Origin of the sequence: Micromonospora sp. HM5-17 (assembly GCF_003762835.1) — a bacterium.
Lineage (GTDB): Bacteria > Actinomycetota > Actinomycetes > Mycobacteriales > Micromonosporaceae > Plantactinospora.
Genome location: NZ_RJWA01000012.1, coordinates 1 through 57135, shown reverse-complemented (window position 1 = coordinate 57135; position 57135 = coordinate 1). Strand labels below are relative to the sequence as shown.

Here is a 57135-nt window from a genome sequence, read left to right as displayed (position 1 = left end):
GGGCTGCGCTGGCTGGCCCGTACGGCGGTGGCCCGTGGTCTCGACGTGGTGGTGGCCGCACCCCGGGAGGAGGCGAGCGGCGCCAGCGCCGCGATGAGCGCGGTCGAGCGGGACGGCCGGGTGGTCGTGGAGGAGCACCACATCGAGGAGTTGCCCGGCATCCCGGCGTACGGCGTCGCCGGCTCCCCGGGCCTGATCACGCTGATCGCCCTGCACGGGGCGTTCGGCCCGGCGCCGGAGGTGGTGCTCTCCGGGATCAACCGGGGCGCCAACGTCGGCCGGGCGGTGCTGCACTCCGGCACGGTCGGGGCGGCCTTCACCGCCGCGGCGAACGGCTGCCACGGGATGGCCGTCTCGCTCGACGTCCTGGCCCCGCACGAGGCGACCGCCGGCAGCGGCGGGGCCGCCGTCGCCGTTCCGCACCCCGAACGGGACGAGCGCCGGCACTGGGCGACCGCCGCCCGGGTCGCGCTCGACCTTCTTCCCCGGCTGACCGCCGGGCCCCGGGAGAGCGTGCTGAACGTCAACAGCCCCGACCTGCCGTACGACCGGCTCCGCGGCGTACGCCGGGCGACGCTCGCCGGCTTCGGTCAGGTGCAGATGACCGTGGCGGAGGCGGGCCGAGGCTTCATCCGTACCGCGCTGGAGGAATCCGGCCAGCCAGTCGAGCCCGGCACCGACGTGGCCTGGCTTGCCGAGGGCTGCGCCTCGGTGACGGCGCTCCGCGCGATCACCGAGGCATCCGATGTGGACCTGTCCGGTCTGGATGGCCCTGTGCCGGGACCGGACGGTACGGGGTGAGGGACGGGCGCGAGGCGCGCGCCCCGGGGGGCGTGGTCAGACGCCGGGTACCTTGACCTCCTCCTCGGCGGACGAGGGACCTGCGAAGTAGGGCTCCGGTGCGCCGAAGAGGCCGAGGAGCCCGGTGACCCAAAGCTGCCGGTGGACGAACCGACTCGGCTCGGTGACCACGAGCTTGACGCCGCTGACCTCCGCGGTCTGGAAGCCGGCGACCATGGCGCTGATGCCGACAGAGTCGATGAAGCTGACCAGTCGCATGTTGAGCTCGATCCTGGACGGCCGCCCCTTGGTCAAGACCTCGGCAATCGCCTCCCGGACCTCGTACGCCGTATCGACGTCGATTTCTCCGCGAGGGGCGATCTCCACGACTCCACCGGGCAGGACCGACTTGACGATCGACAGGCTCACGCGAGCACCTCCACTCGCCCATGTCCGGGCGCCTAATCAGTACGCGGGCCGCGACCGAGAGTATTCCTCCTCCGGCCCCGATCGCCACCCTTCCGGCCGGGCAATCTATTCAACGAGCCGACAAACCTACCCGGTAACGGGGCAAAATGCGGCAAATTTTCCGGGCGTACCCGGGTCCGTACCACCAACCACGATCCCGAGCGTAGTCCTCCCCGGGCCGACGCGGTGCCACCCGCGGCCCGTGTCGGGGCCCCAACCGGGGCCGCGGGTGGCGCTCCGGCTCCACGTCCAGCCCAGGCCGCCGACGATCCCACCAAACCGGGGCATGACGTGACAGATCTCACAGCACAATCGGCCCTGGCGACGAACTCATCCCCCCACGCCCGACCTCCGAGGAGGACTCTCGTCCCTGATCGGTGAACGGACGCCGCCGAGCACCTACGATAGGGACACCTATCGATCAGACCGCCCCGCGCCACACCGCCATCTGGCTCGCCGAGGCGGGCCGGGCACGCCACCGGGCGGTCCCGGCGCCCGGGAGGGAACTGATGCTGAGGAAGCTGCTCGGACTGGCCGGGGTGGGTGCCCTGCTGACCCTGGTGCTGGCCTGCGGGTTCGCGGGCGCTGGCGGCGACGATGACGATGATGACGACGACGATGATTTCGCCCGGGCTGTCTCCGTTGTCCTGATCCGTTGACCGCGACCGCCGCATCGCGAGCCGGTTCCGCCCGTACCGCCCGCGGGAGCGGAGCGGTTACGGCAGACTTCGGGGCGTGATCCCGGGTTTGCCACGAAAGCCGCCGGCGCACCCGGACAGCGACCGCAACCGCGCCGAACAGACACCTCTGTCCGAAGTGGTCGCGGTGTTCGGCAACCGAGGAGGTCCACAGATGCGCGGAACCCACCTGCGGAAACCCCGGCGCACGCCCGAGCGGATCACCGACCAGGCGTGGGAGTACCTGATCAACGTGGTCAACCCGGTCGGTACGTCGGCGCGGCGCACCGCCCGCGGCACCACCCGTTCGGCGCGCCGGGCCGGCGGGCAGCTCAGCGGGCGGGCCGGGGCGCGGATCGTCGGTGTCGCCGACGAGGCGCGGCAGCGGGCCGGCCGGGCGTACGACGCCCTCACCGGCCGCCGCCCGGGCCTGCCCTGGAGCTGGCTCGCCGCGGCGGTGCTGGTCGGCGCCGCGGTGGCCTGGGCCGGCACCGCGTCCCGCACGGTGCTGGCCCGGTCCGGGAAGGAGCTGCCCGCCCGCGACCGGCTTGAACTCGTGGACGCCGACCGTTCCGCCTCGGCGGTCCGGCTCGACACCACCGCCTGATCCGCCGGGTGGCGGTCCGGCCCGGCACGGCATCCCCCCCCGCCGGGACCGGACCCTTCCCACGTCGTCAGCTCGGTACGCAGCTGACCGACGCCGGTACGTCGTTCGTGCCGGTCCACCTGGCGAGGAAGCCGGACGTGGTGGAGGCGCCGGGCGCCAGGTTGCCGTTGTACGGCGCGTTGCGCACCGAGACCGTCCCGCCGGTCTGGATGTGTAGGCCGCCCCAGATCTGAATGATCGACTGCCCGTTGGGGAACGTCCAGCCCACGGTCCAGCCGCTGAGCGCCGCGGTACCGGTGTTGCGAACCGTCACCTCCGCCTGGAAGCCGCCCTGCCAGGAGCCGGTCACCAGGTACGTCGCCGTGCACGCCCCCGCCGGGGCGGAGGTCGTCGGCGGCGTGGTCGGGGGACGCGTGGTCGGCGCGGTCGTCGGCGGGGCGGTCGTCGGTCCGCTGGTCGGCCCGCCGAGCCGGTCGGCCACCAGGATGCCCCGACCGTTGGTGCCCAGGTAGACCCGGCCGTAGACCCTCGGGTCACCGGTCAACGCCTCGCCCATGTTGCCGTACTGGTGCCGGTCGTCGTTGATCCGGACCCAGGTGGCACCGGCGTTGTCCGACCGGTAGACCCCGGTCACCCCGTCCACGGTGGCGACCGCGAAGACCGCCGGGTACGTCTGCCCCGGCGCCGCCCGGCCGAACCCGACGTTGACCGCCCAGGTGACGTTCGGCAGCCTGGTGAAGCTGGCGCCGGCGTCGGTGGAGCGGAGAATGCCGGTCTCCCCGGCCAGCCAGATCTCGCCCTCGACGCCCGGCACCGCCTTGATCTTCACCCCGCCGCTCGGCAGCCCCGTCGCGGTCGCGGTGAAGCTCTGCCCGCCGTTGGTGCTGACGTAGAACCGGCCGCCGGAGACGCCGTAGAAACTCATCGGGTTCACCCGGTCGGACTCGACCACGGCGTTGGCCGGGATACCGCTGGCGGCGGCCCAGGTGGTGCCGTACCCGACGGAGTAGACGACCGGCTGGCCCGCGTCGCCGGGTGCCCAGAGGAACCGGCTGCCGTCGGCCGCGGCGGCGACCGTCCCCCCACTGTTGATCCCGGACGGTTCGGCGCCCTGGAACCAGTTCGCGCCGCCGTCCGTGGAGAAGGCGACGTGGCTGTCGTTCGGCCGGTCGGCGTCGGTGAAGTTGCCGGCCCGGACCATGACGCTCGGGTTCCGCTCGGCGAAGTCCAGGCTGGTGGTGCTGGTGAAGGTGGGCTGGGTGAACATCATCGCCGGGACGGCGTCCAGGTTGGTGTGCCGGAACCCGCCCACGTCGCCGAGCGCGCTGACCAGCGGGGCACCGCTCGGTGGACTGATCAGGTCGAGGACGGCCGTCTCCTCCAGCCCACGCACCATGGGGCGGATGGTGACGGTGCCACCCCTGTCCCAGTCGCGCAGGTTGGTGGTGCCGTAGATCGTCGCGCCGGTCCCGTACAGCAACCGGTTGCCGTCGAACGGGTCGATCTCCAGTGACTCGTTCATCCAGCCGAGCTTCGGGGTCTCCTCCGGCGGGGCGGGGTTGGCGCCAAAGGTCAGCCAGGGCGCCGAGCTGATGTCCATGGTGTAGCGCTTGGTCCGGGTGGGGTAACCGGCCCAGTCCCAGGCCCGGGTCCAGGTCGCACCCCCGTCGGTGCTGCGGAAGAAGATCGCGTCCGGCCACCAGGAGATCTGGGTGGCGACCATGATCGTGTTGGGGTTCTGCCGGTCGATGGTCAGCCCGCTGTACCCGAAGTACGCGTCGGAGCTGCTGGACGGGATCGGGCTGATCTGGGTCCAGGCGCCGGTGGCCCGGTGGAACTTCCAGACGTCGCCCTTGCCGCCGTCGTACGGGCCGCCGGTGTCACTGGTGGCGATGTAGAGGTAGCCGCCGACGGGGTCGACCACGCCCTTGTGCGCGAGATAACCGGTCGGCTGGCCGGGGATCCGCTCCCAGCTCGTCCCGCCGTCGGTGCTCCGGTAGACCGGGTTCTGCTTGTCCGCGACCCCGACGTAGATCGTCCGGGTGGCGGTGCCCGGGGTGCCGGTGCTCTTGTCGAACGCCACCCAGGTCACGCCCTGGTTGTGGTTGAGGTAGCCGTTGGGGTCGTTCGGGTCCTGGGCGTAGTTGCCGGGGTTCGGGAAGCTGCTGACCTTCGCCCACGTCGCGCCGTAGTCGGTGCTGCGCCAGAGCCCGTTGCCGCCCTCGGCACCGAAGTAGACGATGCTGTTGCGGTTCGGGTCGACGGCGAGCCGCTCCCCCTGGCCCCGCCCCGGCATGTTGCCGCCGACCTTGAACGGCAGCTCGTACGCCTGCCAGCTGTTCCCCCTGTCGGTCGAGCGCAGGATGGCGCCGTTGTTCGGGTCCCAGTCGTTGGTGTACATCCCGACGGCCGCGTACACCCGGTTGGTCTGCACGGGATCGGTGGCGATGCTGAGCACACCGTTCCAGCCCCACCGGTCCCAGCCGACCCAGTCCAGCAGCGGGATCCAGGACTGGCTGGACTGCTCCCACCGGTAGGCACCGCCGATGTCGGTACGGGCGTAGATCAGGTTCCGTTCGGTGGGGTTGAAGACGATGCCGGGAACGAAGCCACCGCCGTCGATCCGGACGTTCTTCCAGGAGTACGGCTCGGCGGCGGCGGCCGAGGCTGGCGACGCGGAGGGGCTGACGGCGACCTGGGCGACCACCGCCGTCGTGCCGGCGGCCAGCGCGGCGGTGAGCGCGCTGGCGAGACTTCTACGCATGTGAGGGCTCCCTGTCGAAGAGCTCGCCGACGGCGTACGCGCCACCGCGTCCGCCGGACGAGGAGAGGACCGTCCGCACCGGCGGGAGCGGCCCGCCGGGGGGGCGGGCCGAGGGCGGACCAGGCCGGGGACGGGCCCGGTCGCCGCACGGGTACGCGGACGGGGAACAGGTGGTGAGGGAGCTGCCCTGGGGCTCCCGTGGCGTCGCTTCGGCTCCCGCGACGGCCTCGTGCGACACCGTCACACAGGCCGTCACGCACTGTCAATAGTTGTGCTCTTAAACTAAGTCACCCGAGGCGGAACACGACGTGACCACCGATCTCCTCGCGCGTGACCCCCAGCCCGTCCACCGGGCGGCTCAGCACGTCCTGCCAGGGAGAGCCGGGCAGGTACTCCGGCAGCACCACCACGGTACGGATGCCGAGGCCCCGCAGGTAGTCCACGCTGGCCCGGTCAGGGAAGCTGGTCGTGACCGCGTGGGTCCGGGCCTGGGACTCCGGGGTGAAGGAGGCCAACCCGTTGACGATCTTCGGGAAGCCGTCGGTGGACCAGAGCATCACGCTGAACTCGAGGGTGCCGCTCGCCGGCAGCACCAGCAGCGGACCCTCCGCGCCGCGCAGCGCCGCGGGTTGTGGGATGACCGGGGCGTGCGGGGTGGTGTTCACCCCCTCGAGGACGACCAGGGCGAGCGGTATCGCCGCCACCAGCCGGGCCAGCGTCCGGGCTCCCCGCCCGGCGGTCGGTCGAGGCTTCGCCACGGGCTCCGGCGGCACGGGGTAGCGCGCCGGACGCAGCACCGGCCGCCCCGGCCGGGGCGCCGGGGCCGGCGGCGGGGCTCCGGGAGTCGCCGACGGCTCGGCGGCGTCCCGCTTCGGCTCGCCGGCGGCATCCGCCCCCGCCCCGCTGACCGGGGCCGTGCCCTCGCCGACCGGGTCCGTCGCCGGCTGACGGGTCAGCGCGGTGAGCGCCCCGGCGGCCAGAATGCCGAGCAGCAGCGTGGTCCAGAGAACGAGCCGGCCCGGGGTCCGGATCGCGTCCCAGCCAGGCACGTACAGGACCAGGGTGGCGTACCCCGGGTTGCCGTCGCCGCCGAACGTCGTACCGCTGGCCAGAACCACGCTGACCAGCACGCCGACGGCGAGGACGACCCGGTGTCGGATCCGCCAGGCCGAAAAGAAGAGACCGGCGAAGGCGAGCCCGATCAGCACCACCCCTGGCAGCAGGGTCATCTCCCCGGCGAACGAGAGGGTCTGTCGGGCCGCGGCGTGCCGCTCGCCCCAGAGCCAGTTCTCGGGGGGCGCGGTCAGGAAGCCATGCCACGGCGGGGAGAACTGCGCGATCTGGGCAAGCGTCCGACGGCCGGCCGGGTGCCGCGCCACCACCTCCAGGTACGGCAGCGCCATGAAGCCGGTCACGCCGGCGAAGATCAGCCCTCCGACCAGGTCCGCGACGAACAGCCGTCGGCCGAAGAGCGGCCGGCGCCCCCGCCGCCACCAGGACCAGAGGTAGCAGACGCCGACGGCGACGCAGATCAGCGCCAGGACGTACCCGAACGGCAGGCCGATCCCGAAGCCGAGGGTGATCTGCCACGCCGCCACCAGCCAGCCGGCGAACGCCCAGCCGGGGCGGCTCCGGTCCGGTCGGTAGCCGTGCCGCAGCGACCAGCCGTGTCCCCGGGACAGCATGGCCAGGGCCAGGGCGATGCCGCCGACCGAGAGGACGTGCAGGTGTCCCGCCTGGGCGAGCCGCCACGGGGCGTACGCGAAGGCGACCCCGGCCACCGCGGCCCCGATCCGGCCCGCGCCGAGCTGCCGGGTCAGGGCGTACGCCCCGACAAAGGCGAGCGCGTGCACCAGCACGTACAGGATGTTGTAGCGGATGACCGCGGCGACCGGACCCTCGCCGATCATCCCGAACGGGGCGTAGCCGAGCAGAGTGTCCGAGTAGGCGTAGGTGTACGGCTCCGGATAGAACGTGTTCGAGTGCCAGAGCTGGAGCGGTTGGTGCAGGACGGCGTATCCGCCCCACGCGATCTGCCACGCCTGGAGGGTCGGGTCGCCGATGTCCTGGGGGATCGTCCAGGTGATGTCCCTCAGGGTCGGCCAGGTCAGGACGACGGCCAGGAGCAGTCCGCCGAGGCTGGCGAGCGTCCACTCGTGCCGGACCAGCCGGAGCACGAACGTTCGGGCCCGGCCGGGAGCAACACCCGTGCCCTCCGCGGCGGGCGCGTCGGGCCGCCCCGAGCCCGCGTCGTTCCGAGCGGTCGGCGCGGATCCGGTCTGCTCCGGGTCGGCCCCGACCCTCTGCTGCTCCGTCGTCATCCCTCGTCCCTCCGGCCGGGCCCGTCCCCGCACCCCATCGGCATCGATGATCCCTGATGGCCGTCGTCCCTGTCACTCCCGCTCCGGCCGGCGGTCGGCTCACCCGCTCAGGGCGAGGAGTCGTCACCCGGACGTGAGCCAGGGTCGGAACCGACGGTGGCGGGCGGAGCCTACCGCCCACCGCCCCGACCGGGACGAGACCCCGTCCGGTCCGTCCCGCGCCCCCGGATCCGAACGCGGGAGGAACGACCATGGCGACCCGGACGATGAGCCACAGCGACGAGGAGATCCAGCGCGACGTACTCGCGGAGCTGGCCTGGGAGCCCCGGGTGCAGCCCAACGAGATCGGGGTGATCGTGCGGGAGGGCGTCGTGACCCTGCGCGGCTGGGTGGACAGCTACGCCAAGAAGTGGTCGGCCGAACGGGCCGCGCACCGGGTGAGCCGGGTACGGGCGGTCGCCAACGACATCGAGGTACGACTGCCCGGTGCCGCGCAGCGGCCCGACCCGGAGCTGGCCGCCGCCGCGCTGCGGGCGTTGGAGTGGGACGCCTTCGTGCCCGTGGAGAACCTCGACGTGACCGTCGCCGACGCCTGGGTGGTGCTCCGCGGTGAGGTCGAGTGGGAGTACCAGCGGCGCGCCGCCGAGCAGGCGGTCCGCAGGTTGTCCGGCATCCGCGGGGTGACCAACGGCATCTCGGTACGGCCGCGCGAGGCACCGGCACCGGAGGAGATCTCGGAGCGTCTCCAGCACGCGCTGGTCCGGAGTGTGGAGACCGACGCCGAGCGGATCGGCATCCAGATCCGGGCCGGGGTCGTCGTCCTCTCCGGGACCGTCCGCTCGTGGCTGGAGCGGGAGGAGGCGGAGCGGGTCGCCTGGTCCGCCCCGGGCGTCACCGCCGTCGACAACCACATCACGGTCCGGCTGTGAGCCCTCGGCCGGCAGGTCCGGCCCGCGGGCGCTCACCCGCTTCGGGTGAGGAGCGCTCACCCCGCCCGGTGCGACCCTTCGGTCACCACACCGCGCTGTTTGCGCCGGGGCCATCGAGGAGCACCAGTGAGCACTCCCCTACAGGTCACGGTCAGCCGGCTCCGGGTGCCCGTCACCGAGGTCGACCACATCCGGGGCCCGGCGGACGCGCCGGTCACGCTCGTCCAGTACGGCGACTACCAGTGCATACACTGCGGGACCGCGCACGGCATCCTCCACGAGGTGCTGCGCCAGCGGCCGGAGACCGTACGGCTGGTCTTCCGGCACTTTCCGCTGGTCAACGTCCACCCGTACGCCGAGGACGCGGCGGAGGTCGCGGAGGCGGCGGCCGTCCGGGGCGGTTTCTGGGCGATGCACGACTGGCTCTTCGAGCACCAGGACCAGCTCGACCCGGTGCATCTCTCGCTCGGGATGCAGCAGCTCGGACTGCCGGCGGACGAGATCGGCGAGGAGGTCGGCCACCACGCCTACCTCGACCGGATCCGGGGTGACTTCGTCGGCGGGATCCGCTCCGGGGTCGCCGCCACACCGACGTTCTTCCTCAACGACCTGCCGCTCGACGGGTCGTACGCCGCCCCCGACCTGCTGGCCGCGATCGACAAGGCCGCCGGGGCGTGACGTCGGCGGCCCCGGTGTGCGTCGCCGACCGGCGCGGCACCCGCGGCGCGCGCCGACCACGCGATCCGTGGGCGCGGGCCGGCACCGCGCCCGGGCCGCCGCGGGCGTGAGTCCGGGGACGCGTCCCGCACGGCCGGCGTACCGGGTCACCGCGGAGGCAGCTCGCGCGCGCCGCGTACCGGGCCTCACAGCAGATGCAGCTCGCGCGCCCGGCGTACCGCGTCCCGGCGGCGGGTGGCGTCCAGCTTGCGGTAGATGTTCCGGATGTGGGTCTTGACGGTGTTGACCGACAGGGACAGCTCCGCCGCGATCTCCACGTTGGACAGGATGCTCTGGAGGTAGCGCAGCACGGTCAGCTCACGCTCGGTCAGCGGTTCGCCCAGCCGGGCCAGCGCCGGGGCCGGCCCCCCGGCGCCGTCGCTGGCCGCGATCAGGTCGCTGACCAGGGGCCAGTACCGGGTGCCCGAGTCCAGATGGGTGGTGAGCAGCTCCCGCACCGGCGGGTCCGCCCGGGTGAAGACCCGGCGGTAGCCGTCGGGTTCGGCGAGTTCCAGCACCCGCTCCACCGTCCGGGCGGCCCGACGCTGGTCGCCCGTCTGCCGGGCCGCCCCGGCGTCCAGCAGACCCGCCTCGAGCCGGGTCGGCAGCGGCCAGCCGGACGCCTCCGGCCCGTCCCAGTCCGGCAGGGTACGCAGCGCCGCGTGCGGGTCTCCGGCCCGCAGGTACGTGCGGGACAGGGCGACCGCCACCGGCGCGACCAGCGCGTACCCGTCGGATCGTGAACCGCCCGCCGCGACCGCCGGCGCGAGCAGTTCCCGGGCCGGTTCGAGGTCGCCGTGCGCGATCCGCACCTCGGCCTCGGCCGCCAGCAGCCAGTGTTCCAGCAGCCGCGCCCCCGGACGGTCAGCGGGCCGGTGGTGCCACGACCGGCCGTGCCATTCGTGGACGCTCGCGCTCTCCACGGGCTGGCGCGGGTCGGCCCCGGCACCGGACGGCGGCGGGCCGAGCTGGTCGCGGAGCCGGCGCCGCGTCGCGGCCAGGGCCTGGTGGGCGCCGGGCAGGTCGCCCCGGTCCCGCAACACCTGCGCCTCGATCAACCCGACCAGGACGACGACCATCGGCTCGGTGACGGACTCGGCGGCCTGGGCGGCGAGCGAGAGGTTGGCCTCGGCCTCGTCGGGACGGTCCCGGTGCAGCGCGACCAGCGCCCGGGCGAGGTGGGCGTGCACCCCGTCGGCCGGGCGGGCGGGTACCGCGTGCGGTGCAGCGCCGAGCGCCGCCCGAGCCGCCTCGTCCGCCTCCCGCAACCGTCCCCGGATGGCCCGGACCAGGGCCAGCCGCCCCTGACAGAGCCGGGTGGCCCGGGACAGTCCCGCCGCCTCGGCGTCGGCGAGTCCGTCGATGAGCTCCGCCTCCGCCCCGAGGTCGCCCCCGGCGAGCCGCAGTGCGGCCCGAAGCAGCCGGGCCACGGCGAGTTCGGCCCGGTCGACGGCGAGGCACGCCGGGTCGAGCCCCGGTACGTCGATCCCGTCGACGCCAATCGGGCCGGCGCCGGCGCGGACGGGATCGGCCCGGCCATCACCGATCTCGCCGGCGCCGGTCCCCTCGGGGCCGACCCGCCCGGCGTCTCCCCCGTCGGGGGCGATCCGGGTGGCGTCCGGGTGGGGGCCGGGCGGGCGGGCCGCGGCGGTCGACCGGTCCGGGTCGACCCGACCCAACTCCAGCAGGTCGGCGGTACCGGCCTCGACGGCCGCGACGTCACCGGTCAGCTGGGCCGCGGCGAGCCGCAGCGCGGCGCCGATCCGCCGCAGCCGGTATCGGTGGGTGTCGTCGCCGAGCGGCCCGGTGAGGTCGGCGGCGAGGTCCAGATAGCCCCTCGCCGAGGCCGGGTCCCGGGCGTCCAGCCGGTCGGCCGCACAGGCCAGCGCGAGTTCCGGGTGGGACCGGAGCACCTCGGGCGGGGGTGGGGGTGGCGTGGCGCGGGGCGGTCCGCTCTGCCCGTACGGGACCAGATCCGGCCAGTGCCGGAGCAGGATCGTCGCGGCGTACCGCCAGTCCGCCCCGGCGAGCGCGTGCCGAAGGGCCTCGCCGGGCAGGTCCCGCGCGGCGGACCACTCCGCCGTCCGGCGGTGCAGCTCGGCGAGCTGGTCGGCGGGACGCCGCGCTACCTCGGCCCGGAGCAGGTCGCCGAGCATCGGATGGAGCCGGTACGCGGGCGGGCGCCCGCCGAGCGGGATCACGAACCCGCCGTGCCGGTCAAGGTCGGTGACCAGCCGGTCGCCGTCTGCCCGACCGGTCACGGTGTCGACCAACTCGGCGGAGAAGGTCGCCGCGAGACAGACCCGGCACAGCGCCTCGCGGGTCTCGGCGGGAAGGCCGGCGAGCAGTTCCTCGGTCAGGTAGTCGGCGATCGCCGGATGCTCCCCGGTGATCTCGTCCAGGCACCGGGCCGCGTCGGGATGGCCCGCGCGCGCGAGCGCCGCGAACCGCAGTCCCGCCGCCCACCCCTCGGTCCGGCTCAACAGGCGACGGCCCTCGTCGGGCGAGAGCGGCAGGCCGTACGCGGCGAACAGGTCGGCCAGCTCGTCGGACCGGAACGCCAGGTCCACGGCGCGGATCTCGGTCAGCTCGCCGCTGAGCCGCCAGCGGCGCAGGGCGAGCCCGGGGTCGGTCCGGCCGGCGACCACCAGCCGCAGCCGCCCCGCCGTGTGCCGGAGCAGGAACTCCAGCCCCGCGACAACCTCGGGGTCGTCGGCCTGGTGCAGGTCGTCGAGGACCAGGGTGACCGGTTCCGGCCGTGCGGCGATCTCCTCGGCGAGATGGGCCAGGCCGTACCGGTGGTCGGGCTCGTCCCCGACGTCCGGTTCCGCGTCGGGTACGGCCGGACGCAGCGCCGCGGCGACGTACGCCCACAGCCGCCGTCCGTCGCCCGGCTCCACGGAGAGCCAGCCCAGCGTGTCCCCCATCCCCCGGTCGTCCGCACGGCGCGCCTCGTACCAGGAGCTCAACAGCATTGTCTTGCCCCAGCCGGCGGAGGCCGAGACCAGCGTCAGCGGGCCGGCCGTCCCCGCGTCGAGCTGCCGGAACAGCCGAGGACGGGGCAGCACCACGGCCCCGGACCGGGGCGCGGCCGCGAGCTTCGCACTGAGCAGGGGCTCCCGCGACACCGACCTCTACCTCCTCCCCTCCGGCGCGTCCGCCGGATCGTTCCGCGGCGCCGGTTACCCGGCCCGCCGCGGTTCACCCCTTGCGGACGAGCCCGGTTCACCCACCGCTGCCGGACGATGACGTCCCGACACGCGACGGCGCGCCGGGACGAGGAGGTACCGGGGTCACGCGAGCGCGAGGAGGGACGCCGGGAGGAGGGACGCCGGGTGTGGGGAACGGCGGGGCGGACGTGGCTCGCCGGCGTCGTCGCGGCGACCGTCGTGGCGGGTGCGGCAGCTCTACGCCGGTCCCGGCCGCCGGCGTACGCGGTGGTCGTCGACCGGCCCCCCGCCGAGCTGACCCCGGACGGCCGGCTCCCCGCACCGCTGGCCAGCCTGGGGCCGGGGGTGGCGGTCACCGTCCGACCCGCCCTCGGCGGACGGGGCACCGAGCTGGTGGTCCGGATCCGCGACCGCGAGCCCGCCCTGCTGGCCGCGCTGTCGAGGTGGCTCGCCGGCGAGAACCGGCGGACGGCGGTCCGGTCGGCCCTGTGGCAGACGAAGCGGCTCGCCGAGGCCGATGGCGTGCCGCCCCCGCCGTCCGGGGTGCCCGGCGAGTAGCCGACCGGGACGGCCGTGGAGCGACGGGGTCGGCGGGTGGGCCGGCGCGATCCTGCTGCTGAGCCGTCGCGCCGAGGGGCGCGGGTACCCGGGTCGGTGACCCGGCCCGACACACGCTCGGATCACCGACCGGGGCGCAACAAGCACGTAGAGTGTTTGAATGGGGTTTGTCCGGTTCAACCCATTGGCACCTGGGCGGGCACGCCGCCGCACCGGTTTCGGAGTGCTCGCCGTCCTCGCCGGCCTGCTCGTCGCCGCGCTGGTGGTCAACGGCGTACCCGAGCGGAGCCGGAACGCCCGGCCGCCGGCCGAGGCCAGCCCGCACCCGGCCGTCGCCACCGCGTCGCCCACCGAGGGTCCGACGCCGATCCCGGCACCGCGTCCGCCGAGGAACCTGCCGGTGGTCGACTACGGCCCCGCACCGGGTGGGTTTCCCCGGGACCCTGATCCGATGTCGACGGTCCGGCTCGGCGAGGGCCTACGGCCGATCCGGCGGGTCGCCGCCTACGACGCTCCCGGCGGCCGGCCCCGCGCCTACCTCGCCCCGACGATCAGTGGCGTCGAGGTGACGATGCCGATCGTCGCCCGCCGCTCCGGCTGGGTTGCCGTGCTCCTTCCGTCGGCGAACCGCACCATCGGCTGGGTCCCGCCCGGCCCCTGGACCACCGCGATCCTGCGCGACCTGGTCGTCGTCGACCGGGGTGCCCGCCGACTGCACTGGTACCGGGACGATCGGCGGGTCGCCTCCTGGCCGGTCAGCATCGGTACCCGGGCCACCCCGACGCCGCTCGGCCGCACCTTCGTCCTCGGCCGCTCGACCCTGCCCGGCCGGGTGTACGCGGACACCGAGGTCTTCGCGCTCGGCGCCGTACCGGACGATCCGGACGCGGTGCCAACCGGCCTGCGCGGCGCGCACATCGGACTACACGCCTGGTACCGCGACGCCGACCTGGGCCAACGCAACAGCAACGGCTGCATCCGGATCACCCGGGCCGCCCAGCGGCGCCTGCTCGCGGAGCTGGAGCCCGGGACCGAGGTGCTGGTGCTCGACCGGTTCGCCGCTCCGGCGCGGCTGCCCGGCCCGCCCCTGCCGGATCAGCCGGCGTGAGCCGAGGGCTCGCTGGCGTGATCGGAGGTGGGAGCGAACCGCACGGGTCTTCCTCTCGTGAGTGGCAGCGGGGGCGGCCCGCCCTGGAGGGCGTCGGACGGGCCGCCCCCGCTGCCACCGCGGCCCCCAGCGGGGTCGCGAAGCCCTTCCCTCCGCCACAGACACGTCATGGACAGCTAACGACAGCGGATGTAATGTGTCGAGGTGCATCGACATCTAGAGACAGATGTGGTCGCTTGCCAGGCGAGAGTCAGCCTTGCCAGTGACTTCTCAAACCGCGAGCAGAAGGAGAGGTGAGGCGGCCCCGACCGCCGGACCGACAACGACGGCGACGTCGCCGACGCCTCGGCCCGCGACATCGCGCCACCAGCGGATGTACGCTGACATCACAGCGACGATCCTCAATATCGAGTCCACGCATTCACCAATGAGGTGGGAGCCCTGCTCCGGGGCGTACCCGGACCAGGCCCGACGGACCGCCCGGCGTGCCCCGCCGCGCGCCCAACCCGTGAAGTGAGGTCGGTGTGAATGTCGCGCATTGAGGAACTCGCCACCGAACTGGGTGCGCTGACGACCGGGGTGGAGAGAGCGCAGGGCCAGGCGGTGGCGGCGGGCAGACAGGCGGACGAGGTGGCGCGGCAGGCTGCCGCGGCCGGCTTCGCAGCCGTGGCGACGGGGATGGCCGCGGTACGGCAGGCGATCACCGAGATCCACGGTGGCCTGCACGCTCTTGGGGGTCTACTGGGGGAGGCGGCCAGCGCGACGGCGAAGGTCCCGCAGGAGGGATCGGCACAGGAGACGATCGCCGGGTTGGCGCCGGTGCGGGAAAGGTTGGACGGTGCCCGGGATGCGCTGGGTGCCACGGTCGAGCAGGTCAACCGGACACAGCGGATGGTGGGTGCGACCCTGCAGGGCGGGCAGCCGGGTCCGCTGCTGTCGACGCTTCAGGGCATCACCCAGATCCTGGTGCCGTTGGCGCAGCGGGTGGGGAGCGCGAAGCAACTCGCCGAGGCGGCGATAGCCCAGGCCCGACAGTTGGGCTCACCGGGAAACTGACCAGGGCTGACAGGTTCACACCTGCCAGCCCCGCCCCCGCCGCCGCCACCGATGGATGGACCGCCGCGTCGAGCGAGACGGCTGCCGGCGGTCCGGGCAGGAACGCTCCCGGTACTCCATGGAGCCGGCAGCCCACCGGCACCCCGGGTCAGCCGCCAACCGGAAGGCCGACCAGGATTCGGCCCAACGTGGACGATGGCACCCGGCGCGGGCTGGAGTTGGAGAACGAGTGCGCCGACACGGTCGCGCGTAGCGGCTACCGGGTCCACCAGAATCCCACTCGCCAGGAAATCGCCGAGGCGCGACGGAATACGCGGGACACAGGAAGGCCAGACAGCGACCCGGACTATCTCATTGAGGGCCACGTTTTCGACTGCTACTCTCCCGCGTCCGCCACCACGGTCCGTGCTGTCTGGGCCCAGGTGCGCAAGAAGGTAACCAGGCAGCAAACCCAACGTGTCGTGCTGAATCTCCATGACTGGCACAACAACCTCGGGGATTTACAGAAGCAGTTTGATGATTGGCCAATATCTGGCCTCAAAGAGGTGGTAGCGGTGACCCGGAACGGTGCGATCGTCCAGATCGTACGGCGAGACTAAGGAAGTATGGATATGGCGATCGAGTACGAGTTGACTCTTGCGAGTGACGCCCCCTTAAGGGAGATAGCGGCTGTTGTGGCACCGGCAGCCGGTGAGGTCACGACATTATCGCAAGATGAACGATTGTTCACCGCCGACCTGCACGACCGTTATGGATATGGGGTGAGTGTCTTTGGGGGTCGCGACGGCTATTGTGAGGCCGAGGCCGACGACGGCTCCCGCTGGGAGTGGGAGCCGAACCCGTATGTTGACATCACTTTCCGGTTGAGCAAGGATCGACCGACGGACAAGGTGACACAGAACATGGTGGCGGCGGTGGCACGGGTGTTGGCCAGTCGGCCGGAAGATGCCGCCCTGGTGCTGAACGGCAACTGGTTGCTGTTGACACGAATGGGCGGCGTTCTCCGCAAGCACCGACGCACATGGTGGGAAACATACGGCGTTCAAGACCTGGTCTGAGCCGCCGATGAGGCCGGCAGTCGCCCCGTTCAGACCGAGACGGTCAACCGCCGCCACAGGAAGGTCAGCATCAGCGCCCACTGGAACGCCAACTGCGCGTTGTCGGCGGCGGCCCCGTGCCCGCCCTCGACGTTCTCGTAGTAGGAGACGTCGTAGCCGTACCGGCGCAGCAGGGCCACCATCTTCCGGGCGTGTCCGGGATGGACCCGGTCGTCCCGGGTCGAGGTGATCAGCAGCACCGGCGGGTAACGCCGCCCCGGCCGCACGTTGTGGTACGGCGAGTACTCCCGCAGGAACGCCCAGTCGGCGGCGTCGTCCGGATCGCCGTACTCGGCCATCCACGAGGCGCCGGCCAGCAGCCGGTGGTAGCGCCGCATGTCCAGCAGCGGGACCCGGGCCACCACCGCGCCGAACAGCTCCGGGTAGCGGGTCAGCATCACCCCCATCAGCAGCCCGCCGTTGCTGCCGCCCTCGATGCCGAGCCGCGCCGGCACGGTGACGCCGCGCGCCACCAGGTCGGTCGCGACGGCGGCGAAGTCCTCGTACGCCCGGAGCCGGTTCTCCCGCAGCGCGGCCCGGTGCCAACGCGGGCCGTACTCGCCGCCGCCTCGGATGTTCGCCACCACGTAGCAGCCGCCCCGGGCGAGCCAGCCCCGCCCGATGATCCCGCTGTAACCCGGCGTCCAGGGAATCTCGAAGCCGCCGTAACCGGTGAGCAGGGTGGGACCCCCCGCGTGCCCCGGCGGGGTGACCACGAAGTACGGCACCCGGGTTCCGTCGGCGGAGCGGGCGAAGAGCTGCCGGACCGTCATGCCGGCCGTGTCGAAGAAGGCGGGCTCCCGCTTCAGCAGCTCGACCTCCCCGCCGACCGTGCCGTAGTGCAGTGCCGTCGGCTGGACGAAGCCGGTGCTGGCCAGCAGGAACTCGTCGCTGTCGTCGGGGTTCGTGTCCAGGACGGCGACGTGCCGCCGCTCCCCCACCTCACCGGCGCCGGCCGACAGCGGCGTCGGGGCGGTGAGGCCGGGCAGTGGCCTCCGCCGCCACCCGTCCGGGCCGGGGGTGAGCACCTCGATCCGGCTGTGGACGTCGACCAGACTGCTCAGGATCAGGTGGTGGCGGGTCCAGGCGTGCCCGCTCAGCGCCGTGTGCGCGGTGGGCTCGAAAACCACGGTCAGGTCCCGTTCCCCGGCGAGGAACCGATCCAGCCGGGTGACCAGCACGGCACCGCCCGGGTACGTCCGCCCGGCCACCGTCCAGTCGGAGCGGAGCTGGATGAGCAGCCACTCCCGGTGGACGTCGGTCTCGGCGTCCTCGGGTACGTCGATCGGCACCAGCTCACCGTCGGCGGTGCGGAGAAACTCCCGGCGACGGAAGAAGTCGAGCCGACGCCCGAGGAAGTCCCGGACGAAGCCCGGGGTCGGGTCGTGCACCGCGTACACCGAGACGTCGTCGTCGTGCCCCTGGTAGACCACCTCGGCCTCGGCCAGCGGGGTGCCCCGACGCCACCGCTTCACCACGCGGGGGTAGCCGGAGGCGGTCAGCGAGCCGGGGCCGAAGTCGGTGCCGACGTAGATGTGATCCTCGTCGATCCAGCCGACGTCACTCTTCGCCTCCGGCAGGACGAAGCCGTCGGTGACGAAGGAGCGCCGCTCCAGGTCGAACTCCCGGACCACGTGGGCGTCGGCACCGCCTCGGGCGAGCCGGATCAGACAGCGTCGGTGGTCGGGGCGCCGGATGATCGCGCCCTGCCAGGTCCACGGTTCGCCCTCCGCCTCGGCCAGGGCGTCGACATCGAGCAGCACCTGCCACTCGGGATCCGCCCGCCGGTACTGGTCGAGCGTCGTCCGCCGCCACAGCCCGCGCGGATGGGCCTCGTCCTTCCACAGGTTGTAGAGGTGCGGCCCGCTCCAGTAGACGTACGGCACCCGGTCCGCGGCGTCGAGGACCTCGCGGAGTGAACCGCGTAGCGCGGCGAACGCGGCGTCGTCGGCGACGGTGCCGAGCGTCTCGGCGTTGCGAGACCGCACCCAGTCGGTCGCCTCAGCGCCGGAAACATCCTCAAGCCATCGAAACTCGTCATCGTCATTCGCGGGCACGGGCAGATTCCTACCATATGGCGAACAACGAAGTTACCGGTCAGTCGGAGAACGGATTGAACCTTTCCGGCCGGCTCATCGAACCATTCGAGGTGAAACACCGCCGGCTCGACCGCCCGACCGTCGTCGTACCTCCGCCCCGGACGGCGCCACCCACCGTACTCGGGGCGTCACCCGCCCGGGTCGTCACCTCGCCCGCCCGACCCACGGCGCCGCTCGCCGCGCAGGCGGTGCTGCTCGCCGGGCTCGTGGCGCTGTTCGCCGGGCTGGCGGTGCTGTTCGCTCCGGCGAGTCCGGCGGCGGCCCACGCCACGGTGGTCTCCACGGTGCCGCAGCAGGGTGCGGTGCTCGGCTACTCCCCCACCGAGGTCAGCATCACCTTCAGCGAACCGGTCGCCCTGCTCCCCGGCCGGACCCAGGTGCTGGCGCCGGACGGCACGCGGATCAACGCGGGCGAACCCCGCGTCCAGGGCGCGACGCTGCGGATCCCGATCCGGGTCGCCGACCGCCCACTCGGCACGTACGTCGTCAGCTACCGGGTGATCTCGGCCGACAGTCACCCCGTCGCGGGCAGCTGGACCTTCTCGGTCGGCGCCGCCTCCGCGACCCCGCCCGAGCCGGCCACCGTCGGGGTCGACCCCGTGGTCCGGGTCGCCGTCTCGGCCAGCCGATACCTCGGGTACGTCGGACTCGTGCTGGCCCTCGGCCCCGCCCCGGTGCTGGCGCGGCTCTGGCCCCGCCGGCTCTCCCGGCGCGGCGCGGTACGGCTGGTCCGGATCGGCCTCGGCCTGATCGCCGCCGGCGCCCTCGGCGGGCTCTGGGTCCAGGCGCCGTACGCCAGCGGCGCCGGACTCCTCGACGTCTCGACACCCGAGCTGGCCCAGGTCCTCGGCTCCGACTTCGGCCTGGTCCTGCTCGCCCGGCTCGGCATCCTGCTGCTGGTCGCCGTCCTGCTGCCACCGCTGCTGCGCGGTGCGCCGGCCCGGCGCCCGGCGGCGGGCGTGGTCGGCGGCCGGCCACGGCCGTCATCGAGGCCATGGTCCCGAGCCCGGCTCGCCCTCCTGCTCCTGCTCACCGTGGCCGGGCTGGCCACCTGGCCGCTGGCCGGGCACGCGGCCGCCGCGCCGGTGCCGGTCGCCAGTACCGCCGCGGACGTCATCCACCTGGCCGCCGCGTCGGTCTGGCTCGGTGGCCTGGTCGTCCTCTTCGGGTTCCTGCTGCGGACCGCCCACCCGCGCGCCCTCGGGGTGGTCCTGTCGGTCTGGTCCCGGTGGGCGGCGCTCGCCGTGCTGTGGCTCGTCGCCGGCGGCGCGGTGCAGGCGGTGATCGAGATTGGCGGCCTACGCCCGCTGGTCGGCACCGGCTACGGGCGACTGGTGCTGACGAAGCTGACCCTGCTGGTGGCGCTCCTGACGGTCGCCGGGTACGCGCGCCGGTCGATTCGCCGGTCGACCGCGGACCCGTCCGGTCCCGCCGGCGACGAGACGGCGCCCCGGCTCGGCCGGCTGCGGCGGGCGGTCGGGGTGGAGGTGGCGCTCGGGCTCGTCGTGCTCGGGGTCAGCGCGGTGCTGGTGCAGACCGCCCCGGCCCGGAGCGCCGGGATCGAGGCGACGGCGGTGACGTCGGACAGCTTCGCGCAGACCCTCCAGTCGCCGCTCTACACCCTCCAGTTCGACATCTACCCGGTACAGATCGGCGAGTACAACACCGTGCACGCATACGTCTACCGCCCGGACGGCACCCCGCTTCCGGTGGTGCAGTGGACGGTCACCACCGCGCTGCCCGCCCGGGGAATCGAGCCGACCAGCGTCCCGATGCTCGGCATCACGCCGCACCACGCGATCGGCTCCGTGGCCTTTCCCGTTCCCGGCGACTGGGAACTGCGGTTCACCATCCGGCTCTCCGAGATCGACCAGGCGACCGTCCGGACGGTCGTGCCGGTCCGCTGACCACGGCGGGCCTCGACCCACCTGTCGGCCCGGCGACGAGGCCGGTCAGGGTTCGACGAGGCCGGCCCGGATCGCGTACCGGGTGAGGTCGATCCGGTCCCGCATGCCGAGCTTCTGCAGGATGTTGGCCCGATGCCGGTCGACCGTCTTCACGCTGATCATCAGGGCCTCGGCGATCTCCTTGGTGGAGTTCCCCTCCGCGATCAGCTTGATGATCTCCTCTTCTCGGGGGGTCAGGATGCTCTCCGGCAGCCGTTCCCCCTGGCGGTCCCGGTGCAGGTAGTCCCGGATCAGCGCGGTGACCGCCCCCGGGTAGAGGAAGGGTTCGCCGCGCCTCGCGGCCCGGCACGCCTCGATCAGGTCCCGGTCCGCGACCGACTTGAGCACGTAGCCGGAGGCGCCGGCCCGCAGCGACTCGAAGAAGTACTGCTCGTTGTCGTGCATGGAGAGCATCAGGATCCGGACCCCGGGCGCACGGCGGGAGATTTCTCGGGCCGCCTGCAGGCCGGTCATCCGGGGCATGGCGATGTCCAGGATGGCCAGGTCGATCCCGGGTCGCTTCACCGCCTCCACCGCCTCGGCGCCGTCGGCCGCCTCCGCCACGACCGTCAGGTCGGGCTCGGCGTCGAGAATCAGCCGCAGCCCCCGGCGGACCAGCGCGTGGTCGTCCGCCAGCAGGATCCGGGTCTTGGGTACGGACACCAGGCTCACCTCCCTCCGCCCGGGACGGGTACGACCAGCCGTACGTCGGTGCCCACGCCGGGAACCGCCTCGATGTCCAGACGTGCGTTGATCAGCAGCGCGCGTTCCCGCATACCCCGAATTCCGGCTCCCTCCTCGCGTACCTCGCCGCGGCCGTCGTCGGCGACCCGGAGCACCACGGCGTCGGACTCGGCGTGCAGCGAGAGCTCGACCCGGCTCGCCCGGGCGTGCCGGGCGACGTTGGTGAGGCTCTCCTGGGCGATCCGATAGATCACCAGTTCCATCTCGGCGCTGAGCGCCGGCAGGTCCGACTTCAACCGGCGCTGCACCGGCACGCCGCTCACCTGGGAAAACTCGGTGGCCAGGGCGTTGAGGGCGCTGAGCAGTCCCAGATCCTCCAGCACGTCGGGACGGAGCCGGCGGGCGACCCGCCCCACGTCGTTGAGGCTCGACCGGAGCATCTCCTGGACGGCGTGCAGCTCCTCGCGGAGATCGTCCGGTGCCCGGTCGACCGCGCGCTTCAGCCCGAGCAGCACCACGGTCAGGCTCTGCCCGATCTCGTCGTGCAGCTCCCGGGCGATGCGCTGCCGCTCCCCCTCCTGGGCCGCGAGGGCGTGCGCGCTGTTGGTGTTCCGCTCGGTTTCGAGCCGGTCGAGCATCGCGTTGAACGACTCGATCAGGTTGGTCAGGTCGCCATTGCCGCTGTCGCGCAGCCGGTCGCCGGTACGCAGCAGGTGCACCCGCTGCATCAGCGTGGTCAGCGCGTCGAGCGGGGCCAGGCTGGCCCGGAGCAGCAGCGCGTTCACCGCGAGGATCAGCGCCAGGCCGACGGTCAGTACCGGAATCTCGGTGAGCAGCACCGGCGAGGAGACGGTGGCGGGCGAGAGGGCGAGGACGAGCGTGCCGACGGTGAAGACCAACCCGTTGAGCACGAAGAGCCGCCGGAACAGGGCCTGGGCCGGGGATCGGCCCCCGGACGTGGGCGAACCCGGGGTTTCGGCCCCCGCACCCCGGCTCGGCGACCAAGCCCACACGCCGAACCACCGCCGGGCGCCCTGGTCGGCGGTATCGGTCATGCTTTCCAGCCTCTCCGGTCCACGGTCGGATTGTCCATCCGGTCCGGCACCCATCCGACCACGATACGACCCACGCTGACCTGCTTCTTCGTGCATGTTCCACCCCCGCGCAAATGGGTGCTGAGCCCAATGGTCGGTCACCCGCGCGCTCGGAAGTCTTGACCGTGAGCCGGAGCCGTGACCGCCGAGTCGCACCGGGTGGTCGTGCCGGCACCGGTGCCCTTCCCACGCCCCACACCCGAGCGAGGAACAGTGGAGATCACTCGAACCACGGTCCCCGGCGCCGGTGTCGTGCATCATTTCCTGACCCGGGGCGGACAGCGCTTCGGCGTACTGGTGGACGGCGCCGGCCAGCGAGCGCTGCTGATCTACGGCGCGACGGACCCGGATGAACCGGAGCAGCGGATCGCGCTGGAACACGACGAGGCCGACCAGGTCGCCGAGGTGCTGCACAGCAGCTCGGTGGCCGACCGGCTGGCCCACCTCGAGCGACGGCTCGCCGAACTGCTCGGCGGGTCCACGTGACCGGCGCGAGCATGAGGACGGGGGCCCGGGCGGGCACATTCCGCAGCATCCGAGTCCTTTCTCGCGCAGGTCGTCATTTCGAAGCCCCGTGCCCGCAGTCTGTCCACAGCCGGACGCCGCGGTGGCCGTCCGTGCTCTGTTCGTCGTCGAATCGTTCGGGAACACCGGCGGGAGCCAGGCCGGATCCCAGGGGATGGTGTCATGCAAGCAGGACAAATCGCCGTGGATGTTCCGACGGTGACCGTCCAGGATTCCGTGGCGAGGGCGCTGCGCCTGATGGCACTCGGCCGGCTGCCGGGGCTGATCGTCGTCGGCGACCGGGGACAGCCGCGTACCGTCCTGCCCGGCACGCAGGTGCTCCGGCTCGCGGTTCCGGGAAGCTACCAGGAGGATCCCGCACTGGCCCGGACCATCGACGAGGCGCACGCCGACCTCTTCTGGGAGGAACTGGCCAGCCTGACCGTCGGGGACTGCCTGGTCCGGGAGTCCGGCCGGCCGGCGACGGTCGCACCGGACGCCACGCTGCTGGAGGTGGCCGCCCTGATGGCCCGGCAGCGCTGCCCGCTGGTGGCGGTGGTCGACGGCGCCGGAACACTCGTCGGAGCCATCACCCTGGAGCGGTTGCTCGGCAAGCTCGCCCTGCTCGCACCCGAGCTCTGAGGCAGGCCGGCACCGTCGTACCGGCCCGGCCGATGGCGGGGTGGGGCCGATGAGTGCCATCGCCGCGCTCGTCATCTTCGTCGTGGCGTTCGTCTTCATCGCCACGGAGAAGGTGAACAAGGTCAAGGTGGTGCTGATCGCGGCCGGGGCGATGCTCGTCCTCGGGCTGGCCCCCGGCGCCGAGGTGTACTTCTCCGAGCACGAGGGGATCGACTGGCGCGTCATCTTCCTGCTGCTCGGCATGATGATCATCGTTGGCGTCATCAAGCAGACCGGGGTCTTCGACTACCTCGCGATCTGGGCGGCCAAGCGCTCCGGCGGCCGGCCGTACCGGCTGATGGTGATGCTGATGGCGATCACCGCCGTCGCCTCGCCATTCCTGGACAACGTCACCACGATCATGCTGGTCGCCCCGGTCACCGTGGTGGTCTGCAACCGGCTGCACATCTCCGCCCGGCCGTACCTGATCGCCGAGGTGCTGGCCAGCAACATCGGTGGAGCGGCGACGTTGATCGGCGACCCGCCGAACGTCATCATCGGCAGCCGGGCCGGGCTGAGCTTCGGCGACTTCCTGGTGCACATGGCGCCGATCGTCGCGGCGATCTTCGCGGCCTTCGTGCTCCTCACCCGGGTGCTGTTCGCCCGTTCCTTCCGCTACCACCCGGAGCACGTCGCCGCGGTGATGGCGCTCCAGGAGCGCCGGGCCATCACCGACGTACGCCTGCTGGTCCGCTGCCTGGTCGTCCTCGGTCTGGTGGTGGTCGGCTTCGGACTGCACTCGGTGCTGCACGTCGACCCGTCGGTGGTGGCGATGGTCGGCGCCGGGGTGATGCTGCTGGTCGCCCGGCTGGACGTCTCCGAGGTGCTGGAGGAGGTGGAGTGGCCCACCCTGGTGTTCTTCATGGGTCTGTTCGTGATGGTCGGCGCGCTGGTGCACACCGGTGTCATCGGAAGCATCGGCGAGTGGGCGGTCGACGTCGTCGGTGACAACTTCATCGTGGCGGCGACCTCGCTGGTCTTCGGCTCCGCCATACTCGGCGCCTTCTTCGACAACATCCCGTACGTCGCCACGATGGCGCCGATCGTGGAAGGGCTGGTCGCCGAGGCGCCGGACCCGCAGACCGGGCAGGCGCTGTGGTGGGCCTTCGCCCTCGGCGCCGACTTCGGCGGCAACGGCACCGCGGTCGCGGCCAGCGCCAACGTGGTGGCCCTCGGCATCGCCGCCCGGACCGGACACCCGATCTCGTTCTGGCAGTTCACCAAGTACGGCATCGTGGTCACCCTGCTGACCTGCGTGCTCGCCTGGCTCTATGTCTGGCTCCGCTACTTCGTCTGAGACCAGCACGCCCATCGGCTCGCCGCCGACCGCCGACCTCCCCGCTCCGCCGCGGTCGCGGTCGCCGACCGTCTCCGGTCCGCTATCTCGGGTCGCCGAGGAGCCAGCCGCGCTCCTCGGCGATCCGGACCGCCTCGGCCCGGGTCCGCGCCCCGGTCTTGCCGATCGCGGCGGAGAGGTGGTTCCGGACCGTCCCCTCGGAGAGGTGCAGCCGACGGGCGAGGTCGGCGGCGGTGCCACCGCTGCGGGCCGCGCGGAGTACCTCGGTCTCCCGCTCGGTCAGCGGGCTCTCCCCACTGGCCAGGGTCTCGGCCGCCAGGGTCGGGTCGACGACCCGCAGCCCGGCGTGCACCCGCCGGACGGCGTCGGCGAGTTGACGGGCCGGGGTGTCCTTGACGACGAAGCCGCCGGCGCCCGCCTCCATCGCCCGGCGCAGGTAGCCCGGGCGGCCGAACGTCGTGACGACCAGCACCCGGCACTCCGGCAGTTCGGCCCGGAGCGCGGCGGTGACGGCGATCCCGTCCAGCCCGGGCATCTCGACGTCGAGCAGCGCGACGTCCGGGCGGGTCCGGCGGGCGGCGGGCAGCACCTCGTCCCCGCGGCCGACCTCGGCGACGACGGTCAGGTCCGGTTCGAGCGAGAGCAGCGCGGCCAGGGCGCCCCGGACCAGTGCCTGGTCGTCGGCGAGGAGGAGCCGGAGCTGCCCGGTCACCGTACGCCCTCGCGGTAGCTGACCAGCAGCCGGAAGCCCACGCCCCCGGGGCCCCGACCGACGACGAGCCGGGCGCCCGCCTGCTCCGCCCGCTCCCGGAGCCCGAGCAGGCCGTGGCCGGGTCGGGATCCCGCCGGCGCCACCGCCGCCGGGCCCCGGCCGTCGTCGCGTACCTCCAGCTCGTCCGGGGCGACCCGGATGAGGCAGTGCCGGGCACGGCTGTGCCGTACCACGTTGGTCACCCCCTCCCGGACCGCCCAGGCGAACAGCTCTCCCCGCCCCGGCGGCAGCGTGGGGACCGCCGCCGGCAGCTCGGCCTCGATCCCCGCGGCCCGCAGCGCCGTACGGGCGTTGGCCAGCTCGGCGGCGAGGTCCACCTCACGGTACGCCCCGACGGTCGACCGGACGTCGGCGAGGGCTCGCCGGGCCAGCCGCTCCAGGTCCGCCACCTCGGCGGCGGCCCGGGCCGGGTCGACCTCGATCAGCCGGCCGGCCAGTTCCGCCTTCACCGTGATGACGGTCAGCGAGTGGCCGAGGATGTCGTGCAGGTCCCGAGCGGTTCGGGCCCGCTCCTCGGCGACCGCCAGCCGCCGGATCTCCTGCTGCGCGTCGATCAGCCGGAGTTGCCGGTCCAGCAGCCGGGTGAAGCCGAAGACCGCGAACCCGGCCAGCAGCACGGAGAGCGCCACCCCGGTCTCCGGCTCCCAGGCGGGGATGAAGTGCGGCGTGATCAACGGAACCGCGGCCAGCGCCGCGACCACGAGCAGCGCGGGTCGGGCCGGCAGGGTCAGCACCGCGGAGGCCGAGAGGTAGACCAGGGTGACCAGCCAGTCCCCGCCAGCCGCCGGGATGGTGAGGGTGCCGATGGCGAACAGCCCGATGAGCGCCGCCGAGGCCCGCAGCGGCGGAATGCGCCGCCGCATCCAGACGGCCCGGCGAAGCCAGACGAAGAGGGCCACGTAGCCGGCCGCGAAGGCGCCGATCGCGGCGAGTCCGAGATCACGCGCCGGCCCGGGCGGGTGGGCCCAGACCGTGCCGAGGGGCTGCCCCAGGTAGATCAGCCACACCACCCCGATCAGCCAGCCGAGCCGGCCGCCCAGGCGCGGGCCGGTTTCGGCCGGGGTGCCGAACCAGGTCTCCGGGGCGGCGCTGGTGCCCTGCTCGCTCACACCGGCCACGCTATGCGGTGAGGCCGGTCTCGGTCTCCGAGGTCGGTGCTCATACCCGGGCGGTGTCCCGACGGAAGAGCCGGCCGGCGCCGAAGCCGAAGGCGGTGCTCCACAGCACCAGGTTGAGCAGCGCGCCACCGCTGACCCCGTCACCGGCCAGGGGCGCGCGGGCCAGCTCGCCGACCCCGTACACCGGGGTGAACCGGGCGATCTGCCGCATGACCTCCGGCAGCACCTCCAGCGGTACGAAGAGTCCGCCGAGCATCGCCAGGATGGCCAGGATCGGGCCGAGGAACTGCATGACGTTCTCGGCCGGGGCAAGGTAGCCGACGAAGAGACCGAAGGCGGCGAAGACCAGCGAGCCGAGCCAGGCCGCGAGCCCGGAGAAGAGCCAGACGTGTGCCGGTACGCGCACCCCGGTGACGGCGCCGACCACGAACTCGACCAGCACCGCGAGCAGGCCGAGCACCATCGCGGTGAGCACCTTGGTCGCGACGTACGCGGCCGGACGCAGCGGGGTCAACCGGAGCTGTCGGCTCCAGCCCTGGGCCCGCTCCACCGCCACCATCGCACCGCCGCTGGTGGTCGCGACCATCGCGCCGTACACGGCAAGGCTGATCATGATGTACGCGGTGACCTGTGCCCCGTTGTCCAGCGTCTGACCGCGGTTCGACAGGCCGAAGAGCAGGAAGAACGCCGGCGGCATGATCAGGATGAAGAACAGCGTACGGCGGTTGCGCAGGACCCGGCGGATCTCCAGGGTCAGGTTCGCGAGGGTGAACCCGCCGAACGCCGGACGCCGCCGGTCTACCGTCGTCGTGGTCATCGGATGCTTCCCTCCAGGTGGTTCGTGGCGACCGCGGCCGGCTCGGCGGTACGGGCGTCGGTGGTGAGTGCCAGGAAGACGTCCTCCAGGTTGCGCGCGGTGATCTCGACGTCCCGCGCCGGAGTCTGGGTCAGCAGGTACCGGGCGACCACGTCCGAGTCGCCGGCCTGGACGAGCACGGTGTCCCCGCGTACCTCGACCGAGTCGACCCCGGGCAGCCCGGCCAGGGCCACCTGGTCGGCGCCGGGCAGGGTGGCCCGGACCAGCCGGCCGGAGGCGAGGTTCTTCACCTGCGCGGTGGTGCCGTCGGCGACGACCCGCCCCTGTCGGATCAGCACGATCCGGTCGGCGTACGCGTCGGCCTCCTCCAGGTAGTGGGTGGCGAACAGGACGGTACGGCCGGCGCGGGCGTCCCGGCGGATCGCGGTCCAGAAGTCGCGGCGGCCCTCCACGTCCATGCCGGTGGTCGGCTCGTCCAGCACCATCAGGTCGGGATCGGGCAGCAACGCCATCGCGAAGCGCAGTCGCTGCTGCTGGCCGCCGGAGCACTTCCCCACCCGCCGCCCGGCGATGTCCGCGATGCCGGCCCGCTCGAGGACCTCCGAGACCGGCCGGGGGTTCGGGTAGACGTTGGCGGTCATCTGCACCGTCTCGGCGACGGTCATGTCCTTCAGAAGGCCACCGGTCTGCAGCACGGCGGCGACCCGGCCGAGGGCGACCGCGTCGGCCGGCTCCTGGCCGAAGATCCGGACGCTCCCGGCGGTGGGCCGGGCGAGCCCGAGCAGCATGTCGAGGGTGGTGGTCTTGCCGGCGCCGTTGGGGCCGAGGAAGGCGACCACCTCGCCGGGCTCGACGCGGAGGCTCAGCCCGTCAACGGCGGTCACCGCGCCGTACCTCTTGATCAATCCGGTCAGTTCAACCGCAGGGGTGGTTGTTGGCATACCGGCAATGGTTGGCGCCGGAAAGCCCACCCGACCGGCTCAGGCGTCACGTCCTGACCATGACATGTGTCATCGGTGGCTCCCCTGTCCCCTGCGGGCCGACCGACCCGGCCGACCCGCAGCGAGACCTGTTCTCCTTCGTCCTAGTAGCCCCGGGCCACCCACTCCGCCAGGTGGGGCGCCTCGGCCCCGATCGTGGTGTCCGCGCCGTGCCCGGTGTGCACCACCGTCCCGGGCGGCAGGGTCAGCAGCCGGTCCCGGATCGAGTCGATGATGGTGCCGAAGTCGCTGAACGACCGGCCGGTGGCGCCGGGGCCGCCCTGGAAGAGGGTGTCGCCGGTGAAGACCACCCCGAGGTCGGGGGCGTGGAACGAACACGCCCCGGGGCTGTGCCCGGGAGTGTGCAGGACCCGCAGCACCGTCCCGGCGACCTCGATCGACTGCCCGTCCCGCAACTCACCACCGGGCGGGGTCTCCGGGTGCACCAGGTCCCAGAGCACCCGGTCGGCGGGGTGCAGCAGCACCTCGGCCCCGGTCGCCTCGGCCAGTGCCGGCGCCACCCGTACATGGTCGTCGTGGGCGTGGGTCGCCAGGATGGCGCGGACCCGCCGGCCGCCGACCGTGGCGAGGATCGCGTCGACGTCGTGGGGCGCGTCGACGACCACGCACTCGCGGTCGTCGCCGACCACCCAGACGTTGTTGTCGACCTCGAAGGTCTGCCCGTCAAGCGAGAAGGTGCCCGAGGTGACGGCGTGGTCGATCCGGGCCACCATCAGAAGATCACCACAGAGCGCAGCACGTCACCGCGGTGCATCTTGGTGAACGCCTCCTCCACCTGGTCGAGGGCGATCTCCTCGGTGACGAAGGCGTCCAGGTCGAGCCGGCCCTGGAGATAGAGCGAGGTCAGCATCGGGAAGTCCCGGCTGGGCAGGCAGTCGCCGTACCAGCTCGACTTGAGTGCGCCGCCCCGTCCGAAGACGTCGAGCAGCGGCAGCTCCGGGACCTTCATCTCCGGGGTCGGCACCCCGACTAGGACGACGGTGCCGGCCAGATCCCGGGCGTAGAAGGCCTGTTTCCAGGTCTCGGGCCGGCCGACCGCCTCGATCACCACGTCGGCACCGAAACCGCCGGTCAGCTCCCGGATCGCCTCGACGGGATCGGTCTGGCTGGCGTCCACGGTGTGGGTGGCGCCGAACCGCCGTGCCCACTCCAGCTTCCGGGGATCGGTGTCGACGGCGATGATCGTGGTCGCCCCGGCGAGCGCCGCCCCGGCCACCGCGCCGTCGCCGACACCGCCGCAGCCGATGACCGCGACCGAGTCGCCCCGGCTCACCCCACCGGTGTTCATCGCCGCGCCGATCCCGGCCATCACGCCGCAGCCCAGCAGACCGACGGCGGCCGGCCTCGCCGCCGGGTCCACCCTGGTGCACTGTCCGGCGTGGACCAGGGTCTTCTCCACGAACGCGCCGATCCCCAGGGCCGGGGAGAGTACGGTGCCGTCGGTCAGGGTCATCTTCTGGGCGGCGTTGTGGGTGGCGAAGCAGTACCAGGGCCGGCCCCGCCGACAGGCCCGGCAGGTGCCGCAGACCGCCCGCCAGTTGAGAACGACGAAGTCGCCCGGCTCGACGTCGGTGACCCCCGCACCGACCTGCTCGACGATGCCGGCGGCCTCGTGGCCGAGCAGGAACGGGAAATCGTCGGTGATCCCGCCCTCTCGGTAGTGCAGGTCGGTGTGGCAGACGCCGCACGCCTGTACCCGAACGACTGCCTCGCCCGGCCCCGGATCGGGGACGACGACCGTGGTTACCTCGACCGGCACGCCCTTGGCCCGGGCAATGACCCCGCGTACTTCCTGGCTCACGCTGCCTCCTCGAGATCGGGGATCGGGATCCCGTCGTAACACGTCCATCGGCCCACGTCGAGAAGTCAGGGCTGCCGACCACGGGTCTGGCGGAAAACTGCCTCCGTGGGAAACCCGCTCCCGGGGTACGGCCGCCGGGGTCGTCCCCGCAGGGCCCCGGGGACGACCTGTCTCCGGGAGGCGCGCGTCACCCCTGTGCCGTCCTGTCCGGTTTGTGGGGGCTGGTTGGGTGGTCGGTCGGGGAACATCGGCCGGCCCGGCGGGGTTGTATCCCCGTGCGGGTGGCCAGCAGGACCACCCCCGGCAACCCCCAGCTCCGGGCCGCCCCCGTCTGAGAGCCGGCCCGTGCACCACGACATGTGTCCGGCCGCCGTCCGACTGTGACCCGCGTGGCCGCCTTGTCCACCTGTCATGCCCGTCCGGGTACGGGCGTGTGCAGTCCCCCGAGCATCGACGGAAGGCAGGGAACCATCATGACGTTCGTCACCCGATGGCTACCGGCCATCACCGACACCCCCATCCGCAAGACCGCACTCGCCGTGGCCGGCCTGGCCATCACCGGCGGCGCGATCGCCGGCCCCGTCGCCACCCTCGACACCGGCCCCGGCACCAGCCTGAACCTCGACCCCACCGCGGTCACCCAAACCATCAAGGACATCGAATCGCAGCACCCGGCCGCCAAACACCTCGACTACCAGTACCAACCCCAGTCCACGTACTACTACTGCGCACCGGCGGCGACCCGGATCGCCCTGTCCGCACAGGGCCACACCCCCAGCCAGGACGACGTGGCCACCAAACTCGGCACCACCGAGGCCGGCACCAACTCGGCCGAGGACACCACCCGCGTCCTCAACGACACCGGCGACACCAACTACCACACCGTGGAGATCCCGAACCCGACCGCCACCCCCACCGAGATGGACCGCCTCCAGGTCGACGTCGTCCAGGCCATCGACGCCGGACGACCGGTCGTGGCCAACATCAAGGGCACCGCGGTCGACACCGACGGTAACCCCCACTCCTACGAGGGCGGCCACTACCTGACCATCGTCGGCTACGACGACCACGGCCGCACCGTCACCATCGCCGACCCGGCCAACCCGAACCACAGCCAGTACCAGATGAGCACCATCACCCTGGCCAACTGGATCGCCGAACGCGGCTACTCCGCCTGACCCCAACACGACCCGAACAGGCAGGGCCGGCCCCCACCAGGGGGCCGGCCCTTCCACACACCCGAAGACCGGCGGCCAGACCTCACCCCTCGTCACGAGGCGGCGCCAAGTGTTCGGATCGTGCGTGCGTACTCGTCGCCGGGGTGGTCGTCCCCGCGCCTCGAGTGGGGTCGAGGGTCACGGAGCCGACGTCCCGTCCTACCGCGTTCGTGGTACGCGGCCAGCGGCACGGCTACCTACAGTTGCGAGCGTGCGGCGGTGGTGGACGGAGCACGTCAGCCGGTCGGGGCGGCCCGACCCCGGTCGACGGTGGACGGAGCACGTCGTCCGGCTCTGGCACGAGCACCTCAGCCAGCCGTGGCACGAGCACGTCGTCCGGCCAGGGCTGGCGGGCCTCGGCCGGTCGTGGCTGGTCGACGTCGGTGTCGTGACGCTGGCCGGCGCGGTGACGGCGTACCGGCTCGCGGTGGTGACGGTGGCCCCCGACGACCGCGCCCCGGACGGATGGGCGTACGCCCTGGGTCTGGCCATGGCGCTGCTGCTGTTCGCCCGACGGCGCTGGCCGACCGCGACGTTGACCACGGTCGGCGCGCTGTTCTTCGCGTACCACATCTGGCGGTACCCGGGCGGCGCTCCGGCCGCGCCGGTCTGGGTGGCGCTCTACTCGGTGGCGGTCGCGCCCCGACGGCGACTCGGCCTGGCCGTCGCCGGGCTCGTCATCCTCCTGGACCTGCGGAGCCGGATGATGGTGGCCGGGGTGGAGCCCCTGGACGCGACCCTGGACAGCTCGACCGTGGTCTTCGCCGCCGCGCTGCTGCTCGGCGAGACGGTGCGGAGCCGGCGGATCCGGGTGGCGCTGCTGGCCGCCGAGCGGGACCGGGCGGCGCGGCGGCGGGTGGTCGAGGAACGCCTCCGGATCGCCCGCGAGCTGCACGACGTCACCGCGCACACCCTGGCGGTGGTCGGCGTGCAGGCCGGAGTCGCCGCCGAGGTGCTGGAGGACGATCCGGCGCAGGCCCGGGCCGCGTTGGAGGCGGTGCGACGGGCCAGCCGGGAGGCGATGGTGGAGCTGCGCGCCGCGGTCGGCGTCCTCCGGGACGGCGTCCGGGACCTCGACCCGTCCGACACCCGAGAATCCGGTCCGGGCGATCCGACAGCCGGCCCGGAACCGCCGGCACCTGCGCTCGACCGGCTGCCCGCGCTGGCCGCCGCCACCGGTGCCGTGCTGCGGCAGGGCGGTGAGCCCCGCCCGCTGCCCCGCGCGGTGGAGGCGACGGCGTACCGGATCATCCAGGAGGCGGTGGCCAACGCCCTCCGGCACGCCGAGGCCGACCGGATCGAGGTACGACTCGACTACCGCCCCGACGGGCTGGCCCTGACCGTCCGCGACGACGGGCGGGGCCCCGCCGGACCCCCCGGTAACGGCCTGCGCGGCATGACCGAACGGGCGGTCGGACTCGGCGGATGGCTGCGAGCCGGCCCGGCCGAGGGCGGAGGTTTCCAGGTTCGGGGGTGGCTGCCGGGATGACGATCAAGGTTCTGCTCGCCGACGACCAGACACTGGTCCGGGCGGGCTTCCGGGTGCTGCTGGAGCGGGCACCGGATATCGAGGTGGTCGCCGAGGCCGCCGACGGCGACGAGGCGATCGCGCTGACCCGCGCCCACCGGCCCGACGTCGTCCTGATGGACATCCGGATGCCCGGCACCGACGGGCTCACCGCGACCCGGCGGATCCTCGCCGACGACCGGCTCCCCGGGGTACGGGTGGTGGTGTTGACCACCTTCGAACTCGACGAGTACGTCTACGCGGCGCTACACGCCGGCGCGAGCGGCTTCCTGCTCAAGAATCTGGAGCCCGACGAGCTACGCCGGGCGGTCCGGGTGGTCGCCGCCGGGGACGCGCTGCTTGCGCCGGAGGTGACCCGGCGGGTCATCGCGGCGTTCGCCAGCGGACCGGAGGTGCCGGGCCTGCACACGCTGACCGCCCGGGAGCGCGAGGTCGTGGGGCTGATCGCCGAGGGGCTGTCCAACCAGGAGGTGGCGGCGCGGCTCGGCATGAGCACCGCGACGGCAAAGACCCACGCCAACCGGGCGATGGCCAAGCTCGGCGCCCGGGACCGTGCCCAACTCGTGGTCTTCGCCTACCGCAGCGGGCTGGCCGGGGTACGACGCCCGCGGTAGTCCGCCGCCCGTCCGGAGCGGATTCGCCGCCGCATCGACGTCCATAGCGTCGGATCCATGTTCCTCATCCTCGGTCCAGTCCTGAACCTGCTCGCCACCCTGTTCTGGAAGTCCGACACCCAGGGCGCCACCGCCGGCACGCTCATCGCGATCTCCAGCGCCTGCTGGCTCATCGGCCTGATCGGGCTCTTCGACCGGCTGCGTGGCACCGCACCCCGGTACGTGGCGGCGGCGCTGCCGGTGGCGGTGTTCGCGACGGTCGGCGGGGTGTCGTTCGGCGTACAGGCCATCCACGAGACACTCTTCGCCACCACGCACGCCCACGCCGTCGACCTGCTGAACCAGTACCCGTTCCCGGCCATGACCCTCTTCTGGACCGCCGGTCCCCTCTTCCCGGCGACGTTCTTCGCACTGGGACTGGTGCTGACCTGGCGACGGGCGGCACCGCTGCCGGTCGGCATCCTGCTCTGCCTGGGTGCGATCGCCTTCCCGCTGAGCCGGATCACCCGCGAGGTGTCGATCGCGCTCGCCGCCGACATCCTGCTGGTGCTGCCCTTCCTCTACCTCGGGATCCGGGGGCTGCGGACGGCCCGCGGGTCCGCTGCCGGAGGGCGACGCGCGGCACCGGTCGAGGGCGCGCCGGACGCCTGACCCGGCTCCGTCCGCCTCGGCTCCGCCACCACCGGTCGTGGCGGAGCCGAGGTCTCCCTTCTGGCGAGCGCGGTACGCGGCCGGCCGCCCCGGTCGTACAGCGCGGTTGCCAGCCCGGCGCGCCGGTCGAGCCCGGCCACCGCGTCCGTGTGGACCCGGATGCGTCCGGCGGCGATCGATCCGCACCCCCGGGCCCGCGACACGCGCGATGGCCACCCGCGAGGGTGGATTATCGAGCCTGTGACGGCCGGTGCGCTCGAGTTCGACGTCGCTGCCCTGGTCGGCCTGAGCTTCGTCCTGGCCGGCCTGGTCGGATGGCGGGCACGTCCCCGCAATCGGGTCGGACCACTGCTGCTCGCGGTCGGGGTGCTGTGGGTGCTCGCGGCACTACCGGTTCCGGTGTCCCTGCCACGCGGCGTCGCGATGGTCCGCGCGGGCGCCTGGGCGGCGGTCTTCGTCCACCTGGTGGTGGCGTACCCGACCGGACGGCTCGACACCGCGCCCGCGCGGCTGGTCGTTGCCCTGGGGTATGTCAGCCTCGGCGTCGTCGGCGTGCTCACCACGCTGCGCCCCGACACGGCCGGAGCCGGTGGCGGGGCCGGCGCGGCGGCGGTCACCGGGGTCGTCGTCACCGGTTGCGCGGTGATCGCGCAGCAGTCCATCCGCTGGGTACGCGGCACCCCGTCCCGACGTCGCCAACTCAACCCGTTGCTCGGGGTCGCGGTGGTCACGGTGGCGCTGGTCGTCGCGGTGAAGCCGGCGACGATCGCCGGGCGGGACGCCTCCGGGCTGAACGTCGTACTCCAGGTGGCGCTCGCGGCGGTCCCGCTGGCGTACCTGGTCGGGCTGCTGCGGCGTCGGATCGACCGGGCCGGGGTCGCCGACCTGGTCGTCCGGCTGCACCGGAGCTCCCAGCCGGTACGCGTCGAGGTGGCGCTGGCCCGTACGCTGCACGATCCGACGCTGCGCATCGGCTACTGGGCAGCCGGGTCGGGCCGGTACGTCGACGCCGACGGCCAGCCCATCACCCCCGGGCCGGACCGGGCGGTCACCCGGATCGACGCGGACGGCGAGCCGGTGGCGATTCTGGACCATGACCGAGCGCTGCTGGAGGAACCGGAGCTGATCGAGGCGACGTGCGCGGCGCTGTCGCTGGCGCTGGAGCGGGAACGGTTGACCGCGGAACTCCGGTCCCGGCTCCGGGAACTCGCCGCGTCGCGCCGAAACCTCGTCCGGGCCGCCGAGGCGGAACGCCGACGGCTGGAGCGGGATCTGCACGACGGCGTACAGCAGCGGCTCCTCTCGATCCCGATGACGCTGAGTCTGGCCGAGGCGGTGCTGCCCGAGGATCCGGACCGGGTCCGCCCCCTGCTAGAGGAGGCGCGGAAGGCGATCCTGGCGGTCCTGGCCGACCTGCGCGCCCTCACGCAGGGACTGCATCCTCCGGTGCTCACCGAACGCGGGCTGGCCGGGGCGGTCCGGGAGCTGGCTACCCTGTCCCCGGTGCCGCTGCGGATCCTCGGCGACGTGCCGAGCGGGCTGCCGGCCGAGGTGGAGACGACGGCGTACTACGTCGTCGCGGAGGCGCTGGCGAACATTGCCAAGCACGCGGCGGCGGACGAGGCCGAGCTGCGGATCGACTCGCGCGGTGGACGGCTCACCGTCGAGGTCCGCGACGACGGCCGGGGCGGGGCCGATCCGGCGTCCGGGTCGGGACTACGCGGGCTGGCCGAGCGGGTGGCGGTCGAAGGAGGAGTGTTTCAGGTGGAGAGTCCACCCGGCAGGGGGACGCGGATCCGGGCGACGCTGCCGTGCGGGTAGTCGTCGCCGAGGACAACACGCTGCTGCGCGAGGGACTGGTCCGGCTGCTCGCGGAGGTCGGGTTCACCGTCGCGTCGAGCGTCGCCGACGCCACCGCGCTGCTCGCGGAGGTGGCCCGACACCGGCCGGACGTGGCCGTCGTCGACATCCGACTGCCGCCTACCCGGACCGACGAGGGGCTGCGGGCGGCCCGGGAGATCCGGCGGCGGCATCCGGAGACCGGGGTCCTCGTCCTGTCCCAGTACGTCCGGGCCAGCTACACCCTCGAGTTGCTCGACGGTGGCGCCCAGGGGGTCGGTTACCTGCTCAAGGACCGGGTTTCGGATCTGGCCGGGTTCGCGGCGGCGGTGCGGCAGGTCGGCAGCGGCGGCTCGGCGTTCGACCCCATCGTGATCGACCAGATGGTCGGGCGCCGGGACCGCCCAGACGATCCGCTGCGCGAGCTCAGCGAGCGCGAGCGGGCGGTGCTGGCGTTGATGGCCGAGGGCCGCACCAACCAGGCCATCGCCGCCCGGCTCGGCATCGCGGAGCGGACGGTGGAAAAGCACTGCACGGCGATCTTCGCCAAGCTTTCGCTACCCGCCCGGCCCGACGACCACCGCCGGGTGCTCGCCGTTCTCCGGTACCTCAACGGCTGAGTACGGGTCCGGTGCCGGGGCAACCCGTCCGGCGCCGGCGGGCCCACCCCACGGGTGCGGGTAGCCGCACCCGCGGGGTGCGGCAACCTCCCGACAGACCGGGAGCTGGCACGGTTTCCGGCCGTCGACCCCGCGCACAGACTCAGGGCAGAACCCGACAGCGGGTCGGGCGACGAGTGTGGGAGGGACACGGGTGGCCGAGTTGGTTCGTCGGCTGGATACGGTGCTGGTCGCGCGGCTGGTGGCGGCGGCGATCGCCGTCGTGATGGTGCACTACTTCGCGACCTCGAACGCGATCCGGGCGGACAATCCGTTCCTGGTACCCGACGCGTTCATCCTGCTCTCCGTCCTCGTGTCGCCGCTGCTGCCGCGCCGTGCCGCGGTGCCGGCGATGATCTTCGCGTTCGGGTGGTCCGCCGGGGTTCTCACCGTCTCGCTCTTCACGTACGTCGTCCGGGACGAGTTCCCGGTCGGCCACCTCTTCCTGATCGGGCCGTGCCTCATCCTGGCGGCGCTGCTCGGCCGGGTGGTGGCGCGCCAGCTGGTCGCGGAACGGCTGGCCGAACACCGGTCGGAGGTGCTGGGTCGGACGACCGTCGGCTGAGTGGCACCGGGTCGCCCGGCAGCCGGTCTCGCGGGCTGTCGGGCGGGACTCGGCTCCCCCGCTCCGGCCTCGCCATGATCCGTCGTGGCGAGGCCGTCGGCGTTCCGGCCGGACGTCGCGGGACCGACCGCGCGACCGGCCCGGCCGCCCTCGACACCTCCACGTGCCCCCACGAACGGATCACATTCCCTAGACTGGGGCGCCGGGCCGGGGGAGGGAGGACAGGGTGCCGATAGACCCGGAGGACTATCTCGCGGAGTGGGAGCGTCGGGTGGCGCAGCAGACAGCGCTCACCACCGAACTCAGCGAACGCATGAAACGCAACACGGCAACGGTCGAGTCGCGGGGCGGTGAGGCCGTGGTGACCGTGGACTCGTCGGGCGGCCTGGCCGGGTTGCGCCTCGACGAGCGGGCGATGCGCCTGTCGCCTGACGAGCTCGCCTCGATCATCCTGGATACCAGCCGGCGCGCCCAGGCGAAGGTGGCGCAGCAGGTGACGGAGATCGTCAACAGCATGTACGGCGCGAGTTCGGAGACGGCGTACTTCATCAGCAACGCCTACCACCAACAGTTCCCGGAGCCGCCGGAGGACGAGGAGCGTGACCGGCGATGACGGGTCCGGAGATCAGGCTCTCCACCGGCGAGGTCCGCCGCCACGCCCGGATGGTGGACGAGGCCGGCGCGATGGTGGAGGAGGCCAAGGCCGGGGCGAAGCACGTCAACCTGCATGACGAGGTGTACGGCGTGCTCTGTAGTCCGCTGTTCGTACCCCTGATCAATCCCCTGCAGGACTGGGCGGTGACGGAGATCCGGAACGGGGCGGAGGCCACGAAGCACCTGGCGGAGCTGCTGCGGGCGCTGGCCGACAACACCGACATCACCGACCAGGCGGCGGCGAACCGACTCCGGGCAGGTAAGTGATGGGTACCGAAGCGGCCATCTCCCGCCCGTCCATCATCGCCCCCGAGGGCGAGACCAAGTCGTACGAGGGCGCGGGCATCTTCGAGTCGGCCTGCGGCATCGTCGACGGCATCAAGAACGGGGACTGGTTGGGTGTCGGCGGCAACACGGTCGCCGCCGGCCTCTCCCTGATCGGCGCGGTCATGGATCCGTTGCAGGCCGTCTTCGCCGCCGGCGTCGGCTGGCTGATGGAGCACGTAAGCATCCTCCGTGAGCCGCTGGACAAGCTGGCCGGCGACCCGAAGGCGATCGAGGGGCACGCCAAGACCTGGTACAACATCGAGCGGCGCATCTACGAGGCCACCGACTTCTTCGTCGAGCAGGTCAACCAGAGCACCGCCGCGTGGACGTCGAAGGCGGCGGAGGCCTACCGGCAGCGCGCTCGGACCCACGCCGAGTCCCTCCAGGCCCTGGGCGCGATCGCCGACGCGATGAGCAAGGCGACCACGATCGTCGGCGCCATGGTCGGCGTCATTCGAAACACGATCCGGGACATCGTCGCCGAGGTCGTCGGCGCCTGCATCTCCAAGGCGCTCCAGGCCCTCACCGTGGTACTGATCCCCAAGGTCGCCGCCGAGGTCGCCATCCTGGTCGGCAAGACCAGCAGCAAGATCCTCAGCCTGCTCCGGCGGCTCTTCGAGGCGATCAAGCGGATTGGCGCGATTGTCAAGCAGTGCGACAGCATCCTCGCGCAGATTGGCCAGGCCAGCCGCAACACGCTGCGGCTGGAGGCGTTCCGGCTCCAGGCCGTCGGCGAGTTCGGGGGCAGCGGCCTCAGCGGCTTCAAGGGGGCGTTCAACACGATCGGACGGGGCCACACCGCGGTACACGGTACGGTCGACCAGGTGATCATCAACACCGCACGCAGCGCGAGCCAGACCAACAGCGCCCAGAACAGCGGGCAGGCGGGCGATACGCTCCGGGGTGACAACCCGGCCCCGAAGCGGATCGAGCTTCCACTCTGAGAGGGCGACGTCGTGGAACCGCGGGACGACCGGATCGCCAAGCGGCTGGCGGAGATCCGCGCGGAGGAGCGCGAGTGGGACCGCGCGGCCAGGGCACGGGACGCCGACGGCGCGGACCCGGAGGCCGCCGCGAGGGATGCCGACGTCGCCGCGGTACGTCGCCGGGGTGGCGCGCTCCGGTCGTTCCTGTTCCTCGCCGGGACGCTTGTCCTCGCCGCCAGCCTGTTCGGGGTGGCCGTCACCCTGAGCAGGCTGGCCGGCTCGGACATGGCGGATGCCACGCGCGAGGGCCAGGCCACGGTGACGTCGTGTCACGGGCACGGCCCGATCAGCAGCCGTGGCTTCGGCTCCTGGGAAAGCTGTGAGGTCGAGATCGTCTGGTCCGGTGGCGAGGTCGAGCATGCCACCGTCGGCGCGGTCTTCACCTCCGTCGACCTCGGCCGGAGCATCCGGGTCGGCGACCTGGGACGCCACCGCGGCGCCCGGAAGCTGGCCCGGGCCGACGTCGAGGCCCGGCCGTGGTTGCGGTGGTTGGGCTACGGCGTCGGCGCCCTCGCCCTCCCGCCGGCACTGGTGGGGGTGCTGCTGCTGCGCGAGACGGTACGCCTCCGGCGGAGGTAGCCCGACCGGCCCGGCGCAGAGCGTTCGTCGATCCGCCGCCCGGAGCAGGTGTGTGGTCGGGGCGGGGTCGCGGCGGGGATCGCGGAGGTCGCCTGGACGCCGCGGCCGACCGCCGTACACCCTCGGCGCGTGGCCCGACCCCTGATAGCTTTTTCCCAGGGAGTGCCCTTGGGGAGTTTCCACGTCGCGGTTCTGGGGCCGCTGCGGGTCGAGGTCGATGGCACGCACGTACGTCTCGGGCCGCGCCTGACCACGCTGCTGTCGATGCTGCTGGTCGTGAACGGCCAGGCGGTGCCGGCGAGCCGGCTGGTCCGGCTGCTCTGGGGCGACGAGGCGCCGGCCGCCGCCACCGTCACCCTGCGCAGCCACATCTCCCACCTGCGCCGTGCGCTGTCGTCCGGCCGCCCGGGGAACGCCGCCGGGATCCTGCGGACGGTCGGCAGTGGAGCGGGCACCGCGTACCGGCTGGACCTGCCGGACGACCACCTGGACGTACGCCGCTTCGAACGGGACTGCCTCGCCGGACAACGCCTGCTCGCCGGCGGCACCGCGGACCTCGTCGAACGGGCCGCCGTCCTGCTCGGCGAAGCGCTGGCCCTGTGGCGCGGCCCGGCGTACGCCGACGTCGCCGACCAGCCGTTCGCGGTGTCGGAGATCGCCCGGCTGGACGCGCTGCGTCGAACCGCACAGCGCCACCGCGTCGAGGCGCTGGCCCGGCTGGGCCGACACGCGGAGGTGCTCGGCGAGGTGATCCCGCTCGTCCACGCCGACCCGTACGACGAAGGGCTGCGCCGGCTCCTCGTCCTGGCGCTCTATCAGGAACAGCGGGTGGACGAGGCGCTGCGGGTGTCCCAGGAGGGGCTGCGGCTGCTCCACGACCGGGGTTTGGAGGCGCCACACCTGCAGGAGCTACACCAGGCGGTCCTGCGGCGGGCCGCGGCCGTACCCGGAAGCCCGGCGGCCCCGCGTACCCCGGTGCCGTCGCTGTTGCCGCCGGATCCGCCGCGCTTCGTCGGCCGGGTCGCGGAGCTCGCGCGGGCCCGGCGGGTCCTCGCCACCCAGGGCGCGGGACCCGCCCTGCTCCTCGTCACCGGGCCGGTCGGGATCGGCAAGACGAGTTTCGCGGTCCGGTTGGGACACCTCGTCGCGGACTGGTTCCCCGACGGGCAGCTCTACGTCAACCTCCGCGGCTTCGACCCGGCCGGCACCGCGATGCCGGTCGGGGAGGCCGTCCGCGTCTTCCTGGACGCCCTGGGCGTGCCCGTGCAGCGGATTCCGGCGACCGTCGAGGCCCAGGTCGCCCGCTACCGGGACCTCGTGGCCGGCCGGCGGATCCTGGTCATCCTCGACAACGCCCGCGACGTCGACCAGATCCGCCCGCTCCTGCCCGCCGCGCGCGGGTGCGCGGTGGTGGTGACCAGCCGCAACCAGATGCCGGGCCTGGTCGCCGCCGACGGCGCCCATCCCGTCGTCCTCGGGCAGCTCTCGGCCGCCGACGCGCGGGCGCTGCTGCACAGCCGGCTGGACGCGCCTCGCCTGGCGGCCGAACCGGCCGCGGTCGACGAGATCATCGACTCCTGCGCCCGGCTGCCCCTGGCCCTGGCGCTGGTCGCCGCGCGGGCCGCCACGCACCCGGACTTCCGGCTGGCGGAGCTGGCCCAGGAGCTGCGGGGCGCCCGGGGTGTGCTGGACGCGTTCAGCGGGACCGACGGGGCCACCGACCTCCGCCAGGCGCTGTCCGGGTCGTACCACGCCCTCCGTTCGGCGGCGGCCCGGCAGAGCTGGCGGGAGGCGCGGGACATCCTGGACGACCTCCAGCCCCCGGACGCCGACGACCTCCGGGCCAGGCTGCCCGAACGGTGATGCGACCTCCCGCGGGCGTCCTGCGGTGACTCGGTGCGAAGGCAGATCCCGACCGACGCGTCCCATCCGGACAGCGTGGTGGTGCCCCCGCCACGGGACGATGGCGGGGGCACCGACCCACCACTACCGGGCCGGATGGATCGTCGAGAACGGCAGACGGAGCCGAAGCTGCCCGGCGACGGGGGCGTTGTGCTCCCGGATCGCCCGCAGTTCCCCGGCGGTGAGGGCTCGACCGTAGATGCGGAACTCGTCCATGACGCCGCGGAACGGGTTGTTGAGCCCGTCGACGCGTCGGCCGAGGAAGACGCTGTGGATACCGAACTCCTTGCCGGTGGTCACCGAGCCCCGGGGGGCGGGCAGGTCGGCGACGGTGGCGCCGTCGATGAGGACCGTGACCCGGGTCGCCGTCCGTCGCATGGCGACGTGGTGCCATAGCCCGTCGTTGTAGGCGCCCGGGATGGTGATGTTCGCGTCACCCTGGCCGGTGCCGACGACACCCCGGATGCGGTTGCTCTCCGGTTCGGCCCGCAGCCAGATCTGCGCGGCTCCGGTACCGACCTGGTAGAACCACCAGATCACGATGTTGCCGGTGGTCTCGGTGTACCGGAACCACGTCATGATCGTGAACTCGTCGGCGCCGAGGTCGACGGCCGGGTTGTACGGCACCTCCACGTGGTCGTCCACGCCGTCGAGCACGAGCCCGGCACCGTACCGCCCCTTGCCCAGCCTCGCGTTGCCCCGGACGTAGGCGGTGTTGTCGTAGCGCGGTGCCGCGTCCGGCGTCGTCGGTCCCGGCTCCGGCGGCGGCGGCAGGCTCGGCGGCGAGCCGTTCGGCGTGTCGAGGTACGCCTCGTTGAACCTGACGAACTGGATCACCTCGTACAGGGCGGCCACCCCGGCCTCGTACAGCACCCCGGCCACCGGCCCCGCGACCGGATCGTTTTCGATCTTGACCAGGTCGGAGTACCCGCCCGGCCCCCAGCTGATGACCTTTCCTTCCTGCCAGGTCTCCCAGGTGCGGGCCTCGTCATAGGACGATCGGATCGTCAGGGCCTCGCGCTTGCCCGGGTTGGCGGGTCCGGAGAACAGGATGCGGTTACGCGCGTCGCCCTCGTCGGTGGCGGTGAGACGCAGCAGCGCGCCCTGTACGACCGGCATCGTCAGCTCGGGCACCATCTGGAACGGCGCGTCGTAGCTCTCGCCGCCGTCGCTGGAGATCGCGTACGCCCGCGTGCCCTCGGCCGTGCCGGCCTCCCGGACGTTGACGTAGATCCGTCCGTCGACCAGCTCGACCAGGGTCGACTCGTTGACGAAGATGTCGGCGGTGACCCCGCCGGCGTCGGCGCCGAGGTGCCAGGTCTCACCGCCGTCGTCGCTGTACCCGAGGTGGACGCCGGCGATGCGCTGCCCGTCGGGTCCGAAGGACTCGTGGTTGGCGCTCATCACCAGTCGCCCGGCGTGCGGGCCGCGCTTGAGCTGGATGGCGTGCACCGGGCCGGTGGCGTACCAGGCGGTCCACTCCGGCCGGATCAGCTCGGTCATCTCCCGCGGGGCGCTCCAGGTCGCGCCGTGGTCGTCGCTGACCTGGAGGAACGGCCGGCGGCCACCGCTTCCGGTGCCGGGGTTGTGGGTCGTGAACAGCAGGATCCGGCCGGTCCGTTCGTCCACGATCGGCATCGGGTTGCCGTGCGTGTCGCCGTTGCCGCGCGACACGACCTGCAGCGGCCCCCAGGTGCGGCCGCCGTCGTGAGACCGCTTCAGCACCAGGTCGATGTCGCCCCGGTCCTCACAGTTGTTGATCCGACCTTCGGCGAACGCCAACAGGTCTCCGTTGGTGGCCTTCACGATGGCCGGGATCCGGAAACAGAAGTACCCGTCGGTCTTCGCCGTGTAGACCGCCCGTTCCTCGCGGTACGGCTCGGCGGCGCGCGCCGGGCCGCCGGTGAGCAGGGCGGCGCCCATCGCCGCGACCACCGCGGTGGACACCAGTCGACGCCGTCGTTGCCCCGGTCTCTGTGTCGTCATGAAATGCGCTACCTCCGCTGGTCACCGCCGGAGCGGATCGTCTCGAACCGCGTGGAGCCGGAGAGCTGCCGGTCCCGCGGCTGTCGCGCTCGCGGACGTCGGCAGCTCCGCCCGTACCGCTGGTGGTCGGCGTCGCGACGCCAGCAGTCCGGTGCGCTGCTGAGACTCTCGTCACAGGTCGAGCACGCAGGCGGACATCCTACGTCCCATGTCACAGCCGCCACAAGCCCTGCGAGCAGGCGACGGAGGCGGGATGGCGACGAGTGTGCCACCCCAGGCGATTGGCCCGGTACTCGGCGCGGGCGGCCGAGCGAGCCCGCCTCACGCAGGCTCTCCGCCAAACCCCACCAGGTGAAGGACATCCGATGTCCACGACTGGGCGTGGGCACGCCGGACCAGCCGCGGACCCGCCGCCGGGCGGGCGCCTGACCACCGCGGCGGCTGCCGCGCCCAGGACGCTCCACCCATCGCCGGGACAACGCACGGGTGCCGGGGCCGCCGACCCGACCCGGAACTATTCGGCATCCGGGCACGACTATCTGTGCGACTGACGCGTCAGGACCGGTACCACGACGAAGGGAAGTTGATGGACCGTCGGGATGTTCTTCGGGCCACGGTCGCCGGTGCGGCGGTGGGCGGTGCGGTTGCGGCCGGTGCCGTACTGACGCCGGGAAGCGCCTCCGCGGCGCCGGCCTTCACCTCGGCGCGGCCGTTGCGGGTGCAGATCCTCACGTTCGCCGGCGTCGAGGAGATGGACATCATCGCCCCGATCGAGGTGTTCGGCCTGGCGAAGGCGCTGGGCGGGGCGATCACCACCAGCATGGTGACGGTGGACGGCGACGACCCGGTCGTCGCCGTCCACGGCAGTCGGGTCGGTCCGGTACGGCGGTGGGCGCCACGCGAGGCGGACCTGCTGCTCGTTCCCGGTGGTGGTTACCGTCGGGCCGACAGGCCGGGCGTGTCGTACGAGATCCAGCGGGGCGTCCTGCCGGCCGCGATCGCCGCCGCCCGGCGGCCCGGACTGACCATCGCGGCCGTCTGCACCGGCACCATGCTGCTCTCCGCGGCCGGCCTGACCGCGGGCCGGCCCTGCATCACCCACCACAGGGCGGTCGAGGACCTGCGCGCCCAGGGCGGTGTCATCACCGAGGCCCGGGTTGTCGACGACGGAGACCTGGTCACCGCCGGTGGCATCACCTCCGGGCTCGACCTGGCGCTCTGGCTCGTCGAGCGGTTCCTCGGCGCCGACCTCGCCGTCCAGGTCGAGCAGGTACTCGAGTACCAGCGGCGCGGCACCGTCTGGCGCCGATGACGCCGACCGCCGGCCGGCGATGGCGCGCACCATCGTCGGCCGGCGCCGGTGGTTTCCTGTGGCCGGACGTCAGGCGTACGGGTCGTACCGACCAAAGACGATCGAGCGGGCGGTCTGGTCGTACCAGGTGCTGGAGCTGCTGCTCCAGCGGTGTGCGACGATCTGGCCGGTGGTCCGGCTGGTGCGGACGAACATCCAGCCCATGCCGGCACCGGTGCCCTCGCGCCACTCGTGCGCGTCGGCGTCGTAGTAGTGCCGGGTGTCCGGGTACGCCGGGTCCTCCCCCGGGTCGCCGTGCGGACTGTTGGTGCTGTCCATGACCCGGATCGCCCACTCGCGATGGTTCGGGTGGGAGTCGTCGTACAGGTGGCTGCCCGGCCCGATGATCGCCATGTGCCCGCTGCCGGAGCCACCACTGGCGTACTTGATCGCCATGATGTCGCCGGGCTGTAGGTTCAGGCCGATCAGGAACGACGGGCTGAAGCCACGCATCTTCGGTACGTCGTTCGTGCCGTTCCGGTCGGCGGCGAGGGCGTCGTGGAAGAGCGCGCTGTTCGGGAACGACGCGCCGAACTCGGTGGTGAAGTACGACGAGGTCGCCCAGCTCGGGAAGACGTGCGTCAACAGCCGCCGGACGAACGTGGCGCACTGGGTCTCGTTGCGATACGTGGTCGGCTGCCCGGGGGTGCCGAAGACGATCGTGGTCGGTGCGCCGTTGGCCGGGTAGAAGTTGTAGGCGCTCTCGGCAGGCCATCCGATGTCGTTGAGTTCCTCGATCAGCTCGGTGGTGGCGTCGACGAGCGGTTCAGCGCGGTTGGCGACGCCGAACTCGGTACCGGCCGGCGTCGTGGCGGCTGCCGGTGTGCCGAGGCCGAGGGTGACGGCCACGGCGACGGTGATGGCGGTGCCGAGGATGGACCGCCCTGGGTGCGTGGTCATCGGTGTGCTTCCTGTCCGTGTGGTCCCGCGGGTACCGCGGGAACGCACCGGTGGGTGCGTCGCGGGCAGTATTGGGCGGCAGCCATCGTCACCGCCCGCGATTTTTCGCTCACCCAATGATCATCAACCGGCCTGACAGGAATCCGACAGCACCGGCTCTGACCTGCACAAACGTCCTCCACATCGGGCCGACGCCCGTCGGTCACACCGGTAGTCGATCTCGCCGACGTCGCCGGGCGATGTCGGAATCCCGACGCCGCGCCGTCGTCCGAGCCGAGTGGGCCGTCGGATCGGCCGCCGCCGGTTCCGGGTTCGACCGCCCCACCACCTGCGACCCCGCCGACACAGCGGTCGGCGGATCACCCGCCGAACGCACGGTCGAGGAGGTCGCGCAGCCCGTACCCGTCGTCGATGACGACATCGGGCACCCGCTCCGGCGCGGCCTCCGGCGACGCGACCTGCTCCGGCGTGGGTCGTTCCCGATCGGTGCGGGGGGATCGCATCAGCACGGCGGCACCGGCACCGGCGCGGCGGGCACAGCGGACGTCCCGGTCCACCGTGTCGCCGACGAACCAGCAGTCCTCGACCGGTACGCCGACGGCGGCCGCCGCACGCCACGCCAACTCCGGATTGGGCTTTCGCAGCCCGACCTCGTCGCTGTAGAGCTGGACCGCGAACATGTCGCCGAGCCCGGCAGCGGCGAGGAAGTCCCGGTGGGCGGCGCCGCAGAGCGCGTTGCTCACCACGGCGAGCGGCAGCCCGGCGGCGGCCGCGGCCCGCAGCGCCTCGGGTATTCCCGGTCGCACGGCCCAGTCGTCCCGCCACGACCAGGCGTAGCTCAGCGGGGTCGCCTCCCGGCGTACGGCCTCCCGGGCCGCCGGCGGCCAGTCGACCGCCACGACATCCCCCCACACCTGTTCGTGGCTCAGCTCGGTCGGCCGGGGATCGTTGCTGACCGTGTCGCGCCAACGGGCGTACCGGCGGGCGCCGTCGGCCAGGTCCCGCGCGATCTGCGCGACCGGCACCACGTCGCCGACCAGCACCTCCAGCCGCCGAAGCAGCTCGGGCGGCGCCGAGGAGGACGTGCTGCGGGAACGCGGAGACCCGTCGACGAGGACGCCGCCGAAGTCCACCAACAGCGCACGGGGTGGAGGAAGCACGCCGCCTATTCTCGCGCCACGTCCGGCCGGGGCCGCGGGTATCGGACTTCCCGGCACCGGGCACCCCGGACCGTTCGCCCGGCGGGTGTGACCTACAGTATCGAAACTCGATCGAGGAGACACCCGTGTCCGAGCCGCCACCCCGACCCGACGACCCGCCGGCCGAGGCCCGATCCACCGAGGCTCGGCCCGAGGCCCCACCCGTCGAGGCCGCGCACGCCGAGACCGTGTCGTCCGAAGCCCTCGACACCCCGTCATCCGGCACTCCCGCATCGACGACCTCTGGTGGCCTCCCCCACAATGCCGGGCCGTACCTGCTGGTGATGCCGCCCACCGACGGATCGATCCCGACCGTGGCGTGGCCCGGACGCGAGGGCGAGCCCGCCTGGGCGATTCCGGTGACGGTCCCGCCCGGCACCCGCGGCTACGCGCTGTTCGTGCCGATCGTGCAGCCGACCGAGCCGGACGCCACGCCGGCCAGTACGCGAACACCCACGCCCGTGACGGCGATGCCGCTGGCGGCTGCCGCCCGGCCAACAACCGCCACGCCAGCTGCCGCCAGGCCGCCGTCGGACGCGCCGCCAACGGACACGCCGCCAACGGACACGCCGCCAACGGACACGGCAACGGCCGCGCCGGCAGCAGCCGCCACCCCGCCTTCGGCACCCACCGCCCCGCCCGCGCCACCAGCAGCTGCCACTCCCCCGGCTGCCACAGCCACGGCCACGACCATGCCCCCGGCCGCGCCGCCGGGCGGCGACACCCGGCTGGCCGCCCCGCCCGGCCGTACCTCGACGCCGTCCTGGGGCGGCCCGGGGTTCGCGCCCGCGCCGCCACGCGTCGACTTCACGCCCCTACCACGCCCACCGTCGTTCCTGCAGACCCGGTGGCCGGGGCCGCAGGCGGGGCAGGGGTGGGCGGTGCCGGCGGCCGTCCTCGCCGGCGCCCTGGGCCTGGCGTTCTTCGTCCCGTTGAGCCGGACCGGTATCGGCTGGCTGCTCGGCTGGCTCGTCCTGACCGTCGGCGTGGTCGTCGCGGTCTGGCGGGCCGCCGCCACCCTGCCTCGCACCGAGCGGTGGATCCGCGCCGGCTGGGCAGCCGGCGCGCTGGCCCTGCTCTCGGTGCTCACCGTCCGCAACGCCTGGTGGCTGGTGACGTTCTGCGTCTTCGGTGCCCTCGGCTGCGCCACACTGGCCATCGTCGGCGGACGACTCGTCCGGTCGATCCTGTTCGGCCTGCTCGCCACACCGTTCGCGGCGCTTCGCGGGCTGCCGTGGGTACGGAAACACCTCCGGAACGGCTCCGGCGACGGCAGGACGGCCCGCCGGGTCACCGGAACGATCGCGGCCACCGTCGCCGTCCTGCTGGTCTTCGGTGCGCTGCTCTCCTCGGCCGACGCCGCCTTCTCCGTGCTCCTCGGCGAGATCGTGCCGGAGATCGGGGTCGGCACGGTGTTCCGGTGGATCTTCCTCGCGGTCGTCGGTGGGCTGACCGCGGTCGCCGCCGTCTACACGATCTCCGCCCCGCCCGACCTCTCCACCGTCGACAAGCCGGGTACCCGCCGATTCGGCGTACTCGAATGGGCGCCGCCGATCGCCGGGCTGACCCTGCTCTTCGGCGGCTTCGTCGCCGTGCAGTTCACCGTGCTCTTCGGCGGCCAGCGGCACGTCCTGCGCACCGCCGGCCTCAGCTACGCCGAGTACGCACGCAGCGGCTTCTGGCAGCTTCTCGCCGTCACCCTGCTGACGCTGGCCGTACTGGGCGGTGTGACCCGGTGGGCACGCCGGGAACGGCCCGTCGAGCGGATCCTGTTGCGGGTGTTCCTCGGCCTGCTCAGCGTGCTCACCCTGGTCATCGTGGCCTCGGCGCTGTCCCGGATGTACACGTACCAGAAGGTCTACAGCTTCACCGGAGAGCGGGTCTTCGTGATGGCGTTCGAGCTGCTGCTCGGCGTCGTGTTCCTGCTGATCCTGGTCGCCGGGATCCGCTGGCGGGGCGCCTGGATCCCGCGCGCGACCGTGGGGCTCGCCGTGGTGATGCTGCTCGGCCTGGCGGTGCTCAACCCCGAGGACTACGTGGCCCGCCGCAACATCGCCCGCTACCAGGAGACCGGCAAGATCGACGCCTGGTACCTGCGGGCGCTCTCCGCGGACGCGACCCCGGCCCTGGCCACGCTCCCCGATCCGGTACGCCGCTGCACGCTGAGTTGGATCGCCGACGACCTGGACGAGCCGGACCCCTGGTACGCCTGGAACCTCGGCCGGGCCCGGGCCCGGGACGTCCTCGACCGGCTCGGACCGGAGGCCATCGGCGGGCGGAAGGACTGCCGCAACGCCGACCGGTTCGACCTGCCGAAAACCCGGTCGCACCCCCGGTGAAGGCGTTCGGCCCGGACATGGCCTCGACGCCGTCCGGGCCGGCGTCCGCTCCTGTGACACATGTCGCCCACGGGCCCGGGGTGAGTCCGCTCACCCTGTCTGACGGACCACCACCGCCGATGGCACCGGTCGGGGGCGGCGACGGGTGACCGTCGCCCACCGGTGGCCGCACGCGAACCTGGCGACACGGGCGAAGCCGCCGCCGTGTCGTCGGCTCCGGCCGACGACACGGCGGCGGTGCCGTTGGCGCGCCGACTCCCCACCTTTTGGCCTCCTGATCTTCCTGTTAGCTTCTTGCCAAGAGTTTGCAACAGCCAAGAGATGCGTATAGGAGCGCCGTGCCGGCCACCACCCTGCTGGATGATCAACACGACCCGCTCGGGGTCGCGGCCCGGCGACGCCGGACCGAGGGCTGGCTGGTCGTGCTGACCGTCACGCTGATCGTGACCGGGATCAGCGCGGTCGGAGCCGGAGCGATCGGTATTCCGCCGCTGACGGTGGCCCGGATCATCGGTCACCACCTGGTCGGCCTGCCCGGCGAGGTGAGCTGGTCTCCTCCGCAGGACGCTATCGTCTGGCAGGTCCGGCTCCCCCGGGTGCTGCTCGGCATGCTCGTCGGCGCCGGGCTGGCCGTGTGCGGGGTGGCGTTACAGGCCATGGTCCGGAACGTGCTGGCCGACCCGTACCTGCTGGGTGTCAACTCCGGGGCCTCCAGCGGCGCCGCCGCGGCGATCCTGTTCGGGGCCGGGGCCGGCTTCGGGCAGTACGCGCTCTCCGCCAGCGCCTTCCTCGGCGCGTTCGGGGCGTCGCTGCTGGTCTTCCTGATCGCGCGCAGCGGTGGGCGGGTCACCGCGATCCGTCTGCTCCTGTCCGGGGTCGCGGTCGGGTACGCGCTGTACGCCACCACCAGCTTCCTGATCTTCGCCTCCAAATCCGCCGAGGGTTCGCGTTCGGTGATGTTCTGGCTCCTCGGCTCCCTCGGGCTGGCCCGATGGGACGCCCTGCTGGCGGTGACCGCGGTCGTGCTCGTCGGCGCCGCCGGCTACCTGACCATCACCGGCCGGCGGCTCGACGTGCTGGCCATCGGTGACGAGACCGCCCAGACCCTGGGGGTGGCGCCCGACCGGTTCCGGATCCGCCTGCTCGTGGTGGTCTCGCTCAGCGTCGGCGTGCTGGTCTCCGCCGCCGGCAGCATCGGGTTCGTCGGGCTCGTCGTCCCGCACCTGGCCCGGCGCCTCGTCGGAGCGCCGCACGTCCGCGTGGTACCGGTGGCCGCACTGCTCGGGGCCATCCTCCTGGTCTGGGCCGACGTGATCGCCCGGGTCCTGCTGGCGCCGCAGGAGATCCCGATCGGGATCATCACCTCCCTGCTCGGCGCTCCCTTCCTGCTGATCCTGATCCGCCGTCTACACGCCACCGCCGCGTGAGCATTCGAAGTGTCGAGGTGATTCGATGAAGGCCATCCGCCTTGCCGTCGCCGCCGCGACCTCCAGCGTCGTGCTGCTCGCCGCCGCCTGCGGCGGCGGGGTCGCCGACAGTTCGGCGGGCGGCCCGGGATACCCGGCCACCGTCACCAACTGCGGGGCGGAGGTGACCTTCGACGCCGCGCCCGAGCGGGTGGTCCTGCTCAAGAGCGCCGCCGTGCCGTACCTGCACGCGCTCGGGGTCATGGACCGCGTCATCGCCCGGGCCGGGCAGTACCCGAGGGAGTACTACGACGCGGCGACCCTCGCCGAGTTGGATCGGATCCCGCTGCTGACCGACAAGCTCGACCCCAGCGGCCACCTACAGATCTCGAAGGAGGTGGTGATCAGCCAGCAACCGGACCTGGTCCTCGGCCAGGTCGACAACCTGTCCCGCGACACCCTCGCCGCCGTGAACATCCCGCTGCTCGAGGAGCCGGCGCTGTGCCCCGGCGCCACCCAGGTGCCGAGCTTCGACGACATCTACCAGCAGATGCGGACCTACGGCCGGGTGTTCGGCCGGGAAGCCGAGGCCGAGGCCGCGGTCGCCGCGCTCCGGGAGCGGATGGCCGGCATCCAGGCGGCGGGTACGCCGTCCGGCCGTACGGCGGCGGTGCTCTACCCGACGATCGGCGGCGGCGTCACGTACGCCTACGGCACCGCGAGCATGGCCCACCCGCAGTTGGAGGCGGCCGGCTTCCGTAACGTGTTCGACGACGTACGGGAGCGGGTCTTCGAGGTCACCATCGAGGAGCTGCTCGGCCGCAACCCCGACGTGCTGGTCCTGCTGTACGGCGACGGCGACCCGGCGGCGGTCGAGCAGGCGCTCACCAGCCTGCCCGGCGCCGGGGACCTCAAGGCCGTGCGCGCCGGTACCGTCATGACCCAGTTGTTCAACTTCACCGAGCCGCCCACCCCACTGTCGATCGACGGGTTGGAGCGAATCGTCCGGCGTTTCGGGGGCGGCGCATGATCGAGGCGACCCGCGTCTCCTGGCGCTACGGCGAGAATCCCGTGATCGACGGGGTGAGCGTGACCGCGCGCCCCGGCCGGGTCCTCGGGCTGATCGGCCCGAACGGCAGCGGCAAGACCACGCTGCTCCGGCTGCTCTACGGCGCCCTGCGCAGCCCCACCGGACAGGTCGTCGTCGACGGGGACGGCCTGTCCACGCTGTCCGCCCGCGAGGCCGCGCGGCGGCTGGCGGTGGTCATCCAGGAGACCGGCGGCGAGACCGCCCTGACCGTGGCCGAGATGGTGTTGCTCGGCCGCGGTCCGCACCTGTCGGCGTTCCAGCGCACGAGCCGGGCCGATCACGAGATCGCGGCCCGCTGCCTGGCCCGGGTCGGCGCCGCCCACCTGGGCGCCCGGCCGTTCGCCCGCCTCTCCGGCGGCGAGCGCCAGCGGGTGCTCATCGCCCGCGCGCTGGCCCAGCAGGCAACCCACCTGCTGCTCGACGAACCGACCAACCACCTCGACATCCGGTACCAGCACGAGATCCTGCACCTGGTCCGTACCCTCGACACCTGCTCCATCGTGGTGCTGCACGATCTCAACCTCGCCGCCCGCTACTGCGACGACCTGGTGCTGCTCGGCGGCGGCGGGGTCGTCGCCGCCGGTCCCGCCGGCGAGGTCCTCGACCCGGCCGTCCTCGAACCGGTCTACGGCATCGGCATTCGACGGCTGGACCTGGATGGCGCCATCCACCTGCTGTTCCAGCCAACCGACCACGACACCGCCACCGAAAGGAGCGCCGCCGCGTGACGGCGCAGGACCGCATCAACACCTACTGGACCCACCGGGCACCCAGCTACGACGAGTACCAGCAGCGTCCCGAGCGCCTCGACGCCGACCGGCAGGCATGGTCGGCCATCTGGGCGCAGGCCCTGCCGGCAGCACCGCTGGACGTCCTCGACGTCGGCACCGGCACCGGTCAGGTCGCCATGGTGCTGGCCAGCCTCGGCCACCGGGTCACCGGAATCGACCTCGCCGAGGGCATGCTCGAACGGGCCCGTGCGCACGCCGCCACGATGGTGGGCGGCCCGGTGATCCAGCGCGGCGACGCCGTGAACCCGGACTTCCCGCCCGCCAGCTTCGACGCCGTGACCAGCCGCTATCTGATGTGGACGCTCCGCGAACCGGAGACCGCGGTGGCGAACTGGATTCGTCTGCTCCGTCCCGGCGGCACCATCGCGGTCGTCGACAGCGCCTGGTTTCCCGACGGTCTCGACAACGCCTCGGAGGACTTCGCCGGGCACTACGACGACGAGGTACTGGCCGTGTTGCCGCTGGCCACCGCGACCTCCATCGACCAGACCGCGGCGGTGCTGCGCCGGGCCGGCCTGAGGGACGTCACCGTCACGCCGCTGACGTCGATCTACGAGTTGGACCGCCGGTACGGGGTCGCGCCGAACCACGAGCTCCGGATGCAGTACATGATCACCGGCCGGGTCTGAGGCACGTCGACCTCGTCAGCCGTTTTCCGGGCCGGCTCCGGCAGCTCCGCGCGGTCGGCGAGAGACCCATCGTTGATGTCGCGTCGCACGACTCGGCGTTTCCTCCCCGGCCGCCGCCGTACTAGCCTGCTCCTCTGTGCTCACGCGGTGTCGATGCACAGACGGTGCGTCGATCGAGCGGATGGCCGGACTGCGGGACGGGAGGCGGGTACCGATGGGCTGCCCCGATGACCTGGACCGGCTCCTCGAACTCGACCATCAGCGTTACGGGGAAGGCCCGAAGAAGGGCACCCCCCGCGCACCAGGCAAGCCACCCGAGCAGGCCAAGGACGCCCCACAGAGCCAGACGTCAGGCGACCCGGCGCTTCAACCCGCGCTCGATGTGGCCTCTTCCGCCTTCCCGATGCCCTTTTCTCGATAAGGCGTCATAGTGAGCATTGGCGAGGAGACGAGAGACGAGTTCCGGCAGGTCACTGGAGACTTGGCCCAGGTCAGCTCCCGAGCAGGGAAGTTGGCGGATGGGCTGACATGCCTACTGGCTCTCGTGACCACCGTCACGCGAGGAAGTTCACACCCACTTGTACGACAAACTAAAGCACGCCTCCGAAGGGCTATAGAGTTACTCGGTCAGGCGGTGACATCCAGTGAGTCGGCAAGAACCGCGGTTGATGAATACATGTCACAAACCGGGATCGGCGACTCACCTACAGCAACTTCCAGCCCATCCACCGATAGCGGATTCTCTGCGCTTGTCGAACAGGCGCGTGTCACCCTGCCACCAGGCCGAGTCGGCTCACAAACCAGGGGAAGATGGATAGGAACGGATGGGGTAACGCAGGATCTACGCAGCGGTGACGGCGACGAGTGGTACGTAAAGGCACGCCAGCTCGCAGCAGGTTTCCCACCGCAACTACGCGCAGCATCGAGGCTGGCGGTGCACCTTGAGGTCAAGTTTGCGGTGAGGATGCGCGAAGAGGGACGTCAACGAGAGAAGATCGTCGTTGATCGGCAAGTGTGTGGCCAGCGACCATTTGACAGGACCGCCCCTTTCACCTGCGACAAATTTCTCGACCGTTTCCTTCCTCCCGGGGCGGTGCTGACCGTCGTGGAACCTGATGGGACTCGGCGGGTCTATCGAGGAAAGAGTGAATGATGAGCTTCCGTGCGGTATGGACAGTCCTTAATCCCGAAGGAGAACCCTCGGGCGGCGAGATGGTCGTCCGTGACCCAGCGGATATCGATCGACTGATCGCCGCGTTGAGTGAGCCTGGGGCGACAGCAGCCATGGTGCACCACAGCGGCCGCCCGAAGGTGTATGACGAGGACCTCGGCGAAGTTCCAGACCATGACATGACCATCGGCGTATGGCAGGGCTTCGGCTATCTCAGCTTCGCTGATCTCGACCACGACTTCGCGCACCTGGATGGCGTACCTGGGTCACCGGGCTTCGCGGCCGATTACGCGGAATACCCTGCTGGCTCAGGCGTCACCCTTCAAGAACTGCGCGCAGCCCTGGCCGAGTTCCTCGAATCAGCACAGCGCCCCACCCGGGTGAACTGGCGAGAGCCGATGTAACACGCCGGTACTCTGTCGGCCGCACCGTCAACTCCACGCAATCGCAGGGACGTAAGGAGCCGTTGACACCCTACAGGACTGGCACGGACAGCTCCCCGGCCCCCGCCGGGCCATCGAAGAATCGTGCAGCCTGGTCCGGCTCTCACAGGACTCCCTGCGCGGCTACCTGCGGACCATCGGGGCTCCATGAAACGGCCGCTCCTCAGCCATGAGGAAGGCTCGCCTTCTGGTGGCACGTCGTGGGACGGTCGTACTCTCGATCAACGACGCGCAAGGCGTCGACAGTCGTCTCTACCCCGCTTGTGGGCGATACAGCCTGTGGTGCCGCACGCGAACCATGTCGTTGTGAGTATGCCCCTGCCAGCGCGGGTTCTCCGCCATGTAGGTCCCCTTGCCCTGGTGGCCCTCGATGATGCCGCAATCACGAAGGAGGCGTAGGGCGTTCTGGGCTGTGTGTCACACTGACCTTGAACTGCTCGGCAAGCTGTGCGCCGTCCTCAGCGGCCTGCAACGCCTCAACGGCGGTTGGGGTTGCCCGGGCATGCCGAACGGGCCACCGCGCGCTGGCGCGGCGAGGCAGGTGGCGATGGCGACCGTGCGTAGCAGCAAAAGCAATCTTCAACATCACTTGGCTTCGCTTGGCGCGGCGTGAACACGAGGACAGCCACCGACTCCAATCCGTACGGCATGCGCCGCCCCACCGTGCGACGCTTCCGAGCTGAACGGTTGGGCCGGAGAGGTACTTGCACAAATCTGATCTTGCGAAGCTCTTGTCATTGAAGAGCTTCGGTAGAGTCAGCAGCATCAGCAATCCATGAAGGAGCGACATGCCCCGTGTGATCGTCCCGGTCGGCTTCAGCCTCGGGCCACAGCACAGGTACGTCCGGCCACCTGACCCCGAGCCCGAGACGTGGGAAATCCACCTCGGCGGCGACATCATCGATCTGACGCCTGACGAGGTGGGCGTCTACGGCGCTGCCTTCCTCGACGTCGAGGGCCACTCGAAGCTCCAGGTCGACCGTGCGCGGCTGGTCAGGTCGCTGCTGACCGCACCCAAGCCGGAGCCGAACGCGGAACGTCTGGTCGCAAGCCTCATCGAGCGAGGACTGCTGCTGGAATTCGATCCCGAGGGGCCACTCGAGCCGCTGTTCCGCCGGTACCGCCTCTTCCCCACCGCTGAGGGTATGGGCACCACCCCGGAGGAACCGGAATACCACCGCATGGGCCACCACAACCGGCCGCTCGTCGCCGTACACAACGACGCGTACGTCATGTGGGCTTTTTCGTTCCTGCATCCGAACCTGTGGGAGGCATGCGTCTACTATGCGCGGGCCGACGAGGAGGAGTTGGAGGCGGGCGAGGAGCCTATCGGGTTGACGCCCGAGGGTGTAGCCCGGGACGTCGCCGTCAACCTGCCCATGATGATCGCGACACAGTGCGCGTTCCTGGATCCCGTCGTGGTGCTGTGAGCAATTACCGACGGCGGGGTTATCGCGGCGGAAGCCGACCGGAGAACGGCTTCCTGCGGAACCTGCGCTATGAAGCACCCAAGGAGGGCTTGGGCAAGCTGCTGGAGAAGCTGAGCGAGTGGGGTGGCGCGTTCCTCGGCTTGGTCGCCGGAGCGACCGCCGCCCGACGTGGCCTCCCGCTGTCTACGGAACTGATTGCCGGAACAGGCGCCGTGCTGGGGGCGGCGGTCGGTGCGGGTGCGAAGGCCGCAGTGACGGCAGCCCTCGACACGATCAAGAACCGCCGGGCCAGTGCCCGCGACGTCAGCGTCGGCGACGTCTCCAGGGACATCGTGCAGATCATCGACATGCTCGACCGGAATCACCAGGCGCAGCTCAAGCTACTCGACCTGATCCGCGACAATCACGCCAGACTGGCGGCCCTGCTCGCCGGCGCGAGTCCTGGCCTCCTGCAACGGATCAACGGACAGTTCGCCGGCGCCCGCCGGGCCATCGAAGAATCGTGCAGCCTGGTCCGGCTCTCACAGGACTCCCTGCGCGGCTACCTGCGGACCATCGGAGCTACATGAACGGCCGATCCCGAGTCACGTAGGAGGTCCGCGTCCTGGCGGAACGTCACGGGACGGCCGTAGTCTGAAGCCGTGGCCGACATCCGTGAGCTCGCGGAACAGACGGCTCGGCGCCACCTGGCCGCGTCGCTACCCCGCCGTTGGACTCACGTCAAGGCGGTCGCTGCCAAGGCTCACCGTCTCAGATCAGTTGTCGTTCCGGTAGATCGGGACCTGTTGGCCGCTGCGGCTTGGCTCCATGACG

At 72.3% G+C, this 57135-nt stretch carries 53 protein-coding genes (1 of these 53 only partly in view); 36 read left to right on the top strand and 17 right to left on the bottom strand.

The window, feature by feature from the left end; genetic code table 11:
* Positions 1–801, top strand: partial view of a 5'/3'-nucleotidase SurE gene (gene surE / locus EF879_RS24630; RefSeq protein WP_123562631.1) — the 3' portion only. The gene continues 48 nt to the left of window position 1, outside the view; the window shows 801 of its 849 coding nt (coding positions 49–849); its start codon lies off the left edge, out of view; the stop codon is at positions 799–801.
* Between the two features lie 36 nt (positions 802–837).
* Here the strand turns inward: surE and EF879_RS24625 are convergent, their stop codons facing one another.
* Complete coding sequence (locus EF879_RS24625; RefSeq protein WP_123562629.1) at positions 838–1209, bottom strand: STAS domain-containing protein; 372 nt, start codon at positions 1207–1209, stop codon at positions 838–840.
* Between the two features lie 548 nt (positions 1210–1757).
* Between EF879_RS24625 and EF879_RS27395 the strand changes: the two genes are divergently transcribed.
* Entirely contained in the window at positions 1758–1907 is a 150-nt protein-coding gene (locus EF879_RS27395; protein ID WP_158624286.1) for a hypothetical protein, read from the top strand.
* Between the two features lie 193 nt (positions 1908–2100).
* The gene (locus EF879_RS24620; protein ID WP_123562719.1) at positions 2101–2532 is read left to right on the top strand and encodes a hypothetical protein; all 432 of its coding nucleotides are present in this window, start codon (positions 2101–2103) and stop codon (positions 2530–2532) included.
* A gap of 67 nt (positions 2533–2599) precedes the next feature.
* Here EF879_RS24620 and EF879_RS24615 read toward each other — a convergent pair whose 3' ends face one another.
* On the bottom strand, positions 2600–5296 hold the full coding sequence (locus EF879_RS24615; protein WP_123562627.1) for a cellulose binding domain-containing protein: 2697 nt from the start codon (positions 5294–5296) through the stop codon (positions 2600–2602).
* 287 nt (positions 5297–5583) lie between these two features.
* Positions 5584–7617, bottom strand: a complete 2034-nt coding sequence (locus tag EF879_RS24610) for a hypothetical protein (protein WP_199736598.1) — start codon at positions 7615–7617, stop codon at positions 5584–5586.
* Between the two features lie 251 nt (positions 7618–7868).
* On the opposite strand from EF879_RS24610, the gene EF879_RS24605 reads away from it, so the two are divergent.
* Both EF879_RS24605 and EF879_RS24600 read left to right on the top strand, forming a co-directional pair.
* Positions 7869–8546, top strand: coding sequence for a BON domain-containing protein (locus EF879_RS24605; RefSeq protein WP_123562625.1), 678 nt, complete (start codon positions 7869–7871; stop codon positions 8544–8546).
* 126 nt (positions 8547–8672) lie between these two features.
* Positions 8673–9224 (top strand): DsbA family protein, encoded by a 552-nt coding sequence (locus tag EF879_RS24600; protein WP_123562623.1) that lies wholly within the window; start codon positions 8673–8675, stop codon positions 9222–9224.
* 185 nt (positions 9225–9409) lie between these two features.
* Here EF879_RS24600 and EF879_RS24595 read toward each other — a convergent pair whose 3' ends face one another.
* Positions 9410–12391: a LuxR C-terminal-related transcriptional regulator gene (locus tag EF879_RS24595; protein ID WP_123562621.1), complete on the bottom strand. Its 2982-nt coding sequence runs from the start codon at positions 12389–12391 to the stop codon at positions 9410–9412.
* A 117-nt stretch (positions 12392–12508) separates the two neighbouring features.
* Between EF879_RS24595 and EF879_RS28385 the strand changes: the two genes are divergently transcribed.
* The 5 genes from EF879_RS28385 (at position 12509) to EF879_RS24570 (ending at position 16213) form a co-directional block, all read left to right on the top strand.
* On the top strand, positions 12509–12991 hold the full coding sequence (locus EF879_RS28385) for a hypothetical protein (RefSeq protein ID WP_158624284.1): 483 nt from the start codon (positions 12509–12511) through the stop codon (positions 12989–12991).
* A gap of 160 nt (positions 12992–13151) precedes the next feature.
* The gene (locus tag EF879_RS24585) at positions 13152–14099 is read left to right on the top strand and encodes a L,D-transpeptidase (protein ID WP_123562619.1); all 948 of its coding nucleotides are present in this window, start codon (positions 13152–13154) and stop codon (positions 14097–14099) included.
* A gap of 528 nt (positions 14100–14627) precedes the next feature.
* Positions 14628–15155, top strand: coding sequence for a DUF6244 family protein (locus EF879_RS24580; RefSeq protein WP_123562617.1), 528 nt, complete (start codon positions 14628–14630; stop codon positions 15153–15155).
* 188 nt (positions 15156–15343) lie between these two features.
* Positions 15344–15754, top strand: a complete 411-nt coding sequence (locus tag EF879_RS24575) for a hypothetical protein (protein ID WP_123562615.1) — start codon at positions 15344–15346, stop codon at positions 15752–15754.
* 12 nt (positions 15755–15766) lie between these two features.
* Positions 15767–16213 (top strand): SitI3 family protein, encoded by a 447-nt coding sequence (locus EF879_RS24570; RefSeq protein ID WP_123562717.1) that lies wholly within the window; start codon positions 15767–15769, stop codon positions 16211–16213.
* Between the two features lie 29 nt (positions 16214–16242).
* Here EF879_RS24570 and EF879_RS24565 read toward each other — a convergent pair whose 3' ends face one another.
* Entirely contained in the window at positions 16243–18309 is a 2067-nt protein-coding gene (locus EF879_RS24565) for a prolyl oligopeptidase family protein (RefSeq protein WP_123562613.1), read from the bottom strand.
* Positions 18310–18326: 17 nt separating this feature from the next.
* Between EF879_RS24565 and EF879_RS24560 the strand changes: the two genes are divergently transcribed.
* Positions 18327–20258 carry a copper resistance CopC/CopD family protein gene (locus EF879_RS24560; RefSeq protein ID WP_123562611.1) on the top strand — a complete coding sequence of 644 codons (1932 nt, stop codon included), beginning with the start codon at positions 18327–18329 and terminating at the stop codon, positions 20256–20258.
* 45 nt (positions 20259–20303) lie between these two features.
* Here EF879_RS24560 and EF879_RS24555 read toward each other — a convergent pair whose 3' ends face one another.
* Entirely contained in the window at positions 20304–20960 is a 657-nt protein-coding gene (locus tag EF879_RS24555; RefSeq protein ID WP_123562715.1) for a response regulator transcription factor, read from the bottom strand.
* A 5-nt stretch (positions 20961–20965) separates the two neighbouring features.
* Positions 20966–22036 (bottom strand): sensor histidine kinase, encoded by a 1071-nt coding sequence (locus EF879_RS24550; RefSeq protein WP_123562609.1) that lies wholly within the window; start codon positions 22034–22036, stop codon positions 20966–20968.
* 252 nt (positions 22037–22288) lie between these two features.
* Between EF879_RS24550 and EF879_RS24545 the strand changes: the two genes are divergently transcribed.
* The 3 genes from EF879_RS24545 to EF879_RS24535 all read left to right on the top strand — a co-directional run bounded on the left by EF879_RS24545 (position 22289) and on the right by EF879_RS24535 (position 24557).
* Complete coding sequence (locus EF879_RS24545; protein ID WP_123562607.1) at positions 22289–22561, top strand: hypothetical protein; 273 nt, start codon at positions 22289–22291, stop codon at positions 22559–22561.
* Between the two features lie 201 nt (positions 22562–22762).
* Positions 22763–23221, top strand: a complete 459-nt coding sequence (locus EF879_RS24540) for a CBS domain-containing protein (RefSeq protein ID WP_123562605.1) — start codon at positions 22763–22765, stop codon at positions 23219–23221.
* Positions 23222–23270: 49 nt separating this feature from the next.
* Entirely contained in the window at positions 23271–24557 is a 1287-nt protein-coding gene (locus EF879_RS24535; protein ID WP_123562603.1) for an SLC13 family permease, read from the top strand.
* An 82-nt stretch (positions 24558–24639) separates the two neighbouring features.
* Here EF879_RS24535 and EF879_RS24530 read toward each other — a convergent pair whose 3' ends face one another.
* The 6 genes from EF879_RS24530 to EF879_RS24505 all read right to left on the bottom strand — a co-directional run bounded on the left by EF879_RS24530 (position 24640) and on the right by EF879_RS24505 (position 30066).
* Positions 24640–25269, bottom strand: a complete 630-nt coding sequence (locus EF879_RS24530; protein WP_123562601.1) for a response regulator transcription factor — start codon at positions 25267–25269, stop codon at positions 24640–24642.
* On the bottom strand, positions 25266–26438 hold the full coding sequence (locus EF879_RS24525; RefSeq protein ID WP_233604727.1) for a sensor histidine kinase: 1173 nt from the start codon (positions 26436–26438) through the stop codon (positions 25266–25268). Before EF879_RS24525 ends, EF879_RS24530 begins: the two co-directional genes overlap by 4 nt.
* Before the next feature lie 49 nt (positions 26439–26487).
* Complete coding sequence (locus tag EF879_RS24520) at positions 26488–27264, bottom strand: ABC transporter permease (protein WP_123562600.1); 777 nt, start codon at positions 27262–27264, stop codon at positions 26488–26490.
* A complete protein-coding gene (locus tag EF879_RS24515) occupies positions 27261–28205 on the bottom strand; it encodes an ABC transporter ATP-binding protein (RefSeq protein WP_123562598.1) in 945 nt (314 codons plus the stop codon). The genes EF879_RS24520 and EF879_RS24515 overlap by 4 nt, the downstream gene beginning before the upstream one ends.
* A gap of 143 nt (positions 28206–28348) precedes the next feature.
* Entirely contained in the window at positions 28349–28978 is a 630-nt protein-coding gene (locus tag EF879_RS24510) for an MBL fold metallo-hydrolase (protein ID WP_123562596.1), read from the bottom strand.
* Positions 28978–30066, bottom strand: coding sequence for an S-(hydroxymethyl)mycothiol dehydrogenase (locus tag EF879_RS24505; RefSeq protein ID WP_123562594.1), 1089 nt, complete (start codon positions 30064–30066; stop codon positions 28978–28980). Before EF879_RS24505 ends, EF879_RS24510 begins: the two co-directional genes overlap by 1 nt.
* A gap of 473 nt (positions 30067–30539) precedes the next feature.
* On the opposite strand from EF879_RS24505, the gene EF879_RS24500 reads away from it, so the two are divergent.
* The 12 genes from EF879_RS24500 to EF879_RS24445 all read left to right on the top strand — a co-directional run bounded on the left by EF879_RS24500 (position 30540) and on the right by EF879_RS24445 (position 41548).
* Positions 30540–31244, top strand: a complete 705-nt coding sequence (locus EF879_RS24500; protein WP_123562592.1) for a C39 family peptidase — start codon at positions 30540–30542, stop codon at positions 31242–31244.
* 250 nt (positions 31245–31494) lie between these two features.
* A complete protein-coding gene (locus EF879_RS24495) occupies positions 31495–32772 on the top strand; it encodes a sensor histidine kinase (RefSeq protein ID WP_233604726.1) in 1278 nt (425 codons plus the stop codon).
* Positions 32769–33425: a response regulator transcription factor gene (locus EF879_RS24490; RefSeq protein WP_123562709.1), complete on the top strand. Its 657-nt coding sequence runs from the start codon at positions 32769–32771 to the stop codon at positions 33423–33425. Before EF879_RS24495 ends, EF879_RS24490 begins: the two co-directional genes overlap by 4 nt.
* A 57-nt stretch (positions 33426–33482) precedes the next feature.
* On the top strand, positions 33483–34076 hold the full coding sequence (locus EF879_RS24485) for a hypothetical protein (protein WP_199736596.1): 594 nt from the start codon (positions 33483–33485) through the stop codon (positions 34074–34076).
* A 240-nt stretch (positions 34077–34316) separates the two neighbouring features.
* Positions 34317–35897 carry a sensor histidine kinase gene (locus EF879_RS24480; protein WP_123562590.1) on the top strand — a complete coding sequence of 527 codons (1581 nt, stop codon included), beginning with the start codon at positions 34317–34319 and terminating at the stop codon, positions 35895–35897.
* Positions 35888–36535: a response regulator transcription factor gene (locus EF879_RS24475; RefSeq protein WP_123562588.1), complete on the top strand. Its 648-nt coding sequence runs from the start codon at positions 35888–35890 to the stop codon at positions 36533–36535. Before EF879_RS24480 ends, EF879_RS24475 begins: the two co-directional genes overlap by 10 nt.
* A gap of 193 nt (positions 36536–36728) precedes the next feature.
* Entirely contained in the window at positions 36729–37139 is a 411-nt protein-coding gene (locus EF879_RS24470) for a hypothetical protein (RefSeq protein ID WP_123562586.1), read from the top strand.
* A gap of 226 nt (positions 37140–37365) precedes the next feature.
* A complete protein-coding gene (locus EF879_RS24465) occupies positions 37366–37752 on the top strand; it encodes a YbaB/EbfC family nucleoid-associated protein (RefSeq protein WP_123562584.1) in 387 nt (128 codons plus the stop codon).
* Positions 37749–38060 carry a type VII secretion target gene (locus tag EF879_RS24460; RefSeq protein ID WP_123562582.1) on the top strand — a complete coding sequence of 104 codons (312 nt, stop codon included), beginning with the start codon at positions 37749–37751 and terminating at the stop codon, positions 38058–38060. The genes EF879_RS24465 and EF879_RS24460 overlap by 4 nt, the downstream gene beginning before the upstream one ends.
* Complete coding sequence (locus EF879_RS24455; protein ID WP_123562580.1) at positions 38060–39064, top strand: hypothetical protein; 1005 nt, start codon at positions 38060–38062, stop codon at positions 39062–39064. Before EF879_RS24460 ends, EF879_RS24455 begins: the two co-directional genes overlap by 1 nt.
* A 12-nt stretch (positions 39065–39076) precedes the next feature.
* Positions 39077–39685 carry a DUF6346 domain-containing protein gene (locus EF879_RS24450; protein WP_123562578.1) on the top strand — a complete coding sequence of 203 codons (609 nt, stop codon included), beginning with the start codon at positions 39077–39079 and terminating at the stop codon, positions 39683–39685.
* A gap of 168 nt (positions 39686–39853) precedes the next feature.
* On the top strand, positions 39854–41548 hold the full coding sequence (locus tag EF879_RS24445) for an AfsR/SARP family transcriptional regulator (RefSeq protein WP_123562576.1): 1695 nt from the start codon (positions 39854–39856) through the stop codon (positions 41546–41548).
* Between the two features lie 123 nt (positions 41549–41671).
* Here EF879_RS24445 and EF879_RS24440 read toward each other — a convergent pair whose 3' ends face one another.
* On the bottom strand, positions 41672–43573 hold the full coding sequence (locus EF879_RS24440; RefSeq protein WP_123562574.1) for a sialidase family protein: 1902 nt from the start codon (positions 43571–43573) through the stop codon (positions 41672–41674).
* 586 nt (positions 43574–44159) lie between these two features.
* Between EF879_RS24440 and EF879_RS24435 the strand changes: the two genes are divergently transcribed.
* On the top strand, positions 44160–44885 hold the full coding sequence (locus EF879_RS24435) for a DJ-1/PfpI family protein (protein ID WP_123562572.1): 726 nt from the start codon (positions 44160–44162) through the stop codon (positions 44883–44885).
* Positions 44886–44954: 69 nt separating this feature from the next.
* Here the strand turns inward: EF879_RS24435 and EF879_RS24430 are convergent, their stop codons facing one another.
* The 3 genes from EF879_RS24430 to EF879_RS28380 all read right to left on the bottom strand — a co-directional run bounded on the left by EF879_RS24430 (position 44955) and on the right by EF879_RS28380 (position 47705).
* Entirely contained in the window at positions 44955–45824 is an 870-nt protein-coding gene (locus tag EF879_RS24430; protein ID WP_123562570.1) for a hypothetical protein, read from the bottom strand.
* 359 nt (positions 45825–46183) lie between these two features.
* On the bottom strand, positions 46184–46984 hold the full coding sequence (locus tag EF879_RS24425) for an HAD family hydrolase (protein WP_199736595.1): 801 nt from the start codon (positions 46982–46984) through the stop codon (positions 46184–46186).
* 424 nt (positions 46985–47408) lie between these two features.
* Positions 47409–47705, bottom strand: a complete 297-nt coding sequence (locus EF879_RS28380) for a hypothetical protein (RefSeq protein WP_233604725.1) — start codon at positions 47703–47705, stop codon at positions 47409–47411.
* Between the two features lie 10 nt (positions 47706–47715).
* Between EF879_RS28380 and EF879_RS24420 the strand changes: the two genes are divergently transcribed.
* From EF879_RS24420 to EF879_RS28375, 9 genes are all read left to right on the top strand, one after another.
* The gene (locus EF879_RS24420; protein ID WP_233604724.1) at positions 47716–49362 is read left to right on the top strand and encodes a DUF4153 domain-containing protein; all 1647 of its coding nucleotides are present in this window, start codon (positions 47716–47718) and stop codon (positions 49360–49362) included.
* Between the two features lie 338 nt (positions 49363–49700).
* Positions 49701–50789, top strand: coding sequence for an iron ABC transporter permease (locus EF879_RS24415; RefSeq protein ID WP_123562568.1), 1089 nt, complete (start codon positions 49701–49703; stop codon positions 50787–50789).
* Between the two features lie 25 nt (positions 50790–50814).
* The gene (locus tag EF879_RS24410) at positions 50815–51798 is read left to right on the top strand and encodes an ABC transporter substrate-binding protein (protein ID WP_123562566.1); all 984 of its coding nucleotides are present in this window, start codon (positions 50815–50817) and stop codon (positions 51796–51798) included.
* Positions 51795–52586, top strand: coding sequence for an ABC transporter ATP-binding protein (locus EF879_RS24405; RefSeq protein WP_123562564.1), 792 nt, complete (start codon positions 51795–51797; stop codon positions 52584–52586). The genes EF879_RS24410 and EF879_RS24405 overlap by 4 nt, the downstream gene beginning before the upstream one ends.
* The gene (locus EF879_RS24400; RefSeq protein WP_123562562.1) at positions 52583–53278 is read left to right on the top strand and encodes a class I SAM-dependent methyltransferase; all 696 of its coding nucleotides are present in this window, start codon (positions 52583–52585) and stop codon (positions 53276–53278) included. The genes EF879_RS24405 and EF879_RS24400 overlap by 4 nt, the downstream gene beginning before the upstream one ends.
* 676 nt (positions 53279–53954) lie before the next feature.
* Positions 53955–54431 (top strand): DddA-like double-stranded DNA deaminase toxin, encoded by a 477-nt coding sequence (locus tag EF879_RS28910; protein ID WP_123562560.1) that lies wholly within the window; start codon positions 53955–53957, stop codon positions 54429–54431.
* Positions 54428–54853, top strand: a complete 426-nt coding sequence (locus tag EF879_RS24390; RefSeq protein WP_123562558.1) for an Imm1 family immunity protein — start codon at positions 54428–54430, stop codon at positions 54851–54853. Before EF879_RS28910 ends, EF879_RS24390 begins: the two co-directional genes overlap by 4 nt.
* Positions 54854–55680: 827 nt before the next feature.
* The gene (locus EF879_RS24380) at positions 55681–56322 is read left to right on the top strand and encodes a hypothetical protein (protein WP_123562556.1); all 642 of its coding nucleotides are present in this window, start codon (positions 55681–55683) and stop codon (positions 56320–56322) included.
* The gene (locus EF879_RS28375) at positions 56319–56891 is read left to right on the top strand and encodes a hypothetical protein (RefSeq protein WP_233604723.1); all 573 of its coding nucleotides are present in this window, start codon (positions 56319–56321) and stop codon (positions 56889–56891) included. The genes EF879_RS24380 and EF879_RS28375 overlap by 4 nt, the downstream gene beginning before the upstream one ends.
* Positions 56892–57135 lie beyond the last annotated feature (244 nt).

Coding starts and splice junctions, on each gene's coding strand:
- EF879_RS27395 (WP_158624286.1), top strand. CDS start 1,758: ATGCTGAGGAAGCTGCTCGGACTGGCCGGGGTGGGTGCCCTGCTGACC.
- EF879_RS24620 (WP_123562719.1), top strand. CDS start 2,101: ATGCGCGGAACCCACCTGCGGAAACCCCGGCGCACGCCCGAGCGGATC.
- EF879_RS24615 (WP_123562627.1), bottom strand. CDS start 5,296: ATGCGTAGAAGTCTCGCCAGCGCGCTCACCGCCGCGCTGGCCGCCGGC.
- EF879_RS24610 (WP_199736598.1), bottom strand. CDS start 7,617: ATGACGACGGAGCAGCAGAGGGTCGGGGCCGACCCGGAGCAGACCGGA.
- EF879_RS24605 (WP_123562625.1), top strand. CDS start 7,869: ATGGCGACCCGGACGATGAGCCACAGCGACGAGGAGATCCAGCGCGAC.
- EF879_RS28385 (WP_158624284.1), top strand. CDS start 12,509: ATGACGTCCCGACACGCGACGGCGCGCCGGGACGAGGAGGTACCGGGG.
- EF879_RS24585 (WP_123562619.1), top strand. CDS start 13,152: ATGGGGTTTGTCCGGTTCAACCCATTGGCACCTGGGCGGGCACGCCGC.
- EF879_RS24580 (WP_123562617.1), top strand. CDS start 14,628: ATGTCGCGCATTGAGGAACTCGCCACCGAACTGGGTGCGCTGACGACC.
- EF879_RS24570 (WP_123562717.1), top strand. CDS start 15,767: ATGGCGATCGAGTACGAGTTGACTCTTGCGAGTGACGCCCCCTTAAGG.
- EF879_RS24560 (WP_123562611.1), top strand. CDS start 18,327: ATGGCGAACAACGAAGTTACCGGTCAGTCGGAGAACGGATTGAACCTT.
- EF879_RS24550 (WP_123562609.1), bottom strand. CDS start 22,036: ATGACCGATACCGCCGACCAGGGCGCCCGGCGGTGGTTCGGCGTGTGG.
- EF879_RS24540 (WP_123562605.1), top strand. CDS start 22,763: ATGCAAGCAGGACAAATCGCCGTGGATGTTCCGACGGTGACCGTCCAG.
- EF879_RS24535 (WP_123562603.1), top strand. CDS start 23,271: ATGAGTGCCATCGCCGCGCTCGTCATCTTCGTCGTGGCGTTCGTCTTC.
- EF879_RS24520 (WP_123562600.1), bottom strand. CDS start 27,264: ATGACCACGACGACGGTAGACCGGCGGCGTCCGGCGTTCGGCGGGTTC.
- EF879_RS24515 (WP_123562598.1), bottom strand. CDS start 28,205: ATGCCAACAACCACCCCTGCGGTTGAACTGACCGGATTGATCAAGAGG.
- EF879_RS24510 (WP_123562596.1), bottom strand. CDS start 28,978: ATGGTGGCCCGGATCGACCACGCCGTCACCTCGGGCACCTTCTCGCTT.
- EF879_RS24500 (WP_123562592.1), top strand. CDS start 30,540: ATGACGTTCGTCACCCGATGGCTACCGGCCATCACCGACACCCCCATC.
- EF879_RS24490 (WP_123562709.1), top strand. CDS start 32,769: ATGACGATCAAGGTTCTGCTCGCCGACGACCAGACACTGGTCCGGGCG.
- EF879_RS24485 (WP_199736596.1), top strand. CDS start 33,483: ATGTTCCTCATCCTCGGTCCAGTCCTGAACCTGCTCGCCACCCTGTTC.
- EF879_RS24460 (WP_123562582.1), top strand. CDS start 37,749: ATGACGGGTCCGGAGATCAGGCTCTCCACCGGCGAGGTCCGCCGCCAC.
- EF879_RS24455 (WP_123562580.1), top strand. CDS start 38,060: ATGGGTACCGAAGCGGCCATCTCCCGCCCGTCCATCATCGCCCCCGAG.
- EF879_RS24440 (WP_123562574.1), bottom strand. CDS start 43,573: ATGACGACACAGAGACCGGGGCAACGACGGCGTCGACTGGTGTCCACC.
- EF879_RS24435 (WP_123562572.1), top strand. CDS start 44,160: ATGGACCGTCGGGATGTTCTTCGGGCCACGGTCGCCGGTGCGGCGGTG.
- EF879_RS24430 (WP_123562570.1), bottom strand. CDS start 45,824: ATGACCACGCACCCAGGGCGGTCCATCCTCGGCACCGCCATCACCGTC.
- EF879_RS24420 (WP_233604724.1), top strand. CDS start 47,716: ATGCCCCCGGCCGCGCCGCCGGGCGGCGACACCCGGCTGGCCGCCCCG.
- EF879_RS24410 (WP_123562566.1), top strand. CDS start 50,815: ATGAAGGCCATCCGCCTTGCCGTCGCCGCCGCGACCTCCAGCGTCGTG.
- EF879_RS24405 (WP_123562564.1), top strand. CDS start 51,795: ATGATCGAGGCGACCCGCGTCTCCTGGCGCTACGGCGAGAATCCCGTG.
- EF879_RS28910 (WP_123562560.1), top strand. CDS start 53,955: ATGTCACAAACCGGGATCGGCGACTCACCTACAGCAACTTCCAGCCCA.
- EF879_RS24390 (WP_123562558.1), top strand. CDS start 54,428: ATGATGAGCTTCCGTGCGGTATGGACAGTCCTTAATCCCGAAGGAGAA.
- EF879_RS24380 (WP_123562556.1), top strand. CDS start 55,681: ATGCCCCGTGTGATCGTCCCGGTCGGCTTCAGCCTCGGGCCACAGCAC.